This window comes from Micromonospora sp. NPDC049139, assembly GCF_055586845.1.
In genome coordinates, this window is sequence record NZ_JBVJHK010000033.1 from 1 (window position 1) to 47,747 (window position 47,747).

Genomic DNA, 47,747 nt, shown 5'->3' on the forward strand with positions numbered 1-47,747 from the left:
CGGGGGACCGAACGGATGGTGGATCCGCATCGACAGGGGCAACGAAGCGATGATGTAAGGAACCACATGCGCAATGTCGTAATCGCCGTTCAGGTTGTGCGTGATCTTGTTAAGCCATTGCCGGTGCAGGTCCTCCCGTCGCTGCTCGGACATGACCTCCGGATACGGAAGCAACTTCCGGAACTCCGACGCCTCACCCAGGCGAAGGTCAGCGGCCAACTGGCGGGCCACCCACGCGCGCAGTCCAGCACTGCTGCGCTCGACCCCCGCGTCCTCCAACTCCCTCCCGAAGCGACGCACCACCGCGTTGTAGAAGCCGCTCGACTTCGGCGTGCGCTCCGTGAGATCGACCCCGAGCACCTCGCTCGTCCACCGCACGAACTCCGCCGCATCATCGCGGGTCCCATCCACCCCACCACGGCGTTCCACGGCCGACAACTGCGCGACCGCCGAAGCCACGGTCTGCTTCCAGCCCTGCCGGGCGCCGCTGGACCCACCGACCGCCGGCGCCCCACCCGACCCCGGGTCCGGCTCGGTTGGTCCGGGGTTCTCCGGCAGGGGCCCGAGATCACGCTCCGGTTCCACCTGGTCCCACCCCGCCAGCAGATCCGACTCGACCGGGTCGGCACCCCACTCCGGCTCCCAGTCCATGTCGAACGGCGGTGGATCCTCCCCCGCCAGCAGATCCGACTCGACCGGGTCGGCACCCCCCTCCAGCTCCCAGTCCATGTCGAACGGCGGTGAATCCAACCCTGCCAGCAGATCCGACTCGACCGGGTCGGCACCCCCCTCCGACTCCCAGTCCATGTCGAACGTCGGTGAATCCAACCCTGCCAGCAGATCCGACTCGACCGAGTCGGCACCCCACTCCGGCTCCCATCTCTCATCGAGCGTCGGTGTATTCATTCGAAACACACCCATTTCAGCCAGTTCCGTTTCCAGATCCGGGTCCGCTACGGATGCCTGGGCACTAGACGCCGGGCCAGGACCAGACGAGCCGTTGTTTTCCGTTGGATCGGACGGCTGCCGGGGAAAGCCGGGCGGCTCGGGAGACGTGGCGCCCGCTGCCTGCATCGCCTTGGACGGGCCGCGTGGCGTGCTGGTGGAGGCGAGCAGGATGGCGCTGGTGTCGGTGCCGGTCGTGGTGTTCGGCCGCGGGTGTGCGGCGGTCTGGCCGCGCAGGTCGGTGATGGTGGTGGGCCGCCCGTTCCCGTCGAACGCGGCCAGCAGGGTGCTGGACATGAACAGGTGTTGTAGCCACGCATCTTGTTCTGGTTCGGGTCGGTTGACGGCGTCGGGCACCAGGGGGTCCCGCACCTGGATTCTCGGCGGCCCGGATTCCTGTGGCTGGCTGTAGAGGGCGAACACGTGCTGCTGCTCGTTCGGTATCGCGGCCTTGACCACGACCATCGACCCTGGCACGGCCCGCAGCGCGGCCAGCACGTCCTCTCCTGCGACTCCGTGCGGGTGGGGGCCGACAGGCTCGGGCACCGTGTCGAGGATCTCCATCAGTTGCGGCCAGCCCATGTTGGGCGCGAGCCGGCCGTCCGGTCCGAGGATCCGGTCGTCGAACACCGCCCGGTTGCCCAGCCGTTTGTACTCGGTTTGGAACACATCGAGCGTGGCCGCCACGCACCACCACAGGTCGCCGCTGCTGCCGGGACGCACCTGCTCCGCAGCGGCCGAGTTGGCGACCCGCTGCCCGGACTCGAACATCGCGACGGCCGGCCCAGTTGCCGCAACGGCCGGCTCGCCAAGCTTGCCAGGCACCCCACCAAGCGACGACGCCGCCGCACCACCAGGCAACGACACGTCACCGCGTACCGCACCGGCCACGTCCGCGGAAGGGTCTGGCTCGACCGGCGGGGTCGACGTCGACGTGGTCCGCGCTGCCACGTCCACGTGGCGCGCGAGGGCCGACGGGTCGCGCGGGTTGTCGGTCCCGTTCGGTGTCGGCACGATGTACCAGATGTCGTCCGGTCCCGCGTCCTCGCCGGCCCGGGCCTTGGCCCAGGTGCCGAGCATCTGCATGCTGCCGGTGTGGATCTGGTTGCGGGCGGGTTCGTACCAGTGCAGTTGCCCGGTGGGCAGGACCACGCCGGCGGCGACCGTGGACCCGGCCACGGCCAGCACCCGGGTGCCCGGTGGCGGATCGGCCGGCAGGTCGCGGGTCGGCCGGCTCACGGTGAACCCGGGCCCGGGGGCCCCGTCCAGCAGGTCGGCCATCATCTCGGCACGCCGCTGCGGGGTGTACGCCAACCAGGCGGCGGCCACGTCGTCGGGGCGGCCGGTCTCCACCGACCCGGCCGGCGGGGTGCTGGTGGTTTCCGGCCAGGCTGTGGTGTCCAGGCCGTTGGCCAACCCCCGCAGGCCGGCGGCGTCGACCGGCGGAGTCGCCTGGGTGACCCACTGGTGGGCCAGGTACCCCTGGTGCCGGTTCAGGTTCTCCACCAGGGCGGCCACCGCCGTGGCGAAGTCGTGCCGCGACTCGATCTCCGCCTCGTGCAGGATCTCCAGCCGGGATTCCACATCGGGCCGGCCCCGGTGCGGGGCCAGATCGTCCTGGACGCGCTGCGGCAGCCGCCGCACGGCGTCGTCGAGGGTCTCCGGGCGGCCGGTGGCGTCCAGCCGCACCATCTCCCCGCCCGGGTAGGCGAGGTACGGCGGCTGTGCGGTGCTACCACCGTAGACCCGCAGTTCGACCGGGGTGTCCAGGCTCGCGGCGAGGTCCCGGGCGAGTTGTACCCGGTCCAGTTCGTGTACGGCGGTCTCGTCCGCCGGGGCGGTCGCGGCGTTGTCGGCCTGCCGGGTGGGGTCGGTGCTCAGCACCACGCGCGCCGGGGGCGTGCCACCGTGCTGCGCGCGTACCGAGCGGTCCAGCTCCTGGACGGCGGACCGGCCGTGGCCGGAGCGGGCGATGTCGGCCAGCGCGGCGTCGATGTCCATGACGGGGGTGCCGCGTGGGGTCGGTGGGACCGGCAAGGCCATCGCGTCGACCTGCTGTTGTGCGGCGTCCCGGGCGGCCTCGCGGGCCGTCCTGGCCTCGTCGAGCATCCGTACCGTGTTGGTGTGCGCCTGCGCGGAGATGTCGCGGGCCCGGAACTCCTCGCTCGCGGTCTCGACCTGCCGGCGCAGGTCCGGCAGCTCCGAGCGGACCCGGTCGAGGTTCTGTCCGGCGTCCCGGAGGTCGCTGGTGGCTTTCTCCAGCGCCGTCCGGGCCGTGTCCAGTTCCCGCTGCGCCTGGAGAAGTTCTGCCTGGGCGGCGGCCAGCCGTGGCTCGTCCTGGCTGGTGGCGAGGTCGTCGACCGTCTGCCGGGCCGCTGACTCCAACCCCTCTCGTCGCGTCACCTCCGTTTCGAGTCCCGGCATCGCACGGTTGAGGTCGCCGATGTTCTCCTCGAGCCGGGCGCGTTCGCCTTCGGCGGCGGTGACGGCGGTCCTGGCGGCGTCGAGCGACTCCTCCGCGGCGTCCCGGGCGCCCTGCGCGTCGCGTTCGTTCCGGCGCGCCTGGCCGAGGTCGTCGACGGTGCGCTGGAGTTCCTGGGTGGCCTGCTGGAGGCGCTCCCGCGTCACCTGCCGCACCCGGGCAGCCTCGGCGTCCGGAGCGTCCGGGGCCGGATCCGGATCCGGTGCGGTGGTGAACAGCCGATCGGCGAGGTGGCGCAGTGCCGGCCCACGGGTGCCGGTGGCGTTGTCAGCGAGGTTGCGGATCGTCTCGGCCCACTGTTGCCGCTGCGGCGCGGAGAGGGTCTGACGGGCGTCGCGCACCAGCGTGGTGACGGCGGTGTCGGGAACGTTCAGGCCGGCGAGCGTGTCGGCGGTGAGGTGCAGGATCGCCGCGTCGACGGCGTCGACCGGACCGTCGAGGGTGGCGGCCAGGTTACCGAGGGCCGACAGGGCGGCCGGGTCGGCCAGATCCGGCCGGGCCAGCAGGTTCGTCAGCATCTCCTGCCGCCCGGTCGGCGCCCCCGGGGCCGGGGCAGGCACCGGGGCCGGGGCCGGGGTGGGTGGGGTGGGGCCGAGCAGGTATTGGTATCCGTCGTCGAGGTGGCCGTAGCGGGCCAGGGTGAGCAGCGCGTCCCGGGCGGCGAGGTCGACGTCGTGGGGCAGCCCCGCCCGGCGGATCTGAAGCTCGCTGTGCGCCCGATCGGAGAGCAGGTCCGCCCGGTGATCGTCGAGGAAGGTGCGGGAGTCGTCCAGTTTGCTGTCGAGCCACTGGTCGAGGGCGGCGGATGCCGGGGGCATCGGGTGGTGCACGACGTGGGCCGGCGGCAGTGGGGTGTCTGCCGACAGCCGGGTGTCCGGCGTCCCGGCCCAGGCGCCGGCCGGTGGGGGCAGCGCCGGGATCAGGTCGTCGAGAGTGGAGACGTTCCGCCACGCCTCGGCCAGGGCGGTCGCGGTCGTCCCGGACGCGGTCAGCCTGGCGGCGGCGTCCGGTGCCAGGTCGTCGAGCAGGTTGATGTTGTGGTACAGCATCCGCTCGTCGGCGGGGAGCGCGGCGCGTAGCGTCGCCACGTCGTCGCGGTCGGGTGCCGCGGGCAGCCGGTCGACCAGGTCTTGCAGGGTTTCCGGCCAGTTCTGTTGGGGGTTGATGGTCCACGCGGCGGAGGCGATGGCCCGGAATGTGTCCAGTGGTCCGACGGCCGGGTCGAGGATGTCGGCCACGGCCCGCAGGATGCCCGCGTCGGAGACGGCCTCCCGCTCCGGCCGGGGCTGGGTGACCCGGGGGTCGGCGTCGACGAGGTCGGCCAGCGCCCGCAGCCCGGCCGGCGCGGCCGGGTCGGTCGGCGCGGCCGGGTCGGTCGGCGCCACCGCGGCCACTGCGGCCACCGCGTCGGCGAGCACGCGGTGGCGGGCCGCCGCGTCGGCGGCGTCGAGGTAGTCGAAGGCGGCGGTCAGTTGTCCGGCACGAATCGCGTCCAGCAGGGCCTGGTGCCGGTCGAGGACCGGATCGCCGGGCGGCGCCGGGGCCGTCTCGGGTTGGGTCGTGTCGGGTTGGGTCGGCGGGGTCGGGGGTGGCGTGTGCCGGGCCTGCTGCTGGTCCTGCGTCAACCGCGCCGCGGTCGGGTCGGCGCGCAGCGCCGCGAGGTTGTCCTCCGCGAACTGCCGTGACGCCGCCCAGTTGCCGTCGTACAGCAGCCAGCTCGTCAGCACGTCGGGCTCGACCAGGGTGACGGCCTGCGCCCCGGCAAGGACGTCCTGGAACTGCTGGTCGTCGAGGGTCCGCTCGGCCGTCCCGAGGGCGAACGGGTCGTAGAGCCGGTACGTGCCGTCGGCGTCGACACGCGCTGCGGCGGCGCCCTGGGGGCGGGAGATCCACAGTCGGGTGCCGGGTCGCAGCGTGTCCGGTGCCTGGGGTAGTGGACCGGTGGTGGTCCAGCCCGGGGGCAGGGCGGGAGTCAGCAGCCGCCGTGCCTGACCGGCCCGCGTCTGCGGGGTGTCGGTGTCGTGCCGGGTGGCGTGGGCCGCGACAGGATTCGCCGGTCCGGCGGGGGGCAGGCCCTCGGTGATCCACCCGCGGGCACGGTCGTCGGCGTCGGCGCGTGCCTGCCGGATGTGCGTCTCCAGCTCCGGGCCCAGCTCCGCGGCGGCGTCCATCTGCACCGGGGTGCGCCCCAGCAGCTCGTGGTAGGTGGCGATCTGCCGCCGCAGGCGGATCCCGGCCGCGTCGGCCCGCAGCTTCAGGTCACGGTCCAGGTCGAAGATCACCTCGGGGGCCGTGATCGGGGCGAACGTGCCGTCCGGGCCCTCCCGCAGCTCGGTGATCCAGCCCTGCGGGTCGATCCGGTACCGGCTGGCCGCGCCCTGGTCGTCGGTGACGGTCAGGTCGAGGTGGGTCTTCAGCTCGAACGCCACCACCCGGGCCACCGTGCGCGGGTCCTGAGCGAGCAGTTCCACCTCCTCCGGCGGGGTGACCGACGCGGAGCCCGGCGGCAGCACCGCCTGCACCCGCTCGACGATCTCCGGGATCCGCTCGTTGAACTGCCGCACGTCGGCTGCGGACGGCGCGGCGCCGACCGCGAGTTTGCCGACCCGGTTCCTCCAGGTCTTCAACTCGGCGAGACCGGCGGTGGCCTGCTGCGTGGCGTTGAGCCGCTGGAGGTGACCCACCGCCCAGTCCAGGGTCAACTCGTACCGGCGGCGGGTCTGCTCGGCGGCGCTGGCGGTGAGCCGGAGCGGGCTGACCGGGTCGTAGTGGTTACCGATCTGGTCGCGGATCAGCAGGGCCACGTGCTGGGGCGCCTGTTGGGGGTCGAAGGTGCCGGCGTCGATGACACGGCCGGCGACCGGGGCGGCGGCCATCGCCGCCGGGGTCGCCCGTTGCAGCAGACCCTCCAGGCCGATCGTGGGGGCGTCTGCCGCTGGTGCGGGCCAGGCGGCCGGGTTGTTCGCCTTCCAGTCGTACCGTTCGGAGAGCGCGCGCTGGAGCTCGTGTACCTCGCCGGCGAACATCTCGTAGAACCCGTCGCCGCTTATCCAACCCGTGCCGGGGGCGTCGTCGGCCTCGAACAGCGCCGGGTCGATCGGCGCCAGGCCGGCGTCGCGGTGGAAGGCGCTGTGCCAGTGCGGGACCGCGACGAAACGGGCCCGGGCGCGGATCCGGACCAGGTACGTCACCCCCTGCATCTTGAGGTGGTTCTCGAGCCGCTTGGTGTCGTCGAAGGTGGCGCTGTGGCTGGCCGGCGCGGTCCGGTTCGCGCCGGTGGTGATCTTGCCGGCGACCGTCTTGTCCTCCTGCACGCCGACGTTCGTCGTCCCGAACGGGGGCAAACCGTAGGACGCCTCCGCGTCGAGGTTGGGCCGCCACCGGTTGCGCGACTGGGTGAACGCGGTGGTGAACGCGATCTTGGCGTACCGGCCGGTGCCGGTGGTGGTGATCCTGCTGATGATCTCCAGCGAGTAGGGCTCGACGTACATCCGCATGGCGACCCGGTTGTTGGACGCGCCGGCGACGAACAGGTGCGAGCCGAGCAGGTATCCGCCGTCGCCCAGCCCGTCGGAGAGGTGGTTGTCGACGTTGAGCCGGGACAGCAGGCCGTCGAGCGCCACGCTGCCCCGGTAGGCCGGGTCGTTGGCGTGCGAGCCGAGCACGTTGCCCATGAGGTGCCGGGCGGCCGGGTAGAGTTCGTCGATCAGGGCGTTGACGTAGGCGTCGCGGGGCAGCGACGGCAGCGCGCGCAGGTCCAGCTGCGGCGACCGGGGGACGGGGGTGGCCTCGGCCAGCCCCCGGGGCACCTTGAAGTCGATCCGCCCCTCGTAGTGACGGGTCAGCACCGGCTCCACCGGCGCGAGGGTGATCCAGTCGGCGAAACCGGCGGGCGCCTGGTGCAACGCCCAGTCCGCCGCGTCGTTCAGGGCCGTCATCACGTGGTTCACCAGGTAGCTCGGCTGCCAGCCGTGCATGTGCACCCGGCTGAACTTCAGGGTGAGGCCGATGAGGGACCTGGCCAGGTAATGCCCCGTCCAGTCGTAGACGGTCTGTTCCCGGACGACCTGCGCGGCGCCCTTGACGCTGCGCCCCCCGCCCGGCGCGAACGACAGCGACCCGGCGGTGGACACCGGGACGCCGTCGACCGAGAAGCCGAACTTGGCCGGCATGAGGTTCCAGCCCAGCGCCTGCCCGATGATACGAGCGGTCGCGCGGTAGGCGTGCCCGTAGTTCTCGATGCCGTAGTCGGCAACCCAGTCGGTGTACCAGGGACTGTCTCCCAGGGTGGCCGAGATTTCCAGCTTGAACATCCGGGCCGCCACCGGGTTGCGCTGGTCGACCAGGTAGAACGACACACCGTTGTAGCGGTGCAGCATGTCGGCGAACACGATGTTGGCGCGTTGGCCGGCGAGCGTGGACTGGAGCGTTTCGAGGCCGCCGGGCAGCGCGCCGACCACCGACTCGTCGGGCGAGACCATCAGGACGCCCCAACTGGTCCCCGCCCCCGGCCAGTTGTCGTGGCTGGCGCCGAGCAGCCCGGGCCGGCCGGCGTCCACCAGCTCCCGGACGGCGTCCAGCACGGTCGTGGTGGGGCGTGGCCCGCCGTCGGCCGGTGCCGGCCCGGTGAACAGCGTCACCTCGTCGACGCCCGCGTGGCCCAGCGTCCGGTCACCGGTACGGGTCAGGTAGGGCGGCATGGTCAACGCGCTGAACGGGTTGACGTTCGGGTCCAGGGTGATCCCGAAGTCGGTGGTGAACTGCGCGCGGCGGCGCGGGTCGAGCACCGCGCCGCGCTGGGCCAGGTCCACGTGCCGGTCGGCGAGCGTGTGCGCCCACGTCTGGACCCGGTGCTGGATCAGGTACGTGCCGAGGTCGGGCAGACCGGCGGCGGTGCGGCTGGCGGCGCGGTCGGCCAGTTCGCCACGCCACCGGCTGAGCAGCCCCGCCACGGTGTTGCCGCTGAGCACCAACTCGCCGCGGGACCACCGGCCCATCGCGTCGAGCAGCTGCACATCGCTGATCGGCAGCTTTCCGGCCGCGTACTGCGCCAGGGCCTCCGCCTCGGGCAGGATGAACTGCATCATGCGGCCCCGCAGGTCGGCTCCGGGTGGCACGCTGACCCGGCTGACGACGAACCCGACCTGCTTGTGGATGCCGGCGCGGACGTTGATGTCGTATTCCGCCTCGAAGGCGTACCCCCGGCCGAAGGCCAGCTTGAGCATCTCCAGGCCGCCGACGCGCTTATTCTCCTCCGACGCGTTCTTGCTGACCCGCACGCCCGCCGACTCGCCGAAGCTGAACTTCCACGGACCGAAGTCGTGGCCGAGGCCGATGTTGGGCAGGTTGAACCCCCACGTGGACGACTCTTGGGCGACGTTGACGATCTCGGCCAGCTCAAGCTCGATCAGGCCGGTGACGTACTGGTCCGGGGTGGCTCCGACGAACCGCACCCCCCGGATATCGGACACCTTGACCGAGAGCGCCGCTCTGGTGGTCGCCACGAAGCCCGGCTCGACCAGGGTGGTCGCGCCGTACTGGCCGAGCACGGCCTCCTTGAACCGCGACTGGAAGGTGATGTGGTTGGTCAGACTGGCCACCGGCCCGGTCATCGGCTGGCCGGCCTGGGTCAGCTCCTGCGGCAACTGGTCCTGCGCCGCGGCGTGCAGGCCGTGCGCGTCGACGAAGTACACGATGCCCTGGTTGAGCACCGACGGTTCGGTGTCGCCGGGGGCCACCTCGCTGAAGGTGGCCGGGTCGGTGTTGAACTTCAGCAGCGCGGCGTGCACGTTGGCGCGGATCAGCTCCGGCGAGACGATCGGGGTGGCCCGGTCGCTGATCCGGACCACGAAGCCCAGGTCGTACGGCAGGTTGACGAACATCACCCGGCTGCTGGTCTCCTTCAGCTCCGGCCGGTTGACCACCCGGGTCACCCGCTCGGCGGCGCCGACGTTGCGGCTCACCGACCCGCCGAGGAGTCCGACGGACCGGAGCTCCTTGACGCTCGGCGGCAGCGCGGTGTTCACCCCGGCCTCCGCCAACCAGCCCTGGTTGCCGCTCGCGCCCTGGCCGGCGATGCCGAGCGACATCCCGAGGGTGACCGTGCTCACCTCGTCGCTGAGCCGTTCGAAGTGCACCGAGTTGCCGTCCGCGTCGACGTCCGCGGAGATCCGGGGGATCGCGTAGACGGTCACCGTGGCGGTACGCATCACCCCGTTGCGCCAACTGTGCAGGGTGAACGGCATTCCCGCTTTCGGGGCGGGCGCGTCCGGGTCGTCGACGGCAGCGGCGCCGTCCTGGACGAGCGGGTCGAAGTGCGACTCCAGGCCGTCGCCGCTCACCAGCTTGTTGAGCAGGTCCAGGTTGTCCATCAGGGCGTCGGTGTCGGGGCGGGCGACCTTGTCGTAGGCGTCCCGCACCCCGTCGACCACCCGGCCCAGCAGCGGCCGTTCCTCCAGGGGCGTACCGGGATCCGGGGTCGCCGGCCGGCTCTGCTCCCCGTGCGCCCACGGCCGGTCCGGGTCCGTCGGAAGGAAACCCTCGTCGGCCAGCACCCGCATGAGACCGGCCCGGAACTGCCGCACCGCCGGCTTGTCGATCCTCGGCAGAGACTGACCCAGCAGGCCCCGCCCCTGAAGGACGTGCCGGGGCAGCACGTTACCGCCGGTGTCCTCCGGGTGCACGCCGGTGTTGCGCAACCGCTGCCGCCACTGGTCGTGCGGCACCGACCGGGGTCCTCCGCCTGCCGGCACCACCGCCAGGTCACCGTCCGCAAGACCGGGCATGGGATCGGGGGCGAAGGCGTCCGCGTCGACGCTGAACCCGTAGTCGAAAGCGTCCGGCTCGGACATCCGGAGCACCGCCGACCCGTTCACCACCGGCGTCGGATGCGGCCACTCGCGCGGCCGGCGGGAGGTGACCACCTCGACGTGCCACTCGATCGGCACCTCGTGGGCGACCGTCTGACCGGTGCGCCGGCCGACCACGACGTTCAGCGACGCCACCGTGACGCCACCACCGTCGTTGCTGGTCCAGCTCATTCCCGCACGGGCGGAGAGACCGAGCTTGGCGTTCTCCTTGTACGCCCGTGGATCGTCGAGACGCCTGGCCAAGGGCAGGTCCACCGCGCCACCGAGGGACAGCCCGGCGGACTGCTGGAGGGTGAACTCGCCGCCCTGCCCCACGATGCCGGTACGCACCTGCTCGATGTGGGCCTTGTCGCTGCTGGCGCCCACCCGCGTGGAGCCGCCGCCGAGGCCCACCTGCACGGCGCCGCCGAGACGACGGCCGTAGACCCGGATGCTGGCCGCCGCGTGCCCGTCGTCGTGCAACGTGAACGCGTAGCCCCGGGTCAGCGCGCCGGCGTCGCCGTCCGTCTCCGGCGTCCGCCGGTTGTTCACCGCCTCGTCGAAGTGGGTCTCCAGGTTCCACAGCTTGCGCTGCAACTCGTTGCGCATCGGACTTTCGATGGACATGTCGAAGCCGTCGGCGCGCAGCCGGTCGATGACGAGGTCGTACAGCTCGTTCAGGCCGGTGATGTTGCTGGCGGAGAAGAGCTCCGGGACCCGCGTCAGGTTGTCCCGCATGTGCTCGGGCAGGTCGGCGACCACCTGCTCGCCGGCGTTCTCCAGCAGGTGATCGGGGATCGCCACCACCAGCCGGGCCGGTTCCTGCCCGTCCGGCGGCTCCGGCACCTCCACCGCCTGCCACGGCTGTTCGTCGCCGCGTACCTCGATCAACCACCCCGGCTTGTACGAGTAGAACGTCGAATTCGCGCGGGTGTCGGACACCCGACCCTTCTCCGCGTCGATCAGGTAGGCGGACTTCTGGTCCACCTTGTTGAGGGTGGCGTTGAAGCGGGGCCCCCAGTGGGTCGTCGGGCCGAGCGGCACGTCGACGTTGAAGTCACCCCGCAACCGCACCGCCCGCGTCGGGGTCCCGTCCGACTGGCTGTGCGCACCGGTCTGGAAAACACCCTGGGTGAACTGGTTGGCGTGGAAACGGCCGTTCTCACTCGTCAGGCCCTCGGTGTCGTCCAGCGACGGCCCGGACGCCTCCGTGTCGAACGAACCCGCCGGGTTCGACACCAACTGCGGGTCCTCCGGCCGCAGGCGGGCCCGCACCTCCATGCCACCCAGCGTGAACACGTACCCGTCTTCGGAGACCACCTGCGGGTAGTTGTTGAGCAGCCGCTCATGCAACTGTTCCCATTCGTTGTCCCCCACGGTGACGCCCCGCCGGGTCGCCTCCGCGCGCAGCCCCTGCTCGATGCGGTCCAGGTCCGGCAACGCCGCCTTGGGATCGCCCAGTGCGAGCGCCCGCCGGTCCGGGTTGGCCGGCCGCGCCGGGGCCTGCGCAGACGACCCGTCGGGATCGGGTGCGGCCGGTCCGGCGCTGGCCTCGTTGCCGAAGACCCGCACATCCCGGTCGGCCTCGGGAACACCGGACAGCAGCCGGGTGGCCGCGTCGGCCACCTCGCGCGGGATGGGACCACCCCGGGACTGGACAACCACGGCCACCCCGGTCGCGGGGGCCGCCAGGGCATCGGGGGACAGCGTGTCCGGGCTGGTGCCGTTCTGCGCGAACAGGACGACCCCCCGGTGCTCCCGGACCGTCCAACCCCGGTACACCTCGAACCCACCGGCGGCAGCCGGTCGCAGGCCCAGCGGCCCCGGCTGCCGAGGCGGTGCCGGACGCAGCGGCACCCGCCAGGCGTGCGCGGCGGCCGGGAAGGTCTCCTGACCCCGGGCGTCGACCGGGATCAGCTCGTCGACACCGGCCGGCTGCCGGCCCACCACGGAGACCGGCAACACCACCTCCAGCCGCCCGCCGAACCGCTCCCGCAACAGCTCCGCCACCCGGGCAGCGGCCACCGCACCGGACGGCGTACCCGGTGTGCTGGTGGCCGGTGGCGCGACGAACACCTGGAGCGGGCCGGAACCCGGCGGAAGCCCCCGACGGACGGCCTCCACGACGGCGACCGGGTCGCCGACCGACTCGTCCACCACCAGCCGGGGCCGGTCCGGGCTGGCCAGGTCGGACCAGTGCAGGGTCGTGGCACCGGCCGGCGGCCGTGGACCGGTGTGGGCGAGCACCCCACCCGGGACGTGGCTCAGCTCGACCCCGGCCGGCAGGCCGGACACCTCCGACGGGACGAGAGTACGTCGGTCCAGCCCCATCCCGGAGGTGATGAGGTGCGTCGGTGGCGCGGCCGGCATGCCCCCGAAGATCCGACCGACCCGGTCGCGTACCCGCTCGGGCAGCGGGGTCGCCCGCCAGCCCAGGAACACCGCCGGCTCGGCCAGCCAGCCACCGGTGTCCGGCAGCAACCGACGCGCCCCGTCCAATTCGGACTCCGGCCCGATCCACAGATGGCTACCGCCGTCCCACACCACCCAACCGTCACCGAGCCCGTACACGCCGGGCGACTGCTCGATCAGCCCGTACGGGGCGGGCCGGCGGGGTGCACCGGCGCTCTCGGGCAGGAACAGATACCGCTCCGGCCGCCCACTGAAGAACGTCACCTCGCCGTTGGCGTCCAACGGGACGACCTGCGGGCTGGGCACCGGCCGGTCCCGCAACGCCGACCGGGGCACCGACAGCATGGCCGAGGACTGCCCCAGCGCCTGCGCGGTGACCTCCAGCGCCCGGGCCACGCTGACCGGCTGGTCCTGCGGCCAGTGCAGGACAGCCATGGTGGCGTCCTGCGCCCGCAACCCGGCCAGCGCGGCACCGAGGCGGTCCGGGTCGAGCACCGAGGAGTGCAGCAGAACGGCCGGGCCGGGACCCGTCGGGGCCAACACCCGCGAGCTGATCGGGCCGGGCACGGTGCCACCGTCGTGCAGCAGCACACCGCCCACCGCGCGCTGGAGCCGCAGGTTCTCCGGCAGCCCCTCGGCCATCACGACCAGCGGCGCGTCCGCGGACGCGGCCGGCCGGACGACCTGCTGCTGACTGTCCTCGGCAACCGGTACCGGCGGTTGCGGGGTCGGCGCGAGCTGCTGCGGGGGTACGGCCGACGGCTCGACCGCCGCAGGGGTTTCCGGCACCAACGCGTCGAAGTGGACGCCCGGCCGATCCGGGTCGGCGGCCACGGGGGCCAGACTGACCGGGGTGCCCCCGGCCGGGCCGTACCCGCCCACCGGCCGAACCCCGCCCGGGGCGACCTGGGAAATCTGCATCCCGGCACCGGTCGCGTGCGCCAGCAACGGCGCCAGGAACTGGCCAGCCGGGCTGTCCGACAGGTTCGCCCAGTCGTGCACGGCAGCCTTCACCGCGGCCAGTTCCCCGGGGTCGAGCTGGCGATCGGGGTCGGTCAACAGCTCGAACAGGTGACGGCCGGCGCCCGCCGGATTCGCCCACATCTCGTCGAGACGTGCCCGCGCGGTGTCCGGGTCCACGAGACCGGCGTCCACGAGTTCACCGACGCGCCGCCGCGCCTGGTCGGGGCTCAACGCCGCCACGTCCCGCTCGTATTGCGGCCGGAAGGCGAGCCGCTGCGCGGTCACGTCCGCCGGCAACCGGCCCGCGTTCTCCTCCAGATAGCCCGACACGTGGTCCCGCAACAACTCGGTGATCCGACCAAGCTCGGACCCCTGCGGCACCCCGGTACGAACCGATTCGGCAACAGCGGCCCGCACCCCGGCCGGATCGGACAGGAACTCCCGCAGGTCCGCCGGCAGCCGCGCGTCCAGCGCGGTGCGGACCAGGGCCGGTTCGGAGACGATCAGCGCCGACAACAGGTCGAGACCGTCGCGGGGCACGCCGATCCGGACCAGGGCGGGCGGCTGCTGGTCGACCGGATGGTCGGATGGCTGCCTGGGGGAGTCGGCCGGGTCGGTGGAAGTGGTGTCTGCCCGCATCGCCTGGGACGGACCGCGTGGCGTGCTGGTGGAGGCGAGCAGGATGGCACTGGTGTCGACGCCGGTCGTGGTGATCGGCCGCGGGTGGCCGGCGGTCTGGCCGGGCAGCAGGTCGGTGATGGTGGTGGGTCGCCCGGTGCTGTCGAACGCGGCGATTCGGGTGCTCGATGCGAACAGGTGTCCCAGCCACGGGTCGCGCCTCGGGTCGGGCGGTTCGGGTCGGTTCTCGGCTTCGGGCACCAGGCCGTCGCGCACCTTGATGGTCGGTGGTCCGGCTGGTTGTGGTTGGCTGTAGAGGGCGAAGACGTGTTGTTGCTCGTTCGGTGGCGCGATCCTGACCACGACCATCGATCCCGGCACGGCCCGCAGCGCGGCGAGTACGTCCTCTCCTGCGACTCCGTCGGGGTGGGCGACGCGTTCGGACGTCGCGTCGAGGATGTCCAGGAGTTGCGGCCAGCTCGTGGTGGGTGCGAGTCGGCCGTCGGGTCCGAGGATCCGGTCGTCGGATACTGCCCGGTTGCCGAGCCGTTTGTATTGGGCTCTGAAGGCGTCGAGGGTGGCCTGCACGCACCACCACCACGGGTCGCGGCTGCTGCCGGGGCCCACCGGTGTCTGATCGACCCAGTCGGCGACCCGCTGCGCGGACTCGGCCGCCGCCGCGGCCGGCCCGGTCGCCGGGACCGCCGGCTCCGTTGCCGTGCTGGCCGGCTCGCCGCGTCCGACCGGGTCACCACCGGCCGAGTCGTCCAACGAGGACACGCTACTGAACGAATCCCTGTCGCCGAAATCGCGCTTGACCGGGTCGCCGTTGATCAACCCGTCCCGCGAAGAGGCGTCACCGAACGGGTCCGTGTCCCAGAATTCGCGCTTGGCCGCTTCACCATTGTCCGACTCGTCGAGCGCCGTCATGGTGTCGTTGAAGCTGCTGTCGCCGCTGAACACGTCGTCGCTGACGACGGACAGGTTACTGTCCGACGCCGCGTCGCTGGTGTTGTGGTGGTTCGGCGTGCCGTCGGTGCCAGGGGCAGCGCCACCTGGCACCGTACTGCGGGCACCGGCCGCATCCGGCGTGCCCGGAGTGCCAGGCGCACCCGGCACGCTGGGCACAGCGGGCACCCCCGGCGCACCTGGCACGCTGGGCACAGCAGGCACCCCAGACGTGCCCGGCACGCTCGACACAGCCGGCACCCCAGACGTGCCCGGCACGCTCGACACAGCCGGCACCCCAGACGTGCCGGGCACGCTCGACACAGCCGGCACCCCTGGCGCACCCGGCACGCTCGACACAGCCGGCACCCCAGACGTGCCGGGCACGCTCGACACAGCCGGCACCCCTGGCGCACCCGGCACGCTGGGCACAGCCGGCACCCCAGACGTGCCCGGCGCGCTGGGGGTGGCCGGCACCCCAGACGTGCCCGGCGCGCTGGGGGTGGCCGGCGTGGCGCTGCCGGCGGCCTGGGCGAGTACCTGGTGGTATCCGTTGACCCAGTCCTGCTGGAAGCCGGCGAGGGTGCCGTGGCTGGCCGGATCGACGCCATACTTTTCGGCCAACGCGGTGAGCAGGGTTTTTGCCAGGCTGTTCGCTGCTGCGACGTGCTGCTCTGGGGTCACCGGCACCGCCGGCACGTCGGTGCGCCGGTTTGCCGGGGTGTCCGTGGTGGATGGGGTGGTGTCCGGTCCGGTGGTGTCGGGGATGGCCGCGGCCGTGAAGCGGGCGGGCAGGTCGGTGACCACCTGTCGGACCGCGTCCGCCACGGCGTTGACCTGCGCGGCAGCCGGACTGGCCGCCGGAGCCGACGGCACGGTGGGCGGCACGGTGAGTGGTGCGGTGGGTAGTGGGGTGGTGCCGAGGATCTCGTCGAGCCTCCGGTCCAGGTAGGCCCGCACGTCACCCGCGACCACGGCGCGCGCGGCGTCCGACGGCACCGCCGCCGCCCCGGCGGCCCCCGGCACGTGAGCGGCCCCCGGCACGTGAGGGACCCCTGGCAGGACCACGCTGCCTGGCAGGGTGGCGGGCGTCGGTGTGCCGGCGGTGAGGTACTGGTCGATGTGGTGCTTGGCGGCCAGATGCGCGGCCGCGCGCAACGCCTGCCAATCGAACGCCGCCGGCAGCGCGGCGACAACCTGCTCCGGGCGTACCGCCGTCGGGATCTGCCCGCCCGTCGGGATCTGCCCCGCGAGGGCTTCGGCGACGCGGGCGACGGCCTCTTCCCGGACACCGAACAGGTACTGCTCGGTGAGAGCGGTGGCGGGTAGGCCGATCTGGGACAGGAAGGCGGGGACCGTCGGGTCGTTCTGCCGGGCGTCGGCCCACTCGGTGAACACCTGCTCGACCGGCACGGGAAGCGCGGCCAGGAACTGCCGTGCCTGCCCGGTGCCGGCCAGCAGCCCACCGTAGTGGTCCACCAGTTCCCGCTGGAACCGATGCCACTGCTCCACCACCGGCGCACCAGCTGCCGCGACCCACTCCGGCGCCGGTACCACCGACGCAGCCGGCACCGACCACGACGGCACGGACAGGTCCGGTGCCGACAGCGCCGGTGCCGGCACCGGCGGGACGGGCACCGGGGCCTGCCCGCCGGTGCCCGCACCCGCCGGATCGTCGACCTCCGGCTGATACGTGGACGGGTCCGGAGTGACCGGGATGGGCGGCGGCACCGGCGCGACCGGCTTGCCGTCCGCGGTGAAGCCGGTGCCATCGGGCATAGTCCACCGGGGCCGGGTCGGGTTGAACCCCAAACCGACAGCCACGCGACGCGCAGCGGCCCCGGCCCCGGCCGCGGCCAACTCACCCGCCCCCGACAACGCCCCGGAAATCGCGGCCATACCAAGACCACTGGGGTCGTAGGTCCCGTCGACCATGTAGCTGGCGACGATGTCGCCGACCACCTCCAGGCCGACCTCCGACACCGGCACCATCAACAGACGGGTCAACAGGTCACGCGTGGCGTCCGACACCCCGAGCTTCGCCAGACCACCACCCACGACCCCGGCGAACCGGCCCATCGCCGGCCCGGCCGCCGTGGTGACACCCGCCACCGCCAACCCGTACAACGCCTGCTTACCGACCTGCGCCCAGTCGACCCCCGGCATCAGACCATCAGCCACCATGGTGATCTGCGCCAACAACGACGACCCCGGCATGAACAACATCTGGATCGCCGTGCTACTCGCCGCCGCCCTCATCATCGACGACCGCAGGATCGTCTGGATGATCGTCCGGGTCTTCACGATGTGCGCCGCCGCCTGTACCGGCAGGAAGAACGCCAACGCGAACGCGACCGCCAACTCCGTCATCATGAATATGAACATGACGAGCGCCTGACGATCCGTGAGCTCCATCTGACCGAGGAAGCCCCGCATCGCCTTGGCCACATCGACCTTCAGATCGGCAACCTGGCCCAGCAACTCCACGAACGGAGCGGTCTGCGCCACGAACCGGTCGAAGGCCTCACCCTCCCCCGCGGCCCGAACCGCCTTGATCACCTGGATCAACTCCGGAACCAAGACGGTCCGCACCCGATCCGCCAACACCTCCAACGCGTTCAGGTCATACGCCAACAACGGCAACTTCGACCGGTGCAACCGCATCCCGGTGAAATTTTCCAGGGCCCGCTTCGACGACTCACTGAGCCCCACGGAAGGAACGGCGGCCTCACCCATCGCCAACGCCCCCTCCCGCCCCCGATCAGGGGCACTCAGTGCACATCACTCAGCGGCGCAGGCCGCCGCCCCAACCCACGACCAGCCCGTCCCCGCGGATCAACCCCGCGCGCCACCGCTCATGTCCGGAACCAGATCGTGGACGGTGGCCTCGGTGTTCTCCCCGACACGGCGATAGAGGTCCACCTTGTCGCCCTGGAATCCGGAGGCCTCAATCAGCTTGACGTACGCCGCGAGCACGATGCCCCCGAGCAATTGCTGCGCGGCCTCGCGGGCCTGCAGGCTCAGCTCGTCGTCCGCGGGAACGCCAGCCGCCCACCGGCACGCGGCGATCTCGAGGATCGGGTCCACCGTGCCGGCGAACAGGTGCTCCTCGAACAGGCGCAGCAACGGCACCCGCTGGGCCACGGCGTCCCCGTTGAACTCGTACCGTCGCCCACTCATGACGCCGCCGGCCCGGGCCGCCGGTCGGCACTGCCGGAAACCATGCTGGCGATGCCCTCGACAAGCTCCTCGATGCTCCCGGCCGACTGCGCGGCGTCGTCGAGCTCGGAGAGGTGACGCGTCAGCTCGGCGGCACCGGCCATCGTCTTACGCTGGGCCTTCTCGCGAGCGGTACGCGCCGTCGTCACGATCAGGTCGGCCAGCTCGAGTGGCGCGAGTCGCCGGTAGGCGTCCCCGTTGAAGGTGATCCGGGTCAGCTCGCCGTGACCACCCACGGTCACCGACAACAGCTTCTTCTTGTCCTCCACGGTGGTCTGCGCCCGAGCCACGCGCCGGCGTACCCGGTCGGCCGCCTCCTCGACGTCCTTCAGGGCCGCACGCATCTCGGCCAACAGTTCCTCGTCGCCCAACATGCTCATCCCGATTACCTCCTCTGCTATCCCACGGCTGACATGCGGCACCGGGTTCACATCGGCGCAACAGTGTTCAACGGCCCCGGTACCGGCGGCGTTCGTCCTGGCTGCCGGGGCGCTCGTCGACCGGCATGCCGAACTCGTCGTCCTCGACCCGGGTGTCCCGACCGCGCCGGCCGATCACCGCGGGCGCACAGTCGGGGTCGGTACCCCAGACCTTCTCGTCCTCCTTCAGCCAGGTGCTGCGCTGGCGGTCACGGTCCTGCCCTTGCTGGGGTGCGCCACCCATGCCCGGCATCATCGGAGGCATGAACGGCATCCCACCGCCCGGCATACCGCCCCCGCCGGGCTGCGGGAGACCAGGACCGGCACCCGGACCTGCATTCAGGTTGGTCCCGACCGGGCCTCCGACGGGCACCCCCAGCTTGTCCGGGTTCAGCGCCCCGGGCGAGCCGGATACACCCGGCACCGCCGACAGACCCCCGGTGCCGACCTGCACCCCGGGAACGTGCGGGAAGCTGGCCGAACCGGGTCTCGTGACGTCGCCGAATGCCGGAGGGGTGGTGATGCTCCCGGTCGTACCCGGCTTCGGCGACACGTTCTTGCCGTCGACCGTGGTCGGGAACAAATTCCGGTCCACCGGCGCCGTCGGCCCGGTGTCGGGCCACGGCAACCTGCCCGCGTCCAGGCCCGGTACGGACCCACCCCCGCCGGAACTCCCCGACGGATTGGGCGGCAGCCCGAGTTTCGCCCGCTCTTCCGGCGACAGAGGGACATCGTCCAGCAGCCCGCCGCGTTGCAGCGCGTCGAGCTGATCCGGACCGAGCTGACCGAGCTTCGTCGCACCCCCCGGCGACAGACCGTTCTTCCGCAGGTAGTCAGCCTGCTCAGCCGTCAGCGGCACATCGTCCAGCAGCCCGGCCCCGTCCAGTTGCCGCAACTGGGACGGCGTCAGGTCACCCAACGACTGCGGCCCGTCCAGGCCGAGCTTCGCCCGCTGGTCACTGGTGAGGGGGGTCTCGTCCAGCAGCCCGCCGCGCGCCAACGCGTCGAGCTGATCCGGACTGAGCTGACCGAGCTTCGTCGCACCCCCCGGCGACAGACCGTTCTTCCGCAGGTAGTCAGCCTGCTCAGCCGTGAGCGGCACATCGTCCAGCAGCCCGGCCTTGTCCAGTTGCCGCAACTGGGACGGCGTCAGGTCACCCAACGACTGCGGCCCGGACGGACTGCGGTTGAGCCCGAGGTTCTTGGTCGGCAGGGAACTGCCCCCACCACCGCCGGTGAACGGGTTCTGCGCGCCACCGCCGACAGACGGTACGACCGGCTCGGGGATCGGAACGGGGGGAAGAAGACTGTTCGCGCCCCCACCACCAGACGGGTTGCCCGCACCGCCTTCGGTGAACGGATTGTCCAAGCTGCCGTTGGCGAACGGATTACCCGCGCCACCGCCGAACGCGGCACCCACGGCGCCATTGTTGGCAAACGGATTACCCGCGCCACCGCCGAACGCGGCACCCACGGCGCCATTGTTGGCGAACGGATTACCCGCGCCACCGCCGAACGCGGCACCCACGGCGCCATTGTTGGCAAACGGATTACCCGCACCACCAGCCTCGGACGGTTTTTCTGACTTGGACATCAGACTGGCGGGAAAGAGGTTGCTCGCGCCACCGCCAGACGGATTCTCCGCGCCACCGCCGGTGAAAGCGGCACCCAGAGCGCCATTGGCGAACGGATTACCCGCGCCACCACCGGCGCCCGAATTGGGCATCAGGCTGGTGGGGAAGAGAGCGCCCGCGCCGGCCCCGTTGGTAAACGGATTATCCAAGCCACCGCCGTTGGCGAACGGGTTCCCCATGCTGCCGCCGTTGGGGAACTGGTTGCCAAAGTTCGCTCCCACGTTCGCGAACGGATTGCCCACATTCGCGAACGGATTACCCATGTTCGCGAACGGGTTACCCATGTTCGCGAACGGATTGCCCATGTTCGCGAAGGGGTCACCCCAGTTGGCGAAGGGGTTACCCATGTTCCCGAACGGGTTGTTGGGGAATGCGCCGTTGGGCATCCCCACGTCGTTGGGCATCGGATTCGGTGGCACCGGCTTCGGGTCGGTGATGCTCATCGGGTTGCGTGCCTCGGCGAACACCGCCACCAGGTTCTTCGCCGCGAGCACCGCCGGCTCGAAGGTCTCGAGGGCCTTGTCGGCCCACATCTGGCGCAGATGCTGGTCCAGCTTGTTCCACTCGGGGACGCTGAAGGCGTCGAACGGGTGGTACTTCACCCACGCGGGCGGCGTCCACGTGACGACACCCGCGTCCGATCCACCGAGCTTGGTTCCACGGTATTCCGATCCTTCTTGGTCCCCGGTGTCGGCGTACTGCTGGCCCAGGTCCCAGGCGTTCGACTGGCCATCGTGCAGGTCGCCGTACTCGAGCGTGCTTTCGTTGAACATCGTGGCGATGAGCCGGTACGGGTGCTGCCAGACGCCGGCCGGGTGGATCGAGGTCCACTTCTCGAAGGTGTCGCGCACCGCGTCGACGAAGTCCCTCATGGCCTGCTCGACCTGGGCCAGCGAAGTGTCCCACTGCTTGAACTGGGGCATGATGTCGGCGAGGTACTTGTTCGCCTCTTGCACCCGGTGCCGCCAGGCCGATTCGGCGGAGCCCTTGAAGTCGGGGCTCTTGGCGTTCACCGACTTGACCTGATCGGTCAGCTCGCTCGAGATCCCCAGCGCGTGGGTGGTCAGGTTGCCCAGGATCTCGCGGACGGACCCGATCGAGTCCGCGTCGAACGTGGAGTTCGGGCCGGCCACCTTGGGCAGGTCGCTGATCATCCGTTCCCACGCGTTGCCGAGCGAGACGACGTCGTTGCCCTCGGGGTTGGTCGAGTTCCCCGGGTCGGTGGTGTTGCGCTCCTGCCCCTGGGTTTTGTCCTTGCTGGTCACGCCCACCCACACCGTCAACCGGGTGATGTGCTTTGTCGCCCCGTCCTGTTTCCAGCGGTAGAAGGTGACCGCGTCCTTGTTGTACTCCGGCATCCACCCGCCGGGGGTGAGTTTCTTGAGCGTGCTCGTCTGGTTGATCAGCCAGTAGCCGGGCCCCTTGATGGTCCGCGGACGGTACTTGTCGTTGATGGAAGCCTTGTCCCCGCCCTCTCCACCGCCGAGCACCAGCCCCAGAATGCTCGCCAGGGCATCCTCGAACGTCGCGGTGTTCGTCATGACTAACTCCCGGTTTTGGGCATGAAGTACTCGAACTGCTCGGCGCTCAGCGTGCTCGCCTGCTCAATGGCGTCGGAGTCGGCCAGCAGGAACTTGATGCCGAGCTCCAGGTTGTTGATCTCGCTTCGCGCGCCCTTGAAGCGCGCGGCCATTCCCCCCCGGACGACGTCGATCGCCCCCGTGAGATCCTCCGCCTCGGTGAAGCCCTTCCCGCCGAGGCGCAGCTTGAGCGGCTTCGTGATGTCGACCGTCGAATCCGGCAGGGAGCCGTACGGGTAGACCTTGCCGTACATCAGATCGATCTCGTCGACCTGCTTGGTGTAGATGCCGTGCAGCTTCCGCAGGTAGCTCTCGTTGATGACGATGTTCTTCATCGTGTCTTCCTCTCGATGGAGACGGGCCAGCGGGACTCGGCTGTCCTCACCCGACGAAAGCCGGGGTCCGGGCGAGTCCGTGGACAGCGGTGAGCCAGACGCACTGGTCCACCCGGCGGTGCGGTGGACCAGTGCGTCTGACCCGGTATCGGCTCGGCAGGATTGCCGTCCCGACCCCGTGCGGCGTCAGGTCCGGCTGGGTGCTGCCCTCAGGTAGGTGATCCGTCGCGTCGGTTCCGGTGGACCGGCATCACATGCACTGGTCCAGGACACCGGCGCCAGCGGTCTCCTAACTGAAGATGGCCGCGCCCCGGTTGTCGCCGACAACGTAGTTCTGGACGATTTCCACAAGGCGCGCCTGCCCCATTGCCAGGGCAGCTCGCATTTCCTGCTGACCCAGATTCCACAGCTGCTGAGCGTCCTTGTAGGCTTCGGGCGCCTGGCCGTTGTTGGCTGCGGCGAACCGCGTCACATGGGCCTGGAGGTTTTCCAGCGACGCGTCGAGCTCGCGGGTCTCCCTGGTCATGGTGTCGGCGACCGCATGTACCGCAGCGGGATTGATGTTGTAGTTGGCCATCCTCGGCCTCCTTAACGTTCGTCGGTCCGGGTTCTGTCGGCCCGGGTTTCGCCGGTGGGACGCTCGGCGGTCAGGCTGCCGCCCAGCCGCCGGCCCGCATGGCGTTGTCGTCTTCGGTCGTGGTGGTCAGTTGCGAGTACTGCTCCATGTTCCGGTTGAGCAGGTTCAGGCCCTGCTGGACCTTCTGGAAGCCGGCCAGCCAGTTGTTGATGGCCTGCTGGAACTTCGGCGCGGCCCCGTCGCTCGCCCACGAGGCGGCCAGCGCCTGGCTCGCGGCCACGACGTTCGAGTGGCTGTTCCTGGCCTCGGTCTGGGCCTGAACGAACGCCATGACCATGCCGTGGATGGTCGCCTGATCGGCGACGATCCCGTTGTTGGGGGTTGTCATGACTCTCCTTGTTTGTCATCCGGCGCTGTCGCCGGAAGGTGTGTGATGTGGGCGCGTCTGCCGCGTCCGCCCGGTGGGCCGGGCCGCGGCAGCGGATCGGTCGGATACCCCGCGGCCTCACCTCCCTTCCGGCCGGACCAGTGCCGGCCCGGGAGGCAGCATGGCGACCAGCGCGGTGGGCATGACCACCGCCTGGTTGAGGGAGTAGCCCAGGGTGGCGACGTCGCCGCCCATGATCGGGTAGGCGATCCCCCGCTCGTTGACCAGCAGGCCCTGCTGCCGCCACCGGTCGGTCTCGGCGGTGGCCGGGGGCATCAGCAGCGCTCCCCCGCCCGACGGCACCCGCACCGTCACGGCGGTCTTCCCGCCGCTGCCGCCGGTCGGCATTCCGGTTCCGCTGGCCAGGACGATTGTGGGTTTCTCGTCGGCCTGGCCCGCGTACTCCACGCAGACCACGGCGTCCTCGGGCATGGACGGTGGCACTGGCGGGGTGGCCGGCAGCGTGGTCAGCGGGCGCACCGGACTGCGCTGACCGGCGGCGACCAGATCGGCCGCGGTGATGGCGGTCTCCCTGGCCCCGCCCGGCGTGGCCCGCTGCAACCGGTACTCGGTCTCGGTCAGCGGGGCCAGCCCGTCGGTGGTCATCAGGTAGTGGTTGACCGTGCCGTTGCCCATGTCCACGCCGAACATCTGGCCGATCGACGTCGGCCGGCCGGCCACCCTCGGCCCGGCGCCGCCGGCCCGAGCCACCTTCGGCGGGCCGACCGTGCCGCCCAGCGGGATCGACTCCAGCCAGGCGGTCGCCACCGGCACGGGAGCGAGCAGCCCCAGCCCCAGCACGTCGGCCATCCACGGCTGGGGAAGGAGCAGCCGTCGCCCGCCCCACAGCAGGTAGGTTTTGCCGCCTGCGGTGACCGGCAGCGCATGCCCGTCGCCGAGCGGATCGGGGGCCGCCGGCACGTCGACGTCCAGGACGATCCGGCCGGTGTCCCGGCTACAGGCTCGCCACACGCCCTGGTTGACCCGGTTGGCCGCCGGCAGCACCTGCGGCCCGGTCGGGGTACCCACCGGCGGGCCCTGGGGCACCTTGGCGAGCTTGGACGAGGAGACGGTGACCGGGGTGAGTCGACCGCCGGCCAGCAGGGTGGCCGTCGCCACGTCGTTGACCAGGCGCAGTTGGCCGTCGACCAGCACGTAGCGCGCCCCGGTCGAGGCGTCCACCACCAGCATCCGCGGCTGCTGCCAACTGGTCGAGCCCGATCCCGGCATCAGCGCCCAGATCGCGACCCCGGCCAGCACCAGGATCCCGAGCACGAGACCGGCGAGCGTGCCGGTGCGGTCCCGGCGGGTCGGAGACTCGGCGGTCTCCGGCTCGGCCCGCACCAGCGCACCGGTCACCCGGGTCATCATGTACCGCTGGGCGTCCACCTGGTCACGACGCGACGACATGTCAACCCACCCGCGCCCGGATCACGTCGATCAGGCCGGTGATGACCACGACGGTCGGCCCGAGGGCGGCCACCATCGCGGTGTGCGCCAGGTCGCCCATCCGGCCCCAGATCGGGTTGAACCGCCGGCCGACCGGGATCCTCGCGGCCACCCCGCACGCCACCGCCAGGAGCAGGCAGCAGCCGATGGCCAGTTGGGCGGCGAGCGGACTCCGGTCCGTGGGCGCGGTCAGGCACCAGGTCGCCATGGCGACCAACGCCGGACCGGCCAGCGCCACCCGGTGCCAGATGCTCGTCATCGGGCGGGTGACCAGGATCTGGGCGACGGCGGCCAGCCAGGCGGCCAGCGGTGCGGCCCAGCCGGGCGCCGTCGCCAGCCACACCATCGCGGCTCCGGAGACCAGTCCGAGGGCCGCGTACAGGGCGGTCATGAACTGGTCGGCGGCGGCGGCCCGGGTGAGCACCCCGGCGGCCGGTTCCGGGTCGATGTCCTTCTGCAGGTCCGCCGGTTCGACGGGCATCTCCGGCAGGGCGAACCCGGCGAGCTTGAAGGCCGCCGACGGTACCGCCGGGCGCAGCGCCGTGGTGACGACGACCGTGATCGCGGCGATCGTGGTCCAGTCCAGCGTGGCCCTGGTGTGCAGTGCGAGCGCGGCGACGACCAGCAGCCATGCCGCCAGCAGGCCGACGGTGACCTGCCGCCAGCCGGTGCGCGGGAAGACGAACGCGGCCACCAGCAACGCGGCGACGGTGCCGGCGGTGGCACCCAAGAAGATCAACCGGGGTACGGAGGCACCGGCGACCGCCTCCAGCGCGGCGACCACCGTACCGACCACACAGGCGGCCCCCAGGACTCCGGCCGTGGCCCGGTCGGCCAGCTTGCGTACCACCGCGAAGCCCGCGACGAAGCACATCCCCGCCATCGCCGCGAGCAGCAGCGGATTCCGGGACTCGGCCGGCCACATCCGCGCGGCGGCCAGCCAGGCGGCCAGCCAGGCGGCCAACAGCAGCAGGGCGGTGACCCGCGTGGTCTGCGGACGCCACAGCCCGGACCGCTTGCGGATGCCGGCCGAGACGCCGTCGACCAGGTCGTCGTAGGCCAGCGGCGGGATCTGGTCGGTACGCGGGCGTACGTGCACGACCTCGCCGTCGAGCAGGTCGAGATCGCCTACGGTGCGCGACTCGTCGAAGGCCGGTCCACCCAGCCGCTGCACGATCCAGCCGCTGTGTTCCAGCCCACGATCGGCGAGGTCCGGTCCCAGCGCGCTCAGCAGGGCCGGCATCATGTCGGCCAACGGGATGTGGGTGGGCAGACTCACGTCGACCTGACTGGTCGGTCCGACGACCAGCAGTCGGCAGAGTTCCCCGCGCTCGGCGCTCATATCCCGAACACGCCTGCACTGTCGCTGGGGTTCACGACTTTTTAATCCTCCCGCGGGTGGGTTCGCGCGGTGGCCGCGCGAGCTGTAGACCCTGTCCGCCAAGACCCGGTCGGGTCGGGTGCGGGGTCGGCCACCGGCGGACCGAGGAACCCGGATACGGGCCGGGACCCGGGCGAACCGCGACTGTCGCCACGCTGCCCGCCGGTCGTCGGCATCGCCAGGGGCCGGGAGGCCGGACCACTCGCGCAAGGGCTGCGCGCGGCCGGGGTCATCATCTGCGTGGCGACGGTGATGGTAGCCGTGTTCGCGCTCTTCGCCGCGCTGCCTGTGTGGCCGCTCTGCCATCAAGGGCGAACCCACCCGAACCCGCCACCGGATCTCGTAGATGAGCTGCCGTTTACTGCACTTCGGCGGCCGACCTCGCTTCTTGTTCCTCGACAGCAGGGGCGCAGACGGCGCCCACCAAGCGTCGGTCAGGTCGTGCCGCCCCGTACCGGCATGGTGGTCCGGTTTCAGGTTCTGGTTGGTCGCTGACCCACGGCCGCGTCCAGTTGCCGCAACTGGACGCGGCCGGCGCCAGGTCACGCACCGTCTGGAGAAGGGACCCGCTTCTCGTAGGTCACAATGGCACTGGCCGGAGTTACCGCTCGATCCGTCCGAGTGGGGCCATCGGCATTTGGACCCTCTGGGCCCTGCCGTACAGCAGGCCGTCCCCTGCAGCCCAGCTGCCGGCCTGCACGGCGTTGTCGTCTTCGGTCGTGGTGGTCAGTCGCGCGTATTGCTCCATGTTCAGGTTGAGCATGTTCAGGCCCTGCTGGACCTTCTGGAAGCCGGCCAGCCACTGCTGGACGGCCTCAAGGAACCGAGGCATGGCCACGTCGCTCTGCCACGAGTTTTGCAGCGCTATGCCTGCGGCTTGGACATTCGCGCTGCTGTTCTTGGCCTCGGTCTGGGCCTGGGCGAACGCCATGACCATGCCGTGGATGGTCGCCTCATCGGCGACGATCGGGAGTGTGATGCCTCGCGCGTCGTACCCGTACTGATTCTCTGCCATGACTCTCCTTGTTCGTCATCCGGCGCGCGTCGCCGGAAGGCGGGTGATGTGAGCGCTCAGGCCGAATGTCTTCCGCTGGGCCGGCAGCGGAAGACGTCCATCTGACGGTCACTCTTTGTAAAGCACCCGCGACAGACCGGGGAGAGGCTGTTGCCAGGCCCAACTGCCGGCCTGCATGGCGTTGTCGTCTTCGGTCGTCGTGGTCAGTCGCGAGTACTGCTGCATGCTCTGGTTGAGCATGTTCAGGCCCTGCTGGACCTTCTGGAAGCCGGCCACCCAGTTGCCGATGGCCTCCAGGAACTTCGGCGCGGCCAGGTCGCTCGACCACGAGGCGGTCAGCGCCTGGCTCGCGGCCACGACGTTCGAGTGGCTGTTCCTGGCCTCGGTCTGGGCCTGAGCGAACGCCATGACCATGCCGTGGATGGTCGCCTCGTCGGCCATCAGGCCGAACTCGCCGCCCACGACCCCTCTGTTGGGGGTTGCCATAATGACTCTCCTTTTCTGTCATCCGGCTGCTGCCGCCGGAAGGTCCGTGATGTGGTCGCGCCCGCCGCGTCCGTCCGGTGGGTCGGGCGGCGGCGGCAGCAGCCGGGCCGGGACCGTGCGCTCGCCGAGGAACCAGTACTCCCGGCCGGCGGTGACCTCCGGTCCGGCTCCGCCAGCGTCGCCGGAGTGGGCACCGGAACCGAACCAGGTGGCCGGTGTCGCGGCACGATCCAGCAGCGCCTCCGCCTCGGGCGGCAGCACCACCACGTCGAGGGTCCGGTCCTGGTTGCGTCGCCGATCGGTGACCGACGTGACCGGGCCGAGGTCGACGGACAGATACCCGAACGCGAGCAGCACCGCGGTCCACGCGGTGTCCGGATCGGGCAGCCCGCGTACCAGCGGAGCGACCGCGGTGAGGCACAGGTCCCCGGAGCGCGACAGGTGCTGCCAGCGCAGCAGGTCCACGCAGGCGACCAGAGTCGGCAGCGGGTCCGGGTCGGGACAGGCGACCGGCGGCTGGCCGTCGACCGGCGGCAGCCAGCTCAGCTCGCTGTGCCCGCGTACCGCCGGCGCCGGCTTGACCAGATCGGCCGCGCCGATGCCCAGCCGGGCCAGCAGCCAGTGGTGCACCCGCCCGGTACGCATCGCGGTGACCGCCCAGGTCCAGGAGGCCGGCTCCCCCCGCCACCCGGACGCCCCCGCGACCGGCGGCTCGGACCCGGCCCCCGGGTTCGACGGGGGCGGCGGGGGCGACGTAGGCGTCGGATCCGACGGGGGCGGCGGATCCGAGCCGGCCGGCACGTCCGACCCGTCCGGCTGGGGGGTGTCGGCGGCGTACAGGTCGCGCGGGTCGCGCAGGTAGTTGTACCGCGCGCCCTCCAGCCACAACGCCAGCGCGGGATGCCCCGCCGGGGCCAGGATGACGTCGTTGAGGACGATCTCGTCGGTGAGCGCGTGCAGCGTGAACCCGTGCGTCGACGCGGCGACCCGGTCGAACAGCTCCGGCAACCGGGCCGGCCCGTCGGCCTCCGGCGGCCCGTGCCACCGGCCACGGAACAGCCGGTACCCACCGCCCGGCGGGCCCTCGGCACCCTGGCTCGCCGAGCTGTCGGCCCGCTCGTCCGGCGGGAGCGCGGTGGCCGGAAGGAAGTGCAGGTCACCGTCGGCGTACAGGCCACCGAACCGGTGCACCACCTCGACCCGCAGGTGGTCGCTGGCCGCCGCGAAACCCTGCGGCAGCCCCCGGTTCAGCTCCAGGGCGTACGGACTGTGCAGGGTCATCGGCGCGTTCGCGGGGAACAGTTCGGCCACGCTCACCAGGTGGATGCCGTGGGTGTCGGCCCAGGTCAGCAGGGCGCGTACCGGGGCCAGCGGATCGGGCCGGCCGGCCGGGGCGGGCGGGGTGGCGCGGGCCGCGTCGAAGCGGGCCCGCGGGATGTCCGTCCACAGCACGAAGTCGACCTGGCCGGCGTAGCTGTCGGCCGCCGCGCCGTAGTTGGCCCAGAAGCCGTTCGACTCGGGCAGCGGCCGGCCGAGCCAGATGCCGTGCACGACGTGCGGGATGGTGGTGGTGTCGGGCAGCGGCGGCGTGTGCTCCGGTTGGCCCCAGAGCCGGGCGACCCCGTCGCGCCGGAACGTGCTGACCCGGCCGGCGTCGGCGGCCAGGGCCGCAGGCGTCAGCTCGGCGGCGCTCGGCGCCGGACGCGTCATGCTCACCCGCCGCAACAGCGGCGCGACCAGGTGCGGGGGCAGACGGCGTAGGTCGGTGCCGGCGAGGAACTCCGGTGCCCGCGACAGCCGGCGGGAGCCGAAGATGTCGCCGCCGATCCAGCGGCGCGCCAGGTTCTCCTCGGCCGCCCAGGTGTACAGGGCGGGGTAGGTCATCCGGCGCAGCCAGTCCAGCAGCCCCGTGTCGCAGGGCCATGCGGTCGGCGCGGCGGACGGTCCGGGCAGGCAGGCCAGGGCCCGCAGCCGCCGGGCCAGTTCCTCGGCCGCCGCGTACGCCGCAGCGGGTTCGGCCGCCGTAGCGGGCTCGGCGGGCTCGGCCGCCACGGCGGTACGGGCCGGCTCGGCGGGCTGGGCCGGTGGGGTGGGCGTACGGCGCGGGCGGGTGGCGGTGCGGGTCATCAGCCGGCCCCGGTGGGCACGGGCGCGGGTACCAGTGCCGTCTGGATCAGCCGGCTGCCGCGCCGGGTGCACAGCAGCGCCCGGCCCGGCGGTAGCGGACGCGGCCTGGTGTTACCCAGCAGCGGGCCTTCCGTCGGCGGGCAGGACAGCGCCACGTCCGGAGTGTTCAGTTCCTGGATGCGCCGCAGCAGCGGGTCCATCGACAGCCGCATCGCCCCGGCGGCGGCCCGCGCGACGACCACGTGCAGGCCGATGTCGCCACCCTGGGGCAGCAACGGGGTCAGGTGGGCCAACGGGTTGTCGGGCCCGGCGAGCAGTTCGTAGTCGTCGACCAGGACGTACAGTTCGGGGCCGGACCACCAGTCGCGGGCGCGTAGCTGCTCCGGCGTGATGTCGGGGCCGGGAACCCGCGGCCGGAGCCCGGCCAGCGCCTCGGCGGCGGTGTCCCGGGTGCTGTCCGGCGAGACCGAGTAGCCGAGCCGGTACTCGGCCGGTACGTCGTCGAAGAGCTGCCGCCGGTAGTCGACGGCCATGATGCGCGCCTGGGCCGGGGTATGGCTGGCGACGATCGCGTGGGCGATGAGACGCAGCAGGTTCGTCTTGCCGCTCTCGGTGTCCCCCAGCACGGTCAGGTGCGGCATCGCCCGGAAGTCGTGCCACACCGGCGCGAGCTGGTCCTCGTCCACGCCGAGCGCGATGCGGGTGTCCTGCGGTGCCGGCAGCTCGGCCATCGGCAGCGAGGCCGGCAGGGTGCGTACCGCGGGGGCACGTTCCCCGGCCCAGTTGTCCGCCACCGCGGACACCAGGTGCGCGGTGGCCGCGGCGAGCCCGTCGGCCGACTGGACGCCGTCGATGCGCGGCAGCGCGCCGAGGAAGTGCAGCTTCGCGTCCGTCAGCCCGTGCCCCGGCCGGCGGGGCACCTGGGCCGCCGCACGCAGGTCGATCCCGGACTCCACCGGGTCGCCCAGGCGCAGTTCGAGACGGGTCCCGATCTTGTCCCGCATCGACATGTGCAGCTCCGACCAGCGGCCCATGGTGATCATCACGTGGATCCCGTAGTTCAGGCCACGGGCCGCGATGTCCCGGGCCATCTCCTCGGCCGGCTCGAACTCCTGGCGCAGCACGAACCACCCGTCCACGACCAGGAACACGTCGCCGAACCGGTCCTCCGGGATGCGACCGTCGGCCTGCGCCTGCCGGTAGGCGTCCCGGCCGTGGATGCCCAGATCAGCGCAGCGCCGTTCCCGCTCGACGAGGATCGAGCGGACCTCGGCCACCGTGCGGCCCACCCGCTCCGGTTCGTGCCGGCCGGCGACCCCGCCGATGTGCGGCAGGCCGGTCAGCCCGGCCAGCGAACCGCCGCCGAAGTCGAGGCAGTAGAACTGCACCTGTCGCGGCGAGTGGGTCAGGGCCAGCCCGCACACCAGCGACCGCAGCAGGGTGCTCTTGCCGCTCTGCGGTCCGCCGGCCACGCCCACGTGCCCGCCGACCCCGGCCAGGTCCACCACGAGCAGGTCGCGCATCTGCTCGAACGGCTTGTCGATGAGACCGACCGGCACCTGCAGGTACCCCTGCTGGCCGGCGTCGATCGGACGCAGCCCGTGCTCCGGGTCGGGCAGCAGCGGCGGCAGCACGTCGTCCAGGGTCGGCGCGTCCTCCAGTGGCGACATCCACACCTGGTGTGCCGGCGGACCCTGGTCGACCAGTCGGTCCACCAGCGCGTGCAGCACGGTGGTGCCGGTGTCGGTCGACTCGTCCGGCGCCGGGTCCGAGGGCGGGCGCGGCGCCGGGACGGCGGGCGCGGCGGCCCCGGCGGTGAACGGGACCACCTGGCTGGCGATCACCTCGCGGTGCAGCCCGGTGCTGCGTACCCGGTGCGGGCCGGACACGTACGCGGCCCGGAACCGGGTGATGCTGGTGACACTGGAGCGCAGGTATCCGTTGCCCGGATCGCCCGGCAGCTCGTACGCGTCGGGTACGCCGATGACGGCCCGCGACTCCATCGCGGAGAAGGTACGCAGCCCGATGCGGTACGACAGATGGCCCTCAAGCTGGTGGATGCGCCCGTCCTCCAGGCGCTGCGAGGCCAGCAGCAGGTGCACCGCGAGCGAGCGGCCGAGCCGACCGATCATCACGAACAGCTGGATGAACTCGGGGTTGGCCGCGATCAGCTCGCTGAACTCGTCCACCACCACGAAGAGGGTGGGCAGCGGGTCGAGTTCGGCGCCCTGGGCACGGGCCTTCTCGTAGTCGCGTGCCGAGGTGAAGTTGCCGGCGCTGCGCAGCAGTTCCTGCCGGCGTACCAGTTCCCCCTGGAGGGTGGTCTGCATCCGGTCGACCAGCGCGGCCTCGTCGGCCAGGTTGGTGATGAGCGCGGAGACGTGCGGCAGCCGGTCCAGCCCGACGAAGGTGGCGCCGCCCTTGAAGTCCACCAGCACGAAGTTGAGGGTCTCCGAGGAGTGCGTGGCCGCCAGGGCCAGGACCAGGGTGCGCAGCAGTTCGCTCTTGCCCGACCCGGTGGCGCCGATGAGCATGCCGTGCGGCCCCATCCCGCCCTCGGCGGACTCCTTGATGTCCAGCTCGATCGGGGAGCCGTCGGCGGCCACCCCGATGGGCACCCGCAGCCGGTCGGCGGGCGAGCGTGCCTCCCACCGGGCACGCGGGTCGAAGGTGTCCAGGTCGGGGATGTCCAGCAGGTCCGGCAGGTCGAGGACGGCGCTGAGCCCGCTGGCCGGCTGCTCGCCGGTGACCTTGGTGGCGTGCCGGGCCATGATCCGGGCCAGCGTCCGCAGCCGGGGCAGGTCCAGGTGGTCGGGTGCGGCGAGCCGGGTACGCACCTCCCGGCCCACGTGGTCCTTCTCGATCATGTCCACGTCGGTCGCGGACACCTCCAGGTTGAGCACGTTGTCCCCGTCGGCGAGGCCACGACCGTCGAAGTCGACGAGGACGGCGTTGCGGTACCCGGAGACGGTCAGCCGGGCGCCCGGCGGGATGACGCCACCGTCGCAGACCACCACGACGAACGGTTCCTCGCGGGAGGGCTGGGCGTCGTCGTCGTACCGGGAACGGCCCGCGAACTCCGCGCCCAGCAGCCGCTCCACCTCCTCCAGGGTGGCGCCGAACAGCCGTACCGGCCCGGCCACGTCGACGTCGGTGGCGTGCTTGGCGTGCGGCAGCCACTTGGCCCACTCCCACTGCTCGGCCTGCTCGGTGCCGACGCAGAGGGCCAGCCGCAGCTCGTCCGGGGCGTGGAAGGTGGCCAACTGGGCGAGCATGGCGCGCACCATGCCCCGCGCCACGTCCCGGTCGCCACTGATCCGCACGTGCGCGAAGCCGGGCAGGCACAGCGCGACGGGCTGGTCGGGCACGGTCGTGTAGGCCTTGATGAACCGGCGCAACGCCTTGGCGCACACCGGTTCCAGGTCCTCCACCGGCTTGGTGTCCAGCGGGGTCATCCGCACCGCGAGCCGCTGGGCACCGGTGCCGACCCGGATCTCGCCGAAGTCCGGATGCGTCGGTCGGCGCTCCCACAGCCGGCTGGTCATCGCCAGCGACCACAGCGACTCCGGGTCGGGGTGCCGCCAGGCCAGCGCGTCCCGCTGTTCCGCCGCGTACTGGCGGACCTGCGCCCTGGTCTGGGACAGGTAGCGGAAGTAGTCGCGCCGGTCGCCGTTGATCTGCTGCTTGCGGTTGCCGCCGGTCATCGTCATCTGGAACACGGCCATGCCCAGCATGCCGCCGCCCATCATGACCAGCATGACCAGGCCCATCGGGCCTCTGAGCGAGTTGCTCATCATCATGAACATGAACCCGCCGGTCATCAGCAGGCTCGGCAGGATCATCCCGAGCGAGCGGAACCCGGCGGGCTGGACCTCCGGGACGACCGGCGGCTCCTGCAGGGTGATCTCGCCGTGCGGTAGCTCGGGTCCGTTGCGGCGGGCCGGCCGCCGGAAAGGTCTGGTGCTCACATCCCTTACACGGCTGCGGGCCGGAAAGGGTTGACCGGCACCGGGATCGATACTGTTCACACCGCGAGATTGCGGAGACGCCGTCGGCCGGGCGGGGCGGGCCGGGGCCCACGGCGATCAGAAGGACCGTCTCCGCAGGGGAGTTCCCGCCGACCCCGGCCGGCTGTACGACCGCAGCCGCTCCAGCGTCACCTCCGCGCCCTCCATCGACGGGAGCACCGGCATGTCCGGCAGCCCGTGCAGGTTGACGTCGACGGCGAAGGGCACCCCGGCCGCTTGCTCCTCCGGGTCACCCGCCGATGCCGGCCGGGTGAGCAGCAGCTTCAGGTCGTCGTGTCCACGGTCACCGGTCCAGTACACGTCCTTTGTCGCGATCAACCGCTGGAATTCGTTGCCGCACCGGACGATGGCACCCGCCTCCACCGAGACGTTCGGCCGCCAGACGCCGTCCCCACGGTTGTGTTCGAACCGCAGCCTCCAGCGCCGCCCACTCGCGGACCCCGACGTCCCGACCTCCAGTTCGAGCGTCTTCTGGACGTCGCCGGAGAACACCAGCCGCTGCGCGTAGAGGGACTCCTTGCCCACCACCGTGATCCGCCACGTACCGCTCATACTCACTGCCGGCATCTCCGGGCACCTTCTCTCGTCGCTACTGGGTCAGGCGGCCAGGGCTGCCCGCACGTCGGCCGCGTACAGCTGGCGCATGTCGTCGACCGTCGGTGCGGCCGCGCGGCGCAGCCGGTTGGCCTGCTTGGTGATGGTGCGTTCGAGCAGCTGGCGGGCGTACCGGCCGTTGCCGAAGGTCTCGTCCCGGGTCAGGCTGTCGAAATGCTCCGACAGCACCGGGAGGCAGTCGTTGCTGAAATCGAAGCCGCCGTCGCGGGCCAGCGTCTGCAGAATGGACACCAGCTCCGAGGAGGTGTACGACTCGAACGGGATCTGCCGGCTGAACCGGGAGGCCAGCCCCGCGTTGTTGGCCAGGAACCGGCGCATGTCCCCGGTGTACCCGGCAGCGATCACCACGATGTCGTCCCGGTGGTCCTCCATCAGCTTCACCAGCGTGTCGATGGCTTCCCGACCGAAGTCGTTGCCCTGGCCGGTCAGCGCGTACGCCTCGTCGATGAACAGCACACCGCCGCGCGCCCGGTTGAACACGTCGGTGGTCTTGACGGCAGTGTGCCCGACGTACTCGCCGACCAGGTCGGCCCGGGAGACCTCGACGAGCTGCCCGGTGCGTAGCACGCCCATCGCGTTGAGCAGTTGGCCGTACAGCCGGGCCACGCTGGTCTTGCCGGTGCCGGGCGCCCCGGCGAAGACCAGGTGCCGGGAGATCGTCGGAGTGGGCAGGCCGGCCCGGGTCCGGGCCTCGGTGGAGGCGATCAGGTCGATGACGTCGGTCACCTCGCGCTTGACCGCGTCCAGGCCGACCATCGCGTTCAGCTTCCCGAGCAGGTCCTGGACGGCCTGCGCCACGCCGGCCGGCTCCGACGACCCGGCCGCCTGTTCGCCCAGGTCCTCCGGCAGCAGCCGGGCCAGTTCGAGGTCCGCGGCCTGCGGGCTGCTCGACAGCCGGTACGCCTGGCGCCCCAGCATGTCCTCGAAGACCTGCCGGGCCACCCGGGCGTTGCCGAAGGTCTCGTTGCGGGGCATGTCGCTGAAGTGGCGTACCAGGGCCTGCCGGGTCTCGTACTCCAGCGCGTAGTGGTGGGCGCGGCAGAGCCGCTCGACGATCTCGGCCAGTTCGTCGTCGGAGTAGCTGTCGAACTGGATGGTACGGGCGAAACGGGACTCCAGACCGGGGTTGGCGGCCAGGAAGGTACGCATGTTCGGGGTGTACCCGGCGACCACCACGACCACCTCGTCGCGGTGGTCCTCCATCAGCTTGACCAGGGTGTCGATGGCCTCCCGGCCGAAGTCGTGGCCGCCGCCGCCCCCACCGGTCGAGAGCGTGTACGCCTCGTCGATGAACAGCACCCCGCCCAGGGCTTCCTCGAACCGGGCGGTGGTCTTCACCGCGGTGCCGCCGACGTGCTCGGCGACCAGGTCGCTGCGGGACACCTCGACCAGTTGACCGCTGGAGAGCACCCCGAGGGTGGCCAGGATCCGGGCGAAGATGCGGGCCACGGTGGTCTTGCCGGTGCCGGGCGGCCCGGCGAAGACCAGGTGCCGGGACATGGGCGGTACGTGCAGTCCGGCCTCCCGGCGACGCTTGGCGATCTGGTTGAGCCCGACCAGGGTGGCCACCTCGTGCTTGACGCCGGCCAGGCCGACCAGTCCGTCCAGTTCGCGCAGCAGCGCGGCCACCGGCCCGTCCGCCTCCCCGTCGCCACCCGGTGCGCCAGCACCGGGGCCACCGGAGCCGGGGCCGCCGCCGGCGGGCACCGCCGGAGCGGGTGACCCGACGTCGGACGGCGCGGGGCCCGACGGGCGGGCACCGGCCGGCTTCCCGGGCGGGGTGACGTCCGACCCGGTGCCTCCGGTCGGGGCGGGAACGGACTTCGGGGCGTCGGCCACCGGTGCGTCCGGCCGCCCGGCCCCGGGCGGCGGAAGGGAGATCGGGCGTCCGTTGTGGCCGGTGTCCACTCCTGACAGCTCGACCGCGGCGGTCGGGCTCGGCGCGTCCACGGCGACGCCGCCGTTGCCGCGCACCACCCCGCCGTGGAGCCGCACCGGCGCGTCGGTCTCCACCACGACACCCGGCCCCTGGTTGCCGACGATCTCGCAGTCCGTGGCGGTGACGGTGCTGCCGGCGCCGGCCCGGATCCCCGGGCCGCGACTGCCGCTGATCCGGCTGCGGGACAGGGTGGCCGCGCTGGGGCCGCCGGTCCGCACGCCCGCCCCGCCCGACTCCTCCACGGCCATCGAGGACAGGGTGGGCCGGGCGTTCCCGGCCACCTCCACGCCGACCCGGCAGCCGGTGATCCGGGAGTTGGACAGCACGGTGGTCGCGCTGTCGGCGAGCTTCGCCCCGGCGGTCCGCGCCCCGGTGACCTGGCCGTTGGAGAACCGGCCGGCTCCGCCGGTCGCGTGCAGGCCGTACCGGACGCCCTCGATGGTCAGGCCATGTAGTTGCGGGTCGGCTTCCTGCTCGATCGCCACGCCGATGGGGACGTCGCGTACCCCGACCCCGTCCAGCCGCGCCTTCGACCGGCCGGTCAGGAACACGCCCGCGTCGGCGCAGTCCGCCACGGCACCGCCGGTGAGGTGCGGCGTCGCCGTGCCGTTGACCACCACCCCGGCCGCGCCGCAGTCACGCACCTCGCAGTTGGTCAGCGTCGGCGCGGAGGTGTCCCGGCAGTCGAGGCCGTGGCCCCGGGCCCGGGTGACGCGCGTGTCGGAGAGCGCGGGCGCCGCCTGCCCCATGGTCACCACGGCGTGCACCCGGGCGTCTTGGATCTCGCAGCGCTCCAGCACCGGGGTCGCCCGGTCGCTGACGAGCAGCCCGACCTCGCCGCCGGACACCGTGGTCCCGGTCAGGTACGGCCGGGCGGTCTGCTGCGCGACGACGGCGTACTGGCCGACCTCGTCGATGCGGCAGTCCTCCAGGCGCGGGGCGCTGGCGCCCACGGCCAGGAGGGCCGCCTCCCCGATCCCGGTGAACGTGCAGTCCCGGAACACCGGGGCGCTCGACCCGGCCGTCATGATCGCGCACTTGGCGATGCCGCTCATCCGTACGCGGGTGTACTCGCCCGTGCCGGCCTCGTGGACCACGCCGGCCCCGCCGGAGTTGCTGATCGCGCCGCCGCGCATCTCCACGGTGCCCCCGCGCACGTGGATCGCGGCCGCCGCCGTGGCGTCGACGGTGCACGCCTCCAGACGGACCCGGCCGGCCGCCACCTGGAGCAGCGGCATCCGCTCGTCGCTGCCACGGATGGCGATGTCCTGGATCAGGATCTCGCCCCCGGCGGCCAGGATGGCCCCGCCTGGGGGCACCTCGATGGTGACGGTGCCCGGTCCGTCCTCGGCGACCAGGACGACGTTCCGGCGGAACAGCGGCGCCTCGCGGTACACACCAGGGCGTACCGCGACGGTGTCGCCGGGCGCCGCCGACTCCAGTGCCCGGGAGATGTCGGTGAGGCATCCGGTGTCCCTGGCCGACACCGACAGCACGCTGGTGGTCACGAGTTCGCTCCTTGCTGACTGTCGCCGCCGGGGGTGTTGCCGCCGGGAATGGTGCCGGCGCGGGGCGGGCCGGGCCGGGCCGGGCCGCCGGGGTCGGACCGGAGGAAGCCGGAGATCGTCTCCTCGTACATCACGCGCCGCCCGGTCCGGGTTCGAGCGCGAACGGGCGGTCGCCGGCCGCGAAGCCGAGCGGCCACGGCAGCGGCGCGGGCGCCGCGCGTTGCGGCTGGGCGGCGAGCGCGTCGCGCAGCTTGCCGGCCGCCCGCTCGTCGAGTGCGCCGTCGCGGTGCCCGGAGACGACCTCCCGCAGCAGCACGTACGGCGCGCCGTCCGGCCCCTCGTCGACGCCGAGCACCGCGAAGCGGGAACCGGCGGCGAACATGGCCCGTCCGGCTCGGACACCAGGCCCGTCTGCGATTCCCAGTTGGTCCAGCCGCCGCGCGGTGGCCGACCAGATCGCGTACCGGCCCGCGTCGCCCTCGGTGCCACCGTGGCACGACACCGTGGTGAACGCCGGCTCCACCACCAGGTCCCCGGCCCGGTACCGGCCGACGTCCAGTCCGGCGGGTACCGCGGCGAAGACGGGTCCCCCGACGGCCGGCAGTTGCTCCAGACCGGCGCGGGCGCACCGGGCCAGCAACTGGACGTCCTCGTCGGGCGTGCCTCCACCGCGCAACGCGTCGTTGACCCGCGCGCCCACCCCGTCGAGCAGAGCCAGCACCGTGACCAGCCCGGCCATCACGTCGTGCGCGCCGACCGCGCTGCGCAAGCCCGGGTGCAGCGACAGCGCCCGGGCCACCGTCCGGGAGTGGGCCTGGAACTTCCAGCCCAGCACGGTACGCAGCCGCTCCCGGTCCGCCTCGTCGGTGCGGGCCCGTACCCCGAACCACGCCGCGCCCCGGTTGGCGGGTGACGCCGGCGGAGGACCGCCGCCCGCGCCGTTCGCCGGGGCATCGGTGCTCTCCGGGCCGGTCGTCGGAGCGTCCGTGGCTTCCGGCGTGGCCGCGGTCGGGGTGGCCGCAGCCGGCACGGATGCCGTCAGCGTGGCCGCAGCCGGCACGGATGCCGTCAGGGTGGCCGCAGCCGGCACGGACACGGTCGGGCTGGCGGCGTCCGGGTCGGCGATCAGCGGCCGGCAGGTGTCCAGCTCCAGCCGGGGCACGTCGAACTCCGTCAGCACCATGCGCTGGACGCTGAGGTCGGGCCGGGGCAGCTCGATCACCGGAAGCGCCAGGCTGTGCACCTCGAACGCCGCTTCCACCGGCGAAGGCAGCTCGGGCCCGGATTCCGGTGCCGCAGCGGGTGACGTGGCCTCCGCCGGGTCGACGGGCGACGGGGCGGTCCCCGGATCGGGGGTCGCAAGGGACGGCACCGGGGACGACGGCTGGTGGTTGCGGCCCGGCACCCAGCCGGTCGGGGTGGGACGGACGCGTACCGGTCCCAGCGGGGGCAGCACGTTGCCCGCCGGCTCCGGATCGTCCCCGCCACCGGGACGCCAGCACCAGAACAGCCCGTTCGCGGAGGCGCGCCCGAAGGTGAAGCGGATCCCGGAGTCCGAGGCGTAGACCGGTGCTCCCAGGTCGACCGCGAGCTGGTGCAGCACCGGTCCGACCCCGTCGGCCGACGCGGACCGCTGGGTGACCAGCAGCACCGGCCGGCCCCGCCAGCGGGGGCAGTGCCAGATCGCCCGGGCCAGGTCGGCGGCGGCCACCGGCCGGCCGTCCAGCCGGAAGCCGGACCGGCCGGCCTCGACCGCGAGCGCGAACCAACCCGCCGGGCCGGGGGTGACCGATCCCGGTGCCTCCCACGGCCCCGGATCGAGCACCGGCACCCGCGCACCGGCGTCCGGCAGGATGCGCGCCACGGCGGCGCCCACCGCCTGCGACGCCTGTCGCAGGTACCGCGCCACGTGCTTCCCGACCGGTTCGCCCTGGGCCGGCGGCGACACCTTCCGGGACGACGGCAGGGGTGCCCGCTGCCGCAGGGCGAGCATTTCGGTCACGGCGACACCGGCCGGTGCGTACCGGCGTCCGGCCTTGCCTCGGGTGTCACGTCCGGCAGCTCCGGGTGGGCCGGCGCCAGGCCGTCGGGCGACGGGATGTCGGACGAGGGGGCGTCGGCCGGTGCCACCGGGTCGTCGTCGGCACCGGACGGCGACCAGACGACCGCCTCGGCGTCGGGCCGGCACAGGTGCACCAGGGCGCGGTGCACGGAGATCTCGTCCAGGGGCTCGACGGGCTCGTCCCCGGTCAGGTGCGTGGCCAGCTGCGGATCCGGCGCCAGGCCGTAGTGTTCCAGGTAGTACGCGACCGCCTCGCTCCACAGCCAGGTCCCGTCGGTACGCAGGTGCATCGGCACCACGTCGCCCCGGTCCGGGGCCAGGATGTCGGGCATCTCGGCGCTGCTCCACGCGATGACCACCCCCCCGCGCAGTGCTTCGAGCAGGTCGTCGCGTTCCGTGGCATCGGAGACCACCGGCCGGTTGGTGGCGAACCACGGGCCGCGTACCGGATCGACGCCGTCGAAGAGCCGGGCGGTGGCCACCGGCGCGGCGGGCCGTGCCGCCCACAGCAGGGCGCCGGACGAGCGGGCCAGGGTCTGGTAGTACGGCGCGTGCAGCCCGGCCCAGCAGACCTCGACCTGGGCCTCGTCGTCCCCGGCCTCGGCCATGACCTGCCGCAGTTGGACGCTGAGTGCGGGGAGGGTGTCCATGGTGTCGTCGACGCTGACCACGGCCACCCGTACCGGGTCTTGCCAGGGCCGGGCGCTGGACGGCATCCGCCACGCCCGCCACACCGCGAGTACCCCCGGGTTTGCCGACGCCGCAGCCACCAGCGCCCGGTCCACCGGGTCGAGGGTGTCGACCGGGTCGGCGCTGCGGTCCTGCGGGAGCACCATCAACGCCAGGTCTTCCTGTGTGGTCGGCAGGTCGGACAGGAACTGCCACGGTACCGGCGGACGTTCTCCGCGCAGCTCCTCCAGCGCCAGGCCGAGGTCGATGTCCCCGCCACTGAATGCCAGTTCCTCGCGCAGCGCCGCGATCTCGTCGGCGTCCAGTTGCAGCGGCTGGGAGACTGCCTCGAAGGCGATCGCCTGTACGACGTCCAGCCGCCGACCGGCGGCCAGCGCGTCCCGCGCGTCGGTCAGTACCCGGTCCGGCAGCGAGCCGGCCAACCGCAGCAGCAACGCGTGCATGCTCTCGTCACGGTCGGCGTCCCGTGTCGTCTCCGGTGCCACATCCAGGTCCGTGTCCACGTCCACGGTCACCGCCCTCCTTCACCCGCGTCCGGGGGTTCATCTGTGGCACGCCTCGTACGCCAGTAGGGTTCACTCCTGCCACGGGCCGGATACGACTACTTGTGCCGCCACCACGACTCGGTGCTGGCCCGGTCGTCCTTACGGAACTCCGTGCTGACCTGGCGGCCGTGCACGATCATTCCCGCGTACCAGGTGCGGGCCACGTAGTTGAACGGCCCCATGTCGAGCGGGCCGGCCTCCCGGGCGTTGGTGACGCAGAAGTCGAACATGTCCCGGCAGAATTCCAGCACCGTTTCCCGCCGGCCGCCGGTGAGCCCGCAGTTGAGCAGCGGGACACCTCGGTTGTCGGACAGGAACTGCAACAGCTTGGCGCTGCCGCCGTGCTGATACACCATCCACGGGATGCACAGCGGCGCCGGCTCGTCGCCCACGTACAGTCGGTCGTCCATCTCCGGGAACGGATCGCGCAGCATCTCCACGTCGGTGCCGTCGACGCACCACACCTGGTCGATCTCGGGGTGCTCGCGCAGGTACCGCCACCAGCACAGCCAGCGGTGGAAGTACGGCGAGCTGACGGCCCCGCCCGGCGTCACCCGGACGTGCGTGACCAGGTCGGTGTCCGGCTCGTCGAGGCAGTCGTGCAGCACCACCAACCGCCGTCCGTGCCGCTCGACAGAGCGGCGCAACTCGGCCAGATCGTCGTAGTTCGGTGTCCAGGTGATGCCGCGCTGCGGGTCGGGCTGCGCGGTGAGGTACGTGGTCAGCACCACGTTCTGCGCCGCCGCCGCACCGACGGGGACGGTGCGGAACTCGCGGTACTCGGTCGAGGTGTAGCTGGCCTCCGACCGGGTCTTGAGGTTACGCACCAGGTGGAAGCGCTCGATGTCGGACACGCTGGAGCCGACCTTGGTGCTTTCGTCGCAACTGAAGATGAGGTCTCCGCTGCCCACCACGTCGGCGAACCGGAACGAGGTCAGGCCGGCGTTGTAGATCCGGTTGGACAGGTCCACGTGCTCGTACCCCCACCGGCCGTACCGGGTGTCGTACCCGCCCACCCGGTCCAGCACCCGCCGCTCGAAGTAGAGCATACAGCCGCGGGGATGGGTGTACGCCCGAAGCTGCGCGTCCCGGTAGATCTCCGTCGAGTCGGTCAGCCGGCCACGCGGGGTGTCGGTGAAGATGTACATCAGATGCGGCTCGGGACTGTCGATGTAGGGCCGCTCCCAGCCGTCCACGACCGGCCAGCAGTCGTCGTCGAACAGGAACAGGTGCGTACAGCCCCGCTCGAGCAGTAGTTCCAGGCACTTGTTCTTGGCCCGGGCGATACCGGCGTTGCTGTCGAAACGAAACGTCGCCTCCTCCACCGGATCGTCGCTGGCGTCGTCGACCACGACTATCGCGGCACCGCTGGGCGCATACTTGCGGATCGCCTCCAACGCGGTACGCAGCACGGCGCCCCGGTTGTGCGTCGTGATCCCGATGCCCACCGCCGGGAAGTCCGTCTCCTCCATGCCCACCTCTTCGGTCGGGGCGCCACGGCGCCGTCCTCGGGCCGCCGCCCGGCCGCGGTACCGGCCGTCGCGGCGGCGCCGGACGACCGTCGCCGCCTGCCCGTGAGCGAGGTCGTCCACATGGGGCACGGCATCGCGGCACCGTCGGGTTCACCGGTCAGCACGCGAACGAGCGGCGGCGCGGCGCGGGCCGCCGGTACCGGCGCATGGCGTAGGGATAACCCTCTCCAACCCGAGGGGTGGCACCCGCAGGAGCAGGGGCCGCACCATGTCGGGCGACCGGCCCGCGGCGGCACTGTCTTGGGCATGGCCGAACGGGTGCAGAGCAAGCGACACAGCAGCGCGTTGGAAAGCGATTCCCGCCTGCGCGAACTGATGGATGCCTACCAGCAGCCGCTGCTGAGGTACGCGCAGCGGCTGACCGACGGCGACACCGGGCGCGCCGAGGACGTGGTGCAGGAGGCGTTCCTGCGGGCGTGGACGCACCTGGACCAGCTCACCGCCGACCGCGGGTCGGTGCTGGGCTGGCTGCGCCGGGTGGTGCACAACCTGGTGATGGACGGGTACCGCATGAAGAAGGCCCGGCCGACCGAGGTGGACATCGAGAACGCCGCCGAGGTGGCCACGGCGGACCCGACGGCCGTCGTGGTGGACTCCCTCCTGGTCGAGCAGGTGCTGCGCGGGCTGTGGCCGGAGCACCAGGCCGCGCTGGTGGAGACCTACCTGAACGGGCGGACCGCGGCCGAGATCAGCGCAACGCTCGGGGTACCGGTCGGCACCGTCAAGAGCCGGGTGCACTACGCGCTGCGGGCGGCCCGCAAGGCAACGGTCAACCACCTGCTCTGCGCCGCGTGAGCCCCCGGCGGCTACCGTGGCGGCGGGCCGCCGCGGGCCACGAGCCGGGTCAGCCGGCCCGGCCAAAGCCGCCTACAGTGACGGGCATGCGCCGTTCGACGCAGCGAGCCGACGGGCCGTCCCCGGTGCCGGGGCCGCCGGACAATGTGGCACGGGTGGTCGACGCGGTGCACGGCCTGCCGGGTCGGCCGCTGCCGGGAGTGCAGGCCGAAGCCCTGGCCCGGGCGCTGGGTGGGTGCCTGGAGGCCACCACGGTCACCATCGCGGTATGGCTGCCCCTGCCGGCGGGCCACGACGCGGACACGGCAACCGAACACACCGTGCAGGAGTACTGGTGGACCGCTACCGGCGCCGAGGCGGCGGTACCCGTGCCCGGGGCGGCGCCGGTCCGGCTGTGCGACGGCGAGCAGGTCCTGGCCGACCTCGTGGTCGAGCCGCCGGCGGCGGCCGAGCGGCTGCGCCGGTGGCCCGAGCTGCACGCGGTGACCCGCCTGCTGGTCAGCGACATCCAGGCCCAGCTGATCACCGCCGGCGCCGAACGGCTGATCGGTCAGAGCACCCTGCTGCTGGCCGACACCCGGCTGCGGGCCGCGGGCGAGATGGAACACCAGCGGTACCAGCTGGAGCGCGACCTGCACGACGGCGCCCAGCACCACATGGTCGCGTTGCAGATGTCGCTCGCCATGGTGGAGCACCAGCTCGACGCCGGCAACGCCGCCGAGGCGGGCCAGCACCTCGACCGGCTGCGGGAGCTGCTGGCCAGCACCGAGGAGGTGCTGCACACCACCGCGACCGGCCTGCTGGCACCGTTGGCCGACCACGGTCTGGTGGCCGCGTTGACGGCCCGGCTGGAGGCGCTCGACACGGTCACCCTGGACATCGACCCGGAACTGGTCGGTCACCGGTACCTGCCCGAGGTGGAGGCCGCCGTCTACCTGGCCTGCCTGGAGGCGGTCAGCAACGCGCACAAGCACGCTCCGGGCGCCGCGGTCACGTTGACGCTACGTACCTCCCGCCGGGGCCTCAGCTTCGAGGTGGACGACACCGGGCCGGGCTTCGACACCGAAGGCCGGATGCCGCTGCGCCAGCTCGCCGCCCGTCTGGCCTCGGTCGACGGCACGCTGACGGTACGGTCGAGCCCGACCACTGGTACCCGGGTCAGCGGATTCGTGGCGATCTGAGCCGTCCCGCCGAGCCGCCCACCCCGTGCCTCGCGCCGGTCACTCGGCGCCGTCGGTGAGCAGCCGCTCGCACGTCCGTACCAGCAGCGCGCACGCACTGCGCCCGGCCGGTCCCGAGTCCGGCGCCATGGACTGGTTCCGCCAGAACACCAACGCCCGGCTCGCGGCCTGGGTCACCTGCCCCGAGCCGGCGTCGCCGGCCAGGCCAAGCCGGGACCCCGAGTCCGGACCGTACGCGCCGAGCAGGCGCAGCGCCTCGTCGTACCCGCGCGGCAGCCGGATCCGTCGGCCCTGCAACGCCTGCAACAGGTCCAGCTCGGCCACCTCGTGCGCGCCCGCTACGGCCGCCTCCACCGCCCGGGCGAACCGGTCGTCCAGCTGCCCCGCGGCCAGGCAGGCCACCAGTGCGCGCAGCGCCCACCGGGCGGCCATCACCGCCGCCCAGGCGCGAACCCGGGCGCGCAGCGCCGCCTCGAGCGCGGTACCGCCGCCCGGGGCCGCACGCCAGTCCACGATCGCGTCGCACATCGACCTCAGCCGCGGTGATCCGGCCGTCGCGGCGGTGCCCTCCTCCAGCGCGCAGATCGCCACCGGGGAGAACCCGTCCCCGTCCGGCGACCGCAGGGCGGTCAGGAACTCCGACTCCGCCGCGCTGGCCGGCCTGGACAGCACCAGCACGACCGCGTCGGGGGGCCCGTCGGCAGTACCCGACCAGCGGCGCAGCCGGGCCGCGAGGTCGGCGTCAACCCGGTCGCGGTGGTGCAGCAGCCGCAGCCCGCGCAGCGCGTCCACGGGTCCCTCGACCAGGATCCGGTCCACCCCGGCCGCTGCGGCCGGCCACGCGGCGCCGGACCAGCCGGGCAGCCGGACCGGCCGCCACGGCCGTGCCCCGCGAGCCGGGTCCAGTGTGATCCGCGGGTACGGCTGGTACTGGTAACCGGTCGGCGGGACCACCCCGACCGGCGACTCCCATCGGGCGGCACCGGCCGGTCCGTACAGCACCGACACCAGATCAGGTGCCGAGGCCCCAACCACCACCACCCGGGCCTGACCGTCCTGCCGGTCGACCGCGACCCGTAACGGCGGGCTGTCCGCGGGCGCCTCCCGGCCGGTCACGAGCAGAGTCAGCAGGCGGCGCGCGGAAACACCGACCAACAGCTCGGGTGCGGCGGCGTCGGCCCCGCCCGGCTGCGGCCCGGCCGGCTCCGGCGGGGCGGTACGCGCGGGCTCCGGCCAGTCGCCGCCAAGCCGCTCAGGCAGCAGGATGTCCACCACGGTCGGCGCGCCCCGACCGGCCCGATCCACCCGCAGCCGGCCGCCCAGCGCGGCCAGCCGCCGGGAGTCGTCCCGCAGCGCCGCAGCGACCCGGGCCGGCTCGGCGCCGGTCCGCTGCGCGCGGATCGTCAGCAGGCCGTGGGACCGACCCAGTTCCAGGTACACCGGCTGCTCGCCGCCGCTGGCGCCCAGCGCAGCCGCCGCGGACGCACCGGCCTGGTACAGCCCGGACTCGACCTCCCAGCCCGGGCGCCGGCCCAGTTCGCCACAGAAGACCACCGGTACCGGCAGCGCCGCGGTGACCTCCTCCAGCGCCGCGCGCACGCCGGTACTGCGCAGCACCTGCGGGTACACCCCGCGGACAACGGACCGGAACTGCTCGATCATCTCGCCCAGCCCGGCCCGGATGTCGCCGGCGATCGCCGTGGCCTGTGGTGAGCCGGCGCGCAGCGCCCGCTCCAGGTCCGCGGTGCGGTCCAGGATCGCCCGCAGCTGCCGGCCGGGCGTCGCGGTGACCGCGCTGGCGAGCCGGTCGCGCTCCACCGCCTGTACGGTGAGCAGCTCCAGCTGGGTCGCGCTGACCCGCTGTACCACCCGGTCGGCCCGGGCCCGCACGGCGGTGCTCGCCGCGCGGTGGCCCGCCTGGCGCAGCAGCAGGCCGACGCAGACCGCTGTCTCGCCCAGCGGCACCGCCGTGGCCAGCTGATACCGAGGATCCTCCGGGTGTGCCAGCACCAGCACCCCGTACCGGACCCCGCCGTCGGTCACATCCGCGGTCGCGACCACACCGGCCGCGCCCAGCAACAGGTCCGGGTCGGCTACCGGGTACGGCAGTGCGCCCCGCACCCAGCGCCCGGGCCGCCATGTGACCGCGGGTGTCCACGGTGGAGTGCTGGTGCCGTGTGCCGTCTCTGCCGGCAGCCACAGCGCCGCGTAGCGCACCGCGTGGGCTTGGGCGAGCTCGCGCAGCAGCGTGCGGAGGATCGGCCGGTACCCACCCAACGGGTCTTGCGGCCCGGCCGGCGCGGGCAGCGCAACCGAGGTCGCCAGCCGGACCAGGGCGGCGAAGGGCCCGGCTGGGCGGGGTGGGTGCGCCAGCTCGCCGCCTGCGGTCCGGAACACGGCCCCTAGCCCGCCATCTGGTTCGAGCGCAGGTACGCGAGCACCGCCAGGACCCGCCGGTGGTGCGCGGTCGGCTCGGCCGACAGGTCCAGCTTGGTAAAAATGCTCGCGATACGCTTCTCGACCGTTTTGACCGACAGGAACAATCCCGTCGCAATCCCGGAGTTCGACCGTCCTTCCGCCATGAGTCGCAGCACGGCGCGTTCCTGCTCGGTGAGATCCGCCAGCACACTCCGTACCGGGGGACTCGGCCGGTCCACCAGGTTGGCGGCCAGCGCCGGCTCGATCACGATCTCACCAGCGGCGATGCGCACCAGCGTATCGGCGAGCACGCCCACCCCGGCTACCTGGTCCTTGAGCCGGTACCCGATCCGTTCGGTGCCGATCTCCAGCAGCCGGAACAGGTAGTGCGCCTCGGCGTGTTGGGACAGCAGCAGCAACCCGACATCGGGGTGTCTCGCCCGTATACGCTGGGCGGTTTGCAGTCCGCCGTCCGCGCCTGGCGGCATCCGAATGTCCAGAATGGCCACGTCGACGGGGGTACGGGCCAGTAGCTCCAGCAGTCGGTCGCCGTCCTCCACGCAGCCGAC

22 protein-coding genes and 1 pseudogene are annotated in these 47,747 nt (G+C 72.3%); 2 read left to right on the top strand and 21 right to left on the bottom strand.

Translation table 11 applies throughout. The features are described 5' to 3' along the window. The 19 genes and pseudogenes from ACZ6Q9_RS32285 to ACZ6Q9_RS32375 form a co-directional block, all read right to left on the bottom strand. Positions 1-17,808: pseudogene (locus ACZ6Q9_RS32285) on the bottom strand (hypothetical protein); the annotation flags it as partial. Between the two features lie 243 nt (positions 17,809-18,051). Continuing rightward, positions 18,052-18,360: a hypothetical protein gene (locus ACZ6Q9_RS32290; protein ID WP_396831076.1), complete on the bottom strand. Its 309-nt coding sequence runs from the start codon at positions 18,358-18,360 to the stop codon at positions 18,052-18,054. A gap of 32 nt (positions 18,361-18,392) precedes the next feature. Beyond that, a complete protein-coding gene (locus ACZ6Q9_RS32295) occupies positions 18,393-18,815 on the bottom strand; it encodes a YbaB/EbfC family nucleoid-associated protein (protein WP_396831074.1) in 423 nt (140 codons plus the stop codon). Positions 18,816-18,882: 67 nt separating this feature from the next. Next, positions 18,883-22,029 (bottom strand): hypothetical protein, encoded by a 3,147-nt coding sequence (locus tag ACZ6Q9_RS32300; protein WP_396831072.1) that lies wholly within the window; start codon positions 22,027-22,029, stop codon positions 18,883-18,885. 2 nt (positions 22,030-22,031) lie between these two features. After that, positions 22,032-22,403: a hypothetical protein gene (locus ACZ6Q9_RS32305; protein WP_350711309.1), complete on the bottom strand. Its 372-nt coding sequence runs from the start codon at positions 22,401-22,403 to the stop codon at positions 22,032-22,034. A gap of 289 nt (positions 22,404-22,692) precedes the next feature. Further along, the gene (locus tag ACZ6Q9_RS32310) at positions 22,693-22,980 is read right to left on the bottom strand and encodes a WXG100 family type VII secretion target (RefSeq protein ID WP_393270729.1); all 288 of its coding nucleotides are present in this window, start codon (positions 22,978-22,980) and stop codon (positions 22,693-22,695) included. A 70-nt stretch (positions 22,981-23,050) separates the two neighbouring features. After that, the gene (locus tag ACZ6Q9_RS32315; RefSeq protein WP_393270726.1) at positions 23,051-23,368 is read right to left on the bottom strand and encodes a hypothetical protein; all 318 of its coding nucleotides are present in this window, start codon (positions 23,366-23,368) and stop codon (positions 23,051-23,053) included. Between the two features lie 117 nt (positions 23,369-23,485). Further along, complete coding sequence (gene eccB, locus ACZ6Q9_RS32320) at positions 23,486-24,817, bottom strand: type VII secretion protein EccB (protein ID WP_393270723.1); 1,332 nt, start codon at positions 24,815-24,817, stop codon at positions 23,486-23,488. A gap of 1 nt (position 24,818) precedes the next feature. Beyond that, the gene (gene eccD, locus ACZ6Q9_RS32325) at positions 24,819-26,198 is read right to left on the bottom strand and encodes a type VII secretion integral membrane protein EccD (protein ID WP_396831069.1); all 1,380 of its coding nucleotides are present in this window, start codon (positions 26,196-26,198) and stop codon (positions 24,819-24,821) included. A 640-nt stretch (positions 26,199-26,838) separates the two neighbouring features. Then, entirely contained in the window at positions 26,839-27,252 is a 414-nt protein-coding gene (locus ACZ6Q9_RS32330; RefSeq protein WP_393270718.1) for a hypothetical protein, read from the bottom strand. Positions 27,253-27,360: 108 nt separating this feature from the next. Further along, complete coding sequence (locus ACZ6Q9_RS32335) at positions 27,361-27,738, bottom strand: WXG100 family type VII secretion target (protein WP_393270715.1); 378 nt, start codon at positions 27,736-27,738, stop codon at positions 27,361-27,363. A gap of 18 nt (positions 27,739-27,756) precedes the next feature. Then, positions 27,757-29,865, bottom strand: a complete 2,109-nt coding sequence (locus tag ACZ6Q9_RS32340; RefSeq protein ID WP_396831067.1) for a hypothetical protein — start codon at positions 29,863-29,865, stop codon at positions 27,757-27,759. Beyond that, positions 29,865-33,833 (bottom strand): type VII secretion protein EccCa, encoded by a 3,969-nt coding sequence (eccCa, locus tag ACZ6Q9_RS32345; RefSeq protein WP_350711292.1) that lies wholly within the window; start codon positions 33,831-33,833, stop codon positions 29,865-29,867. Before eccCa ends, ACZ6Q9_RS32340 begins: the two co-directional genes overlap by 1 nt. 117 nt (positions 33,834-33,950) lie before the next feature. Next, complete coding sequence (locus tag ACZ6Q9_RS32350) at positions 33,951-34,460, bottom strand: hypothetical protein (protein ID WP_396831065.1); 510 nt, start codon at positions 34,458-34,460, stop codon at positions 33,951-33,953. A 30-nt stretch (positions 34,461-34,490) separates the two neighbouring features. Then, entirely contained in the window at positions 34,491-37,955 is a 3,465-nt protein-coding gene (locus tag ACZ6Q9_RS32355; RefSeq protein WP_396831064.1) for a right-handed parallel beta-helix repeat-containing protein, read from the bottom strand. Beyond that, positions 37,952-38,086 carry a hypothetical protein gene (locus ACZ6Q9_RS32360; RefSeq protein WP_396831062.1) on the bottom strand — a complete coding sequence of 45 codons (135 nt, stop codon included), beginning with the start codon at positions 38,084-38,086 and terminating at the stop codon, positions 37,952-37,954. The genes ACZ6Q9_RS32355 and ACZ6Q9_RS32360 overlap by 4 nt, the downstream gene beginning before the upstream one ends. Continuing rightward, entirely contained in the window at positions 38,086-39,957 is a 1,872-nt protein-coding gene (locus ACZ6Q9_RS32365) for a hypothetical protein (protein WP_396831060.1), read from the bottom strand. Before ACZ6Q9_RS32365 ends, ACZ6Q9_RS32360 begins: the two co-directional genes overlap by 1 nt. Further along, positions 39,954-41,222 carry a hypothetical protein gene (locus ACZ6Q9_RS32370; RefSeq protein ID WP_393270704.1) on the bottom strand — a complete coding sequence of 423 codons (1,269 nt, stop codon included), beginning with the start codon at positions 41,220-41,222 and terminating at the stop codon, positions 39,954-39,956. Before ACZ6Q9_RS32370 ends, ACZ6Q9_RS32365 begins: the two co-directional genes overlap by 4 nt. Positions 41,223-41,308: 86 nt before the next feature. Further along, positions 41,309-42,724 (bottom strand): glycosyltransferase family 2 protein, encoded by a 1,416-nt coding sequence (locus ACZ6Q9_RS32375; RefSeq protein ID WP_396831058.1) that lies wholly within the window; start codon positions 42,722-42,724, stop codon positions 41,309-41,311. 306 nt (positions 42,725-43,030) lie between these two features. Here ACZ6Q9_RS32375 and ACZ6Q9_RS32380 point away from each other — a divergent pair, with 306 nt between their 5' ends. Both ACZ6Q9_RS32380 and ACZ6Q9_RS32385 read left to right on the top strand, forming a co-directional pair. Continuing rightward, positions 43,031-43,579: a sigma-70 family RNA polymerase sigma factor gene (locus ACZ6Q9_RS32380; RefSeq protein ID WP_393270700.1), complete on the top strand. Its 549-nt coding sequence runs from the start codon at positions 43,031-43,033 to the stop codon at positions 43,577-43,579. A gap of 86 nt (positions 43,580-43,665) precedes the next feature. Then, entirely contained in the window at positions 43,666-44,760 is a 1,095-nt protein-coding gene (locus ACZ6Q9_RS32385) for a sensor histidine kinase (protein ID WP_396831056.1), read from the top strand. A 39-nt stretch (positions 44,761-44,799) separates the two neighbouring features. Here ACZ6Q9_RS32385 and ACZ6Q9_RS32390 read toward each other — a convergent pair whose 3' ends face one another. Continuing rightward, positions 44,800-47,157, bottom strand: coding sequence for a hypothetical protein (locus ACZ6Q9_RS32390; protein ID WP_393270696.1), 2,358 nt, complete (start codon positions 47,155-47,157; stop codon positions 44,800-44,802). A gap of 5 nt (positions 47,158-47,162) precedes the next feature. Further along, a partial coding sequence (locus ACZ6Q9_RS32395; protein ID WP_396831054.1) for a LuxR C-terminal-related transcriptional regulator occupies positions 47,163-47,747 on the bottom strand: 585 nt, incomplete at its 5' end.

Excerpts from the sequence above, each read along its gene's own strand:
- ACZ6Q9_RS32335 (WP_393270715.1), bottom strand. The coding sequence starts at position 27,738 with ATGGCAACCCCCAACAGAGGGGTCGTGGGCGGCGAGTTCGGCCTGATG.
- ACZ6Q9_RS32310 (WP_393270729.1), bottom strand. The coding sequence starts at position 22,980 with ATGGCCAACTACAACATCAATCCCGCTGCGGTACATGCGGTCGCCGAC.
- eccD (WP_396831069.1), bottom strand. The coding sequence starts at position 26,198 with ATGAGCGCCGAGCGCGGGGAACTCTGCCGACTGCTGGTCGTCGGACCG.
- ACZ6Q9_RS32380 (WP_393270700.1), top strand. The coding sequence starts at position 43,031 with ATGGCCGAACGGGTGCAGAGCAAGCGACACAGCAGCGCGTTGGAAAGC.
- ACZ6Q9_RS32340 (WP_396831067.1), bottom strand. The coding sequence starts at position 29,865 with ATGACCCGCACCGCCACCCGCCCGCGCCGTACGCCCACCCCACCGGCC.
- ACZ6Q9_RS32300 (WP_396831072.1), bottom strand. The coding sequence starts at position 22,029 with ATGACGAACACCGCGACGTTCGAGGATGCCCTGGCGAGCATTCTGGGG.
- eccB (WP_393270723.1), bottom strand. The coding sequence starts at position 24,817 with ATGTCGTCGCGTCGTGACCAGGTGGACGCCCAGCGGTACATGATGACC.
- ACZ6Q9_RS32330 (WP_393270718.1), bottom strand. The coding sequence starts at position 27,252 with ATGGCAGAGAATCAGTACGGGTACGACGCGCGAGGCATCACACTCCCG.
- ACZ6Q9_RS32375 (WP_396831058.1), bottom strand. The coding sequence starts at position 42,724 with ATGGAGGAGACGGACTTCCCGGCGGTGGGCATCGGGATCACGACGCAC.
- ACZ6Q9_RS32295 (WP_396831074.1), bottom strand. The coding sequence starts at position 18,815 with ATGAGCATGTTGGGCGACGAGGAACTGTTGGCCGAGATGCGTGCGGCC.
- ACZ6Q9_RS32350 (WP_396831065.1), bottom strand. The coding sequence starts at position 34,460 with ATGCCGGCAGTGAGTATGAGCGGTACGTGGCGGATCACGGTGGTGGGC.
- ACZ6Q9_RS32315 (WP_393270726.1), bottom strand. The coding sequence starts at position 23,368 with ATGACAACCCCCAACAACGGGATCGTCGCCGATCAGGCGACCATCCAC.
- ACZ6Q9_RS32305 (WP_350711309.1), bottom strand. The coding sequence starts at position 22,403 with ATGAAGAACATCGTCATCAACGAGAGCTACCTGCGGAAGCTGCACGGC.
- ACZ6Q9_RS32385 (WP_396831056.1), top strand. The coding sequence starts at position 43,666 with ATGCGCCGTTCGACGCAGCGAGCCGACGGGCCGTCCCCGGTGCCGGGG.
- ACZ6Q9_RS32360 (WP_396831062.1), bottom strand. The coding sequence starts at position 38,086 with ATGTACGAGGAGACGATCTCCGGCTTCCTCCGGTCCGACCCCGGCGGC.